Source organism: Sphaerisporangium cinnabarinum, assembly GCF_055567015.1.
Genome location: NZ_JBVHRG010000006.1, coordinates 1 through 56,748, shown reverse-complemented (window position 1 = coordinate 56,748; position 56,748 = coordinate 1). Strand labels below are relative to the sequence as shown.

Sequence of the window (56,748 nt, the reverse complement as noted above, 5' to 3'; positions counted from 1 at the left end):
GTGGAGCAGGAGCTCGACGCCGTACCCGGGACGTACGTGAGCGTGTCGCGCTCGTGGTCGCCCGGCGACATCGTCGAGGTGACGATGCCGCTGAGCATCCGCGCCGTGCCGACGATCGACAACCCCGCGATCCAGAGCATCGAGAACGGTCCGACGGTCCTGCTCGCGCGCAGCGCGTCGCGCGAGTACCTCAAGCTGTCGCTCTACGCCCACATGGGCCTGGACGGCACGCTCGAGGGCGCCTTCACGCACCTCGGGAACGGGTACTTCCGCCTCGGGGACCTCACGTTCGAGCCCGCATGGTCGGGCGACGACACGCAGTACCACATGTTCGTCGAGCGCTCCGAGCCGCGCGTGGTCTTCGCCGGGCTCGACAGCGGCGTCACCAACGCCGCGCGGCCGAACGGGACGACGTTCCTCGACGTCGTGTGGGGCGACGGCGGCTTCGCCGACCGCGCCGCGTTCCTCCAGAAGGTCCAGCGCACGGTCGAGCAGTTCACCGCGGACGGCCTCCTGAGCCGCCGCGACGGTCAGAAGGTCCTGGTCACGGCAGGGAAGGCGAGGCTGGCATGAGCGCACGCACCAACTCATCGAGGGGTGCGGGCTCGACCGTGCTCATCCCGCTCGGGGACCGGCCGGCGGCACCGCGTGCCCGACGGCGCGTGGTCGCCACCGCGACCGCGCTCGCCCTGGCCCTCACGGGCGCGGGGGTCGGGGCGTGGGCCGCGGTCGGCGGTCCGGGGACCGAGGGGCTGACCGCGGCGGCCGACGAGGCGCCGTCGAACGTCGCGCTGATCGGCACGCCCGAGGCGAGCTACACCGCGTCGTGGAACAAGGTCGAGGCCGTGAACGACGGCGCGGGCGTCAGCACCGGGGGAGCGCACGACGCGACGTGGGCGACGTGGAGCGGGGACCGCCCCGCGACGCAGTGGCTCGAGTACTCCTGGCCCGCGCCGGTCACGGTGGACCGTTCCGTCGTCCGGTTCTGGTCGGACGGCACCGACGCGAACGGCGACAACGTGCGCGTCCCGGCGTCGTGGACGCTCCAGTACTGGGACGCCGACGCCGGCGCGTTCGTCGACGTCCCGAACCCGAGCGGCTACCCGACACAGCGTCTCGAGAGCAACGAGACGACCTTCGACGCGGTGACGACGACGCGCCTGCGCGCGACGTTCGACGCGCTGCGGGGCACCACGGCGACGACGTACTCGGCCGTCGGGGTCTCCGAGTGGGAGGTCTGGGGCACGGGCGGCGTCGAGGAGCCCGAGCCGGTCGACCCGAACGGGCCGATCGACCACTCGCCCGTCCACATCCCCACGGACGTCGGTGTCCTGCCCGACCTCCCGGCCGAGATCGACGCGATCTTCACCGACGGTCGTGTCGAGACGGTCGCGGTCGACTGGGAGGACGTCACGGCCGAGGACGTCGCCGCGGCGGGGGCGTTCGAGGTCAGCGGGACGTCGGACGAGCTCGTCGAGCCGGTGAGCGGCACGGTGCACGTGCGCGACGGCGAGCCGGGGGAGGTCATCACGGTGGACAACGTGAGCGTCGTGACGCTCGCGGGCACCGCCCCGGCGCTCCCGGCGACCGTCACGGCCGAGTACGAGGACGCGTCGAAGGACAGCCGCATCCCGGTGACGTGGGACGCCGTCGACCCCGCGGAGTACGCCGAGCCCGACCGGCTGTTCTTCGTCGACGGCGACGTCGCGGGGACGGACGTGCCGGCCGAGGCCGTCGTGTTCGTCGTCGCGCCCGACACCGGCGAGGACACGACCCCGCCCACCGTGACCGTGACCGCCCAGCCCGGCCCGGCGACGTCGGGCTGGTACGTCCAGCACCCGACCGTCACGGTCGTGGCCTCCGACAACCGCGACCCTGCCCCGGCGGTCGAGGTCTCGGTCGACGGCGGCGCATGGGCACCGTACGACGGCCCGTTCGCGGTCGACGAGGACGGCGTGCGCACGGTCGAGGCGCGCGCGACGGACGCCGCCGGCAACGTCGGGACGGGTTCGCGCGAGCTCCGCGTCGACAGCGTCGCGCCCGTGACGGTCGCGACGCTGCGCGAGGTCGGCAGCAGCGTCGAGATCACGCTGGCCGCCACGGACGCGGGCTCGGGCGTGGACAAGGTGCAGTGGGAGGGTCCCGGCACGTTCTGGGGCACCTACACCGAGCCGTTCACGCGCGCGCTCACCGACGAGCCGCAGGTCATCGAGTTCGCCGCGACGGACGCCGCAGGCAACGAGGAAGCGCGGCAGCAGGTCGTGCTGCCCGCCCTCGGCGGCGAGCCCGAGCTCGACCTCGTGGTCGAGGCCACGCCCCGCTGCCTGGCGGGCAGGGTGTATGTGGCCGTCCGTGCGACGAACGGCGAGGACGTCCCGGTCGCGGTGACCCTCGCGACGTCGTACGGGGAGAAGGCGTTCGCGGACGTGGCGCCCGGCACGAACGCGTACCAGTCGTTCGCGGTGCGAGCGACGTCCGCCCCTGCCGGGACGGCGTCCGCGACCGCGGCCGCCACGGTCGACGGCGAGGAGGTGACCGCCACGGTCGACGTGCCGTTCGACGCGCTCGACTGCGGCTGACCCGCACGCCCGGTCCCGGCAGGACGGGCGACCACAGGCCCCCGGGTGGTGTGCCGGCACCGCCCGGGTCCGGCTCGGCCCCCGTCGCTCCCCGGAGCGGCGGGGGCCGAGCCGTCCTGCCCTGCGACGGCGGCACGACCCACGGGTGAACAAACTGGACGGGTGTTCAGTTCAGGCGTCCAGGATGGCAGGATGTCCTTGAACTGGACACCCGTCCAGTCGGGTTCGGGGGCGACCCAGCGGTGCCCGCCCCGGGCCGGACGAAGAGGTTCCCCGCGTGACGACGACCACCCGCAGGCTGCTCGCCGCCCTCGTGCTCGCCGGGTCGCTCGCCGTGCCCGCCGGCACGGCCGCGGCGACGACGTCCGTCGTGTCTCCCGCCACGGCCCCGACCGCCCTGCCCGCGACGGTCGCCACCTCGGTCCCCGACCCTGCCGACGGCGTGCGCGTCAGCGTCGAGATCACCGAGCGCGACGTGTCGACGGTGCCGCGCGTGGCCGTCGTCGGCTCCGGGCCGCTCGTCGTCGGCGGGAGGCTCGAGCTCCGCGGGACCGGCCTCGCGCCGTCCACCACCTACGAGGTCTGGCTCGAGAGCGATCCGGTGCTCCTCGGCACCGTCACGACGGACGCCGACGGGGTGTTCCTCTTCGTCGCGACGATCCCCGCCGGCACCACCCCGGGCGAGCACCACGTGCGCCTCGTCCCGGTGGGGGGCGGTGCGGACGTGCTGTCCGAGCCGTTCCTCGTGCTCGCCGCACCGGGCGAGCCGCACGAGCCCGGGACGACGACGCCGCCCGGGGCCGGGGGAGAGGGTGGCTCCGGCGGGTCGGCGGCGGGCGGCGGCCCGGGTTCCTCGCGGCCGGGCCTGGCGACGACGGGAACGGGCCTGGGCCTCGTCGCGGCGCTGGCCGGGGCGGCGGTCCTCACCGGGGCGGCGCTGCGCCGTCGGGCGGGCAGGGGCGGCGCGGCCTGACCCTGCGCCCGGTGGCCCGGCCCCCGGCTCACCCGCGGGCCGCACCCGCACCCCGCCCGCACCCGCGGCACGGCCGCGGGCTCACCCCTCGGGGTGCGGCTCCGCCTCGGCCTCCCGCCGAGGGGCGTCGGCCGGAGGCGTATCGGCGTCGCGCGCGTCCGCGGCAGCCTCCGCGGCGTCCATCGCCCGGTCGTCCACGACGAGCATCCCCAGCAGCGTCGCGCCGGACACCGCCGCCATGACCACGAACACCGTGCGCAGCCCGAAGAGCTCGCCGAGCAGGCCGCCGACGGCGGCGCCCAGGGGCAGCGTCCCCCACGCGAGGAGCCGGTAGCACGCGTTGAGCCGGCCGAGCAGGGCGTCGGGCGTGATGCGCTGCCGCAGGGAGAGCGTCACGACGTTCCACACGGCGATCCCGGCACCGCCGACGGCGGAGACGGCGCCGATCACCCACGCGTTCGTCGTGACCGCGGGGACGCCGACGAAGGCCACCGTCCCGAGGATCGTCAGCGTGAGGGAGCGTGCGCGCCCGAGCGTCCCGACGACGCGCTCGGCGACGAACGACCCCGCGAACGCCCCGACCGCCGTCGCGGTGAGGAGCACGCCGTACGCCGGCTCCGACAGGCCCAGGGGTGAGTCGGGGCCGACCGCGTAGAGCACGAACACCGCGAACGCGGCGTTGCTCGCGAAGTTGATGCCGCCGACCATCATCGCGAGGGTGCGCAGGATGCGGTCGTGCCACAGGAACCGCAGGCCCTCGGCGACGTCGGCACGCAGCGTGGTCCGGGTCGTGCGCACCGTCCGGTACGTGCCGGGCAGCCCGAGCAGCATCACTGCGGCGAGCGCCCACAGCGCACCGGGGACACCGAACGCGAGGGCGGCGCCCGCCGCCACGAGCAGCCCGCCCAGGGGCGGCCCCACGAACTGGTTCGTCGTGAGCTCCGCCGCGTAGAGGCGCCCGTTGGCCCGGGGGAGCGCGGTGCGCGGCACGACCTGCGGGAGGATCGACTGCGCCGAGGTGTCGTACAGCGTCTCGGTGACGCCGACGCCGAACGCGACGACGTACAGCACGGCGATGCTCCCGGCGTCGGGCACGAGCGCGACGGCCGCGAGCGCGGCCACGAGCACCGCGCGCGCCACGTTCGCGCCGACCATCGCGAGCCGCCGGTCGAGTCGGTCGGCGAGCGCACCCGCGGGCAGCGTGAACAGCAGCCACGGGAGCGTGAGAGCGAACGTGAGCCCGGCGACGAGCGCCGGCGACTCGGTGTAGCGGACCGCGACGAGAGGGAGCGCGACCTTGAGCACCCCGTCGGCGAGGTTCGAGACGGCGGACGCGACCCACAGGCGCCGGAACGGCGCACCCAACGGTGCGACGGCGGGGCGTCGGCGCCCGGGTCGAGAGGCCATGGCGCCCAGCATGGCACAGTGATCGAGAAATCCCAATCGATCGAGCGATCTCGATTGGCGGTCCGTACGATGTCTCCATGACCGTCGAGCCCACGCCGGAGCCCGCGCCGGGGCGCGCCCCCGGTCCGCGTGCGGCCGCCATGCCGAGTCGTCGTCCGCCCACCGCGCTCGAGGCGAAGGCGCTCGCGCACCCGCTGCGCCAGCGCATCGTGCGGCAGTGCGGCACGCGCGAGATGACGAACAAGGAGCTCGCCGACCACCTCGGCGTCCCGCCGGGCACGGCCCTGCACCACGTCCGGCTGCTCGTGCGCGCCGGGCTGCTCGAGCCCGCCGAGGTCCGCACGGGTGCGCGCGGCGCGCTCGAGCGCCCCTACCGCGCCACGGGCGCCACGTGGTGGCTCGACGACCCGCTGCGCGACGCCGCGCCCGGCGTGCAGTTCGGTCCCGTCGCCGCCGCGCTCGACGACGCCCTGGCCGCCGGGCCCGACGCCGTCACGACCTCAGCCGCGTTCTACCTGCACCTCTCCGACGACGACGTCACGGAGCTCGACCGGCGCATCCTCGCCGTGCTCGACGAGTACGTCGCGACCGACGCGGACCGCCAGGACCGCCCCCTCCACCGAGGCCTCTTCGTCCTGCACCGCCCGCCGACGGAACCGCCCGCCGCCGGCACCTCCGGCCGCCCTGACCGTCGGCCGTCCTGACCGCGGCCGGCCGACGTCGGTCCGACCGCGCGCGGAGAGCTCCGGACACCGCGGGCCACCACGCGGCACGACAGCCCCCCGGATCCCCCGGCACGTCGGCGCCAGGCCGACCAGCGTGACCGCCGACCCGGACCCGGACCTGGGGCGCACGGCGCCGGGCAGGACGAGCGGTGGGGTCGGACCGTGCACGAAGGACGTCGAGGCGCACTCCTCGGCCTCCGCCCGGAAGACCATGGTGACGGCCAGGACGAGCGGTGGGGTCGGACCGTGCGCGAAGGACGTCGAGGCGCACTCCTCAGACCTCCGCCCGGAGGACCAGGGCGACGGTGCGCCAGCCCGAGCGCACGGTCCGACCCCACCGCGGACCCGACCTCGCGGGCGGCGAACCCGACCCGACCCCCGCGGGCTGTGAACCCGACCCCACCGACCCGGCCCTCAGGGCCGAGCGGCGAAACGCTCCAGGAGATCGGCGTGACCCGACACGATGAGCAGGTCGTTCGCGCTGATCCGGGTCTCCGGCGTCGCGTAGAGGAAGTCCTCGCCGGGCGACTTCACCCCGATCACGGTGACCCCGTACCGCTCGCGCACCTTCGACTGCGCGAGCGTGAACCCCTGCACCTCCTTCGGCGGGCGCATCTTGACGATCGTGAAGCCGTCCTCGACCTCGATGTAGTCGAGCAGCTTCCCGGAGACGAGGTGCGCGACGCGCGACCCGGCGTCGGCCTCGGGGAACACGACGTGGTGCGCGCCGATGCGCTGGAGGATGCGCCCGTGCTCCGCCGAGATCGCCTTGGCCCAGATCTGGGGCGTGCCCATGTCGACGAGGTTGCCGGTGATGAGCACGCTCGCCTCGAGCGACGTGCCGACACCCACGACCGCGACGGGGAAGTCGCGCGCGCCGAGCTGCTCGAGCGCGACGGGGTTGGAGGCGTCCGCCTCGACGAGCGGGAGCTGCCCGCTCCACTGGGCGACGAGGTCGGGGTCGCGCTCGACGGCGAGCACGTCCTGGCCGAGTCGGTCGAGCGTCGCGGCGATCGCCGTCCCGAAGCGGCCGAGGCCGATGACGAGGACGCCCGCGTCCTTGCGCGGGGCCTTCGCCTCGTCCCGGCGCGCGCGCTCCGCGCGGCCGCGCTCGACGATGCGCTGCGCGACGGGGTCGGCGGGCACGCCTTCCTTCCCGTCGGCGGCGCGGGTGAACGGGTCGGTCACGATGGGGCCTCTCGTCGGTCCGGTGGTGCGGTGTCTGTCGTGTCGGTCAGGTCTCGTGCGGGGCGTCCGGCCCGACGGCGGTCGCACCGCCGGGCGGGGGCGCTCACCCGATGATGGGGCGCTCCTCGGGGTAGCGCACGATGCGGCGGCGGTCGCGCAGCGCGAGCGCGGCGGCGAACGTCATGGTGCCGGTGCGGCCCACGAACATGAGCGCGATGAGGACGTACTTCCCGGCGTCGGGCAGCTCGGGCGTGATGCCGGTCGACAGGCCGACGGTCGCGAACGCCGAGATGGTCTCGAAGAGGATGACGTCGAGCGTCTCGCCGGTGATCTCCAGCAGGAGCAGGCTCGACAGGAGCACCGCCGTCGCGCCGACGAACGACACCGCGACCGCGAGCCGGAGGGTGTCGCGCGGGATGCGGCGCCCGAACGCCTCCATGTCCCGGTCGCCGCGCGCCTCGGACACGATGGCGATGAGCATGACGGCGAGCGTCGTGACCTTGATGCCGCCCGCGGTCGACGCCGAGCCGCCGCCCACGAACATCAGCGCGTCGGTGATGAGCCAGCTCGCCTCGTGCATGCCGCCGGTGTCCACGGTCGAGAAGCCTCCGGAGCGCGGCATGACGCCCGCGAAGAGCGACGCGAGGAGCTTCTCGCCGAGCCCGAGGGGCCCGAGGGTCCGCTGGTTCCCCCACTCGACGGCGGCGAAGAGCACCGTCCCCACGACGACGAGCGCCGCGCTCGTCGTGAGCGTGAGCTTGGTGTGCAGGCTCCACTTGGAGGCGCGGCGGCGGTTGCGCATGACGTTGAGGATCACGGGGAAGCCGAGCGACCCGATGAACACGCCGAGGATGATCGGCAGGCACAGCATCCAGTCGCCGACGTACGGGGCGAGCCCGTGCTCCGTCGGGATGAACCCCGCGTTGTTGAAGGCGGAGATGCCGTAGAAGATGCCGTGCCACGCGGCCTCGCCGAACGTCTCCTCCAGCACGACGAACCGCGGCAGCAGGAGCAGCGCGATGAGGAGCTCGAGCGAGGTCGACGTGATGATGACGACCCGCACGAGCGAGCCGACCTCGCCGAGCCGCGTCGTCTTCGTCTCCGACGCCGTGAGGAGCTTCTGCGTGAGGCCGATGCGCCGGGACACGGCCATGCCGAGGATCGACGCGAGCGTCATGACGCCGAGGCCGCCGATCTTGATGCCGAGCAGGATGACGACCTGCCCGTACCCCGACCAGTAGGTCCCGGTGGGGACCACGACGAGACCGGTGACGCACACGGCCGACGTGGCGGTGAAGAACGCGTCGACGAACGGCGCGGACCGGCCGCTCGCCGTCGCCCAGGGCGCCATGAGCAGGGCGGTGAAGACGGCGATGACGGCGGCGAACACGGTGACGGCGAGCCGGGCGGGCGACTGCCGGGCGAGGCGGTCGACGATCTCCCGCCCCCTGAACAGGCGCCCGGTCATGCTCGTCGGCATGGAGCCTCCCTCACCACTCGCGCCACTCTGCCACGGGCCCGGTGGCCCGTCATGTCGCCGCTCCGGCGCCGGGACATCATGCCCGCTCGCGGGCCCGGACGCCGCACCGGGGCCCGGCGGGAGGCCCGGACCGGCGGTCCCGCGCGGTCCGGCGCGCGGTCGGTGGGGCGGGGGCGCGCCGTCGGGCGTTACCGTGAGCCATGCCCACGACCGACCCGACGTCGTCGCCCGCCCCGACCGGGGCGGCTGCGGCGCCCGGAGCCTGCGTCGTGTGGAGCCCCGAGCTCCTCGGCTACGACTTCGGCCCGGGCCACCCCATGGCGCCGGCCCGGCTCGACCTGACGATGGGGCTCGTGCGCGCCCTCGGCCTGCTCGACGGCGACGCGGACCTGCGGGTCGTGCGGCCCGAGCCCGCGCCCGACGACGTGCTCGAGCTCGTGCACGAGCCCGCCTACGTCGCGGCCGTGCGCGCGGCGTCCGAGCACGGCACCCCCGACCCGGCCCGCGGCCTCGGCACCGAGGACGACCCGGTCTTCCCCGGGATGCACGAGGCGGCCGCGCGGATCGTCGCGGGCTCGTACGAGGCGGCGGGCGAGATCGCCGCGGGCCGCACCCGGCACGCCGTGAACGTCGCGGGCGGCATGCACCACGCGAAGGCGGGTGCGGCGTCGGGCTTCTGCGTCTACAACGACGCGGCCGTCGCGATCCGGCGCCTGCTCGACGACGGCGTCGAGCGCGTCGCGTACGTCGACCTCGACGCCCACCACGGCGACGGCGTGGAGGACGCGTTCTGGGACGACCCGCGCGTCCTCACCGTCTCCGTCCACCAGAGCGGCGCGACGCTCTTCCCCGGGACGGGTCACCCGACCGACCTCGGGGGGCCCGGCGCCGAGGGGACGGCGGTCAACGTCGCGCTCCCGCGCCGCACCGACGGCGCCCGCTGGCTGCGCGCGGTCGACGCCGTCGTGCCGCCCGTGCTGCGCGCGTTCCGCCCCGAGGTGCTCGTGACCCAGCACGGGTGCGACGCGCACGGCGAGGACCCGTTGTCCGACCTCGACGTGTCCGTCGACGCGCAGCGCACGGCCACGACGTGGATGCACGGGCTCGCGCACGAGCTGACCGACGGGCGGTGGCTCGCGCTGGGCGGGGGCGGGTACGCGATCGCGCGCGTCGTGCCGCTCGTGTGGTCGGCCGTCGTGGGGGAGGTCGTGCACCGGCCCGTCACCGCGGGCGTGCCCCTGCCCGCGGCGTGGCGCGAGCGTGTCGCCGAGGTCGCCGGGTTCGACGCGCCGCTCGCGTTCGGGCCCGAGGTCGAGGTCCGGCGGTGGAGCAGCGGGTACGACCCGGACGACGACGTCGACCGCGCCGTCGCGGCCACGCGTCGGGCCGTCTTCCCGCTGCTGGGTCTCGACGCGCACTTCGACTGAGACGCCCGGCGACCGGTCGCGTACCGGGGCACGGGCGCGAGCGGGTAGGCTAGGGGGCGGATTTCTCTCGTGTTGGTCGGCTTGCGGCGCCCTCGTGGTCGCCGGGGCCCCGATCAACCGTGGACCACCCGCGGCCGGTCGACCGGTCGCCGACCGACACGCCGCTCGAGCATTGCGAGGACCGTATGGGCTCCGTCATCAAGAAGCGCCGCAAGCGCATGGCCAAGAAGAAGCACCGCAAGCTGCTTCGCAAGACGCGTCACCAGCGTCGCAACAAGAAGTGACGTCGCGCGCGTCCTGACGCGCCGACCCGTCGTCGAGCCCGGCCCCTCCCGAGGGACCGGGCTCGACGCGTCTCCGGCGGTCGCCGTCCCCCGCAGGCCGGGTCAGAGGCGGGCGATGCGCCGGTCGACGGCGCGGCGCACGGAGCGCAGGACGAGCGCGGCGGCCCAGGCGGCGCCGGCCCAGCTCGCGGTGCGGACGCTGCTGCGGGCGACGCGGCGGCGGCGCCCGCGGAACTCGCGGATGGGCCAGCCGACGTCCTGCGCGTGGCGGCGCAGGCGCGCGTCGGGGTTGATGGGGCACGGGTGCCCCACGGCCTCCATCATCGTCACGTCGTTGAGCGAGTCGCCGTACGCGTACGACGCCTCGAGGTCGATGCCCTCGCGCTCGGCGAGCGCCCGCACCCCGGCGGCCTTGGCGCGGCCGTGCATCATGTCGCCGACGAGCCGTCCCGTGTAGAAGCCGTCCTCGTGCTCCGCGACGGTGCCGAGCGCGCCCGTCGTGCCGAGCCGACGCGCGATGAGCTCGCCGATCTCGACGGGGGTCGCGGAGACGAGCCACACCTGGTGCCCGGCGGCGAGGTGCTCGTCGAGCAGACGGCGCGTGCCGGGGTAGATGCGCAGCGACAGGACGGTGTCGTAGACCTCCTCGCCGATCGCGGTGACCTCCGCGACGGAGCGCCCGGCGATGAGGTCCAGGGCGCGCGAGCGGATGCGGTCGATCTGCCGCTTGTTCTCGCCGAACACGAGGTACCGGGCCTGGTGCGCCGCGAACCGCACGATGTCGAGCGTCGAGAAGAACTCGCGCTGGTACAGGGCGCGCGCGAGGTGGAACGACGACGCGCCGCGGATGATCGTGTTGTCGACGTCGAAGAACGCGGCGGTCCGGTGCGGCGGCCCGGGGGCGCGCGCGGGGGCCTCCTCGGGGAGCGTCGGCCGGGAGGTCGGGTCGGGGCCCGGGCCGGGAGACGTCGCCATGCCTCCACTCTAGGCGGTCGGGCTGCCGGGGCCTCGTACCCTGGGAGGCGTGAGCACCTCCGACGCCCCCGCCCCGGTCCTGCTGTTCGGCCGCGCGGGCTGCCACCTGTGCGACGACGCGCGGGCGGTCGTCGAGGCGGTGTGCCGCGAGGCCGGCGTCGCGTGGGCGGAGGTCGACGTCGACGCGCCGGGCGCGGACCCGGCGCTGCGCGAGCAGTACGGCGAGTACGTGCCGGTCGTCACGGTCGGCGGCGTGCAGCAGGGCTTCTGGCGCGTGGACGCGCGTCGGCTGGCGCGCGCGGTGGCCCGGATTTCGGTGCCGCGCACGGACCTGGGATGATTCCTCCCGGTGGAGCGTGACCGTCGACGAGGACGGTCCCATGGACGACGGAGTGACGGTGGCTGAGCAGGTAGTCGGTGAGGTGACGGCGCCGGGGATCCCGAGCGCGACGGTGGCGCGGCTCCCGTCCTACCTGCGTGCGCTGCGCGACCTCGTGGCGCGGGGCGTCGGGACGACGTCGTCGGTCGAGCTCGCGGAGCTGTCCGGCGTGGGCCCGGCGCAGCTGCGCAAGGACCTGTCCTTCCTCGGCTCGTTCGGCACGCGCGGCGTGGGCTACGACGTCGACTCGCTGGCGCAGTACATCACCGAGGCGCTGGGCCTGGTCGACGAGCACCGGATCGCGATCGTCGGGATCGGCAACCTGGGGCACGCCCTCGCGAACTACTCGGGCTACGAGCAGCGCGGCTTCCACGTCGCGGCGCTGCTCGACGCGTCGCCGGACGTCGTCGGGACGCGGGCCGCGGGCCTCGTCGTCGAGCACGTCGACGCGCTCGAGGAGGTCGTGGAGCGCGAGAAGGTGTCGATCGTCGTCCTCGCGACGCCTGCGGCGCACGCCCAGGCGGTCGCGGACCGCGTGGTCGCGGCCGGGGTGCGCGAGATCCTCAACTTCGCGCCGCGCGCGCTCCAGGTCCCGGCGGACGTCGACGTGCGCGGCGTGGACGTCGGCAGCGAGCTGCAGATCCTCGCGTTCCACTCGCAGGCCCGCGCGCTCGCGGCGTCGCAGGAGCGCTGAGCGGGCCCGGCGCCCGGACCCGGGGGGACGAAGGGCCGCGTGCTCTGCACGCGGCCCCTCGGGGCGGCACCCCTGCCGGTGGGCGCCGGTCTCGCCCGGGACGTGCCCGGGAGGACGGTCAGGCCTGCTTGATGGCCGAGACGTCGAGCGCGATCTTGATCTTGTCGCCGACGAGCACGCCGCCGGTCTCGAGCGCGGCGTTCCAGGTGAGGCCGAACTCCTTGCGCGAGATCTCGGTGGTCGCCTCGAACCCGGCGCGCGGGTTGCCGAACGGGTCGGTCGCGGTGCCCGCGAACTCGGTCTCGAGCTCGACCGGCTTGGTGACGCCGTTGATGGTCAGGTCGCCCGCCACGACGTAGTCGTCGCCGTCGCCCGTGATGCGCGTCGACGTGAACGTCCACGTCGGCTTGTTCTCGGCGTCCCAGAAGTCGGCGCTGCGCAGGTGGTTGTCGCGGTTCTCGTCGCCCGTGCTCACGGACGCGGCGTCGAGCTGGGCGGTCACGGACGTCGACTCGAGGTCGTCGCCCACGGTGATCGTGCCGTCGGTGATCGCGAGGGTGCCGCGGACCTTGGAGATCCCGGCGTGGCGGACGGTGAACGACGCCTGCGAGTGCGACGCGTCGAGGGCGTAGGTACCGGTGGTGAGGCCGGCGGGCAGCGACGAGGCCATGGGTGCTCCTGTGGTGGTCGGGGTCCTGGCGGACCCAAGTGGTTGAAGGTTCAACTTCGGACGAGCGTATCAACAGCACCCCTCGATCCGTCTATTCCCGGTGGGGTGGAACAATGTTCCGCGACGCCCCGCACCGCCCCCAGCCCCCTCCCGCACCGCCGAGGACCCATGACCAGCAACGACGTCGACATCCCGACGGCGAGGAACGTCCGCACCGCGGCAGTCGCCCCGACCGGCGAGCCGCGCTGGCTCGACACCGAGCAGCAGCGGCTGTGGCGCGCCTACCTCGACGGGACCGTGCGCTTCATCGAGGCCCTGGGTCGTGACCACGAGGAGCGGTCCGACGTGTCCCTCAACGAGTACGAGCTGCTCGTGCGCCTCTCGGAGAGCCCCGACCACACGCTGCGCATGTCGGCGCTCGCGGACGGTCTCGCCCGCTCGCGCAGCCGCGTGACGCACACCGTCGCGCGCATGGAGGCGCGCGGCCTGGTCCGGCGCTCCGCGAGCTCGGGCGACCGCCGCGGCGTGAACTGCGCGATGACGAGCGAGGGGTACCGCGTGCTCGTCGCGTCGGCGCCCGCGCACGTCGCGGCCGTGCGCCGTTACCTGGTCGACGTGCTCACGCCGGAGCAGTTCCGCGCGCTGGGCGAGGCGATGGCCGCCGTCGCCGAGGCGTGCAAGGCCGACCGCGACACCTGACCGGCCCGTCCCGGCGCGTCGCCGCCCGTCCCGTCCCGCGACGTCGGCCCGCGATGGCGTGCGCTCGCCCCGAGTGCGGGACACTGGTGGGCATGGTCTCCACCATCGTCCACCTCCTGCGCCACGGCGAGGTCCACAACCCCGACGGCGTCCTCTACGGCCGGATCCCCGGCTACCACCTCTCCGAGCGCGGGCACGAGATGGCTCGCCGCGTCGCCGCGCACCTCGTCGGCGAGCCCGGGCCCGACGGCACGTCGCGCCCGCGCGCCGACCTCACGGTCGTCGTGGCGTCGCCGCTGCAGCGCGCGCAGGAGACCGCGACGCCAGCCGCCGAGGCGTTCGGGCTCGAGCTCGGCACGGACGAGCGGCTCATCGAGGCCGCGAACCACTTCGAGGGCAAGACCTTCGGCGTCGGCGACGGCTCGCTGCGGCACCCGCAGCACTGGCCCTACCTGTGGAACCCGTTCCGCCCGTCGTGGGGCGAGCCGTACGTGGAGCAGGTCGCGCGCATGCGGGCCGCCGTCGCCGACGCGCGGGACAAGGCGGCCGGGCACGAGGCGCTGCTCGTCAGCCACCAGCTCCCGGTGTGGCTCACGCGCCTGAGCTTCGAGAACCGCCGGCTCTGGCACGACCCGCGCAAGCGCGAGTGCTCGCTCGCGTCGCTCACGTCCCTGCACTTCGAGGACGACCGCCTGGTCGGCCTGCACTACACCGAGCCGGTCGCGGACCTCCTCCCGGGCGCGGCGACCGTCTCGGGGGCGTGACGTCGGTCATGTCCAGCGCTGTCGCCATGGTCGCCACGCCCGAACTGCGCGGTTCGGGCGTGGCGGAGGTCACGTCTCTCAGGTCCCGTTCAGGAAGCGCGGGCAGGGTGCGTCCCGTGATGCCGTCGTGACCGCCGACTCGCGCGCGCGCGCCGCGCGCCCCCTCTCCGTCGAGGCGCGGGCCGCTGCCGTGCCGTCGCGTCGCCGACCCGTGCGCCGGGCGCTGACGGGCGCCGTCGTGCTCGCCGCGACCCTCGGCCTCGCGGCGTGCGCCGCCCAGGACTCCGGCGCGACGACCGACGTCGTGGGCCAGGGCTTCGTCTCGGGCGACGGGTCGGTCCGCACGTGGGACGCCGACGAGCGCGGCGACGTCGTCGCGCTCACGGGCACGGACTACGAGGGCGAGCAGGTCGACACGAGCGCGTGGCTCGGGGACGTCGTCGTGCTCAACACCTGGTACGCGGCGTGCGCGCCGTGCCGGGCCGAGGCGCCCGACCTCGTGGCGCTCGCCGACGACCGCGCCGACGACGGCGTGCAGGTGCTCGGGATCAACACCACCGACGAGGCGGGTGCCGCCCAGGCGTTCCAGCGTCGGTTCGACGTCCCCTACCCGTCGATCGACGACCGCTCCGGCGAGGTCGTCGCGGCGCTCTCGGGAACCGTCCCGCTCCAGGCCGTGCCGTCCACGGTCGTGCTCGACCGCGAGGGCCGTGTCGCGGCGCGCGTCATCGGGCTCGTCGAGGGCTCGACGCTCACCGCCCTGGTCGACGACGTCCTCGCCGAGAGCTGACCGTGCCCGTCCTCGCGCCCCTCGCCGCCGCCGTCCCCGCGGCCGCCGCGTCGAGCATCGGCGACACCTTCGCGACGACCGTGTGGAGCGGCTCGATGCTGCTCGCGGTGCCCGTCGCGGTCATCGCCGGTCTCGTCTCGTTCGCGTCCCCGTGCGTGCTGCCGCTCGTGCCGGGGTACGTCGGCTACGTCTCGGGCATGGCCGCCGCCACCACCGGCAGCGGGGGCAAGGCGTCCGGGGGCACGACGACGGCCACCCGGGTGGCGGCACCGAGCCGGGGCCGCGTGCTCGCGGGGGTCGGGCTGTTCGTCGCCGGGTTCACGCTCGTGTTCGTGGCGCTCATGTTCGCGGCGGGCGCGATCGGCGTGCACCTGGTCCGCTGGGAGGACGTCATCACGCGCGTGCTCGGCGTGGTCGTCATCCTCATGGGCTTCGCGTTCCTCGGCGCGCTGCCCTTCCTCCAGCGCGAGCGGCGCCTGCACGTGAGCCCGCAGGCCGGGCTGTGGGGGGCGCCGCTGCTCGGCATCGTGTTCGGGCTCGGCTGGACCCCGTGCCTCGGCCCCACGCTCGTCGCCGTCCAGGCGCTGTCGCTCAGCGAGGCGTCGGCGGGGCGCGGCGCGATCCTCGGCGTCGCGTACTGCCTCGGGCTGGGCGTGCCCTTCCTCCTCATCGCGCTGGGGCTCCAGAGCTCGCAGCGCATGCTCGGGTTCCTGCGCCGGCACCGTCTCGCGATCATGCGGATCGGCGGCGGGCTGCTGGTGCTCATCGGTCTGGCGCTGGTCACGGGCCTGTGGACGACGTGGACGACGTCGCTGCAGGGCTGGATCGGTGGATACGTGACGGTGGTGTGAGATGAGCCAGCGGACCGGCGAGCCGGGCGAGACCGAGCAGACCCAGCAGGCGGACGAGGCGGAGAAGACCGTGCGGACGGGCTACCGCCCCGAGGGCATCGACGACGCGTTCTCCGCGGGCGACGGCCCGGGGGACCGGACGCCGTCGGGCGGGAAGGGTGGCGCGCGCGGCGACGGGCCGGCGCTCCCGACGCTCGGGTGGCGCGGCGCGCTGCGCTGGACGTGGCGACAGCTGACGAGCATGCGCGTCGCGCTCATGCTCCTCATGCTGCTCGCGGTCGCCGCGGTGCCCGGGTCCGTCCTGCCGCAGCGCCCGCAGGACCCGGCGGCGGTGCTCCGCTACCTCCAGGAGAACCCCACGACGGGGGAGTGGCTCGACCGCCTCGGCTTCTTCGACGTCTTCTCCTCGGTGTGGTTCTCGGCGATCTACATCCTGCTGTTCGTCTCGCTCGTGGGGTGCATCCTGCCGCGGACGAAGGCGCACTGGCAGGCGCTGCGGTCCCGGCCGCCGCGCACGCCCCGCCGCTTCGACCGGTTCCCCGCGCAGGGCCGCGCCGTCACGGACGCGACGCCCGACGAGGTCGTCGAGGCGGCGAGCTCGCACCTGCGGGGGCGCCTGTCCTGGCTCCCGACCTTCCGCGTCGACACCGGCGCCGAGGACGCGGCGCCCGCGCGCGGGCGCGCCGCCGCCCGGCCCGCCGCCCGGACGGTCTCCGCGGAGCGCGGCTACCTGCGCGAGACCGGGAACCTGCTGTTCCACCTGTCCCTCGTCGGGCTGCTCGTCGCGGTCGCGACCGGCCAGCTCCTGCACTACCGCGGCCAGGCGATCGTCACCGAGGGCCGCGGGTTCGCGAACGCCGTCGTCGACTACGACACGTTCGAGAACGGCGCCTGGTTCCGCCCGTCGTCGCTCGTCCCGTTCTCCATGACGCTCGACGCGTTCGAGTCGGAGTTCGCCGCGGACGCCGCGGCGTTCGCCCAGTCGCGCGACTTCACGGCGTTCGTCACGGTGCGCGACCCCGACGGCGGGACGCACGAGGAGACCATCAAGGTCAACCACCCGCTCACCGCGGGGGGCGCGAAGATCTACCTCCAGGGCAACGGGTTCGCGCCCGAGGTCACGGTGCACGACGCCGACGGCGAGGTCGCCTTCTCGGGCCGCGTGCCGTTCCTCCCGGAGGACACGATGTACACGTCGCGCGGCGTCATCAAGGTGCCCGACGTGTCGGACGGCCTCGACCAGGTCGGTCTCGTCGGGTACTTCCTGCCGACGGCCGAGCTCAGCGCCGACGGCGAGTCCGCGGCGTCGGTGTACCCGCAGCCGATCAACCCGCTCCTCGTGCTCGAGGTGTACCGGGGCGACCTGGGTCTCGACGAGGGCCTGCCGCAGAACGTCTACCGCCTCGACACCGACGACCTCACGCCGTCGGTCGACGAGGACGGCGAGCGCGTGAAGATCCTCGTCGCGCCCGGCGAGACCGTCGACCTCCCGGACGGTCTCGGCACCATCACGTTCGACTCCCTGCCGCGCTACGTGGCCCTCGACCTGCGGCACGACCCGTCGCTGACCTGGGTGCTCGTCTTCTCGCTCGGCGCCCTGCTGGGCCTCGCCGTCTCCCTCTTCACACCGCGCCGCCGCGTCTGGGTGCGGGCGTGGCGTGAGGAGGTGCCCGGCACGGCCGACGACGACGCGCCGCGCGAGCGGACGGTCGTCGCCGTCGCGGGCCTCGCCCGGGGCGACGACGCCGGGCTCCAGGGCGAGGTCGACTCGCTTCTCGCCGCGCTCCCCGGCGTGGCACCATCGGGTGAGGGCGACCTCACCTCGTCGTCGGGGCGCGCCCCGGCGGACGGCACCCGCCCGACCGGGCGTCCCGCACAGGACCCGACAGCGCGACCGCGCACGAAAGGCTGACCGATGACCCTCGCCGAGCTGAGCCAGGACCTCGTCTGGGCCGCAGCCACCGCGCTGACCCTCGCGCTCGTCGCGTTCGCGATCGACCTCACGCGGCTCGCGGGCCGCGTGGACGTCGAGCAGGCCGACGCGCGCGAGCGCACCACGGACCGCGCCGAGGTGCTCGCCTCCGCCGGTGCCCCGTCGGCGTCCCCCTACGGACCGGACGCGACGGGCACCGTCGCGGGCGCGCCCGCCGCCGACGCGCCGGAGCCGTCGCGCAAGGCGGGCAACATCGGCATCTCGCTGACCTGGCTCGGCACCGCGCTGCTGCTCGTCGCGATCGTCACGCGCGGCGTCGCGGCCGGCCGCACGCCCTGGGCCAACATGTACGAGTTCACGCTCGTCGGCACGTTCGTCGCCCTCGCGGCGTTCCTCGTCGTCTCCCTCAAGCGCGACGTCCGGTTCCTCGGCTCGTTCGTCACGGGGCTCTCGGTCCTGTTCCTCGTGCTCGCCCAGAACGCCTTCTTCGTCGTCGCGACGGGCGTGCAGCCCGCGCTCCAGTCCTACTGGCTCGTCATCCACGTCGGCGTCGCGATCGTCGCGACGGGCATCTTCACCGTCGCGTTCGTGACCTCGGTGCTCCAGCTGCTCCGCGACTCGCGCGACTCGGGCAACGCGTTCCTCGGAGCGCGCGGGTGGCGCTGGCTCGACTCGACGCCCGGCCCGCTGCAGCTCGAGGCGCTGAGCTTCCGCCTCAACGCGGTGGCGTTCGTGCTGTGGACCTTCACCCTCATCGGCGGCGCGATCTGGGCCGAGCACGCGTGGGGCCGCTACTGGGGCTGGGACCCCAAGGAGGTCTGGAGCTTCGTCGTCTGGATCGTGTACGCGGCGTACCTGCACGCGCGCACGACCCGCGGGTGGTCCGGCCGCCGCGCGGCGTACTTCGTGATCGTCGGCTACGCGTGCGTGCTCTTCAACTTCACCGGCGTGAACCTGCTGTTCAACGGCAAGCACTCGTACTCGGGCCTCAACCCGGGCGACTGACCGACCGTCTCCCGCCGCCGCGTCGCAGCACGACGACAAGGGGCCGCCGTCCGATCCGGACGGCGGCCCCTTGTCGTCTGCTGCGGGCCGGGTGGTGCGAGCTCGTGGTGCTGCGGGCCGGGTGGTGCGAGCTCGTGGTGCTGCGGGCCGGGTGGTGCGCGCCGCGTCGTGGCGCGAGCCTGGGGCCCTGCGGGGGCGCCTCAGCGCGTCGCGTCGTCGCCGTCCTCCGAGGGGTTGCTCGCGCCGGGGCGGCGCGCGTCGCCGTCGTCGGTGCGCTCGTCCTCGGGCGTCGCGTCCGTGGCCGGAGCGTCGTCGGCGGTCGGCGTCGGGGAGCCGTCGCGGGCCTGGCGGCGCTGCTGCTGCTCGAGGCGCCAGAGGAACTCGGGGTCGTCGTCGGGCGCGACGGGCGCGCTGCGCCGCCGCCGCGTGCCCCCGGCGGCGGAGCCGGGACCGGGGCGACCGGCGGGCCGGGCGCGCGTGCCGGACCGCGACGCGGAGCGCTTGACGAGGATCCAGGCGATCGGGCCGAGGAACGGCAGGAGGATGATGAGCACGACCCACAGCCCCTTGGGGATGCCGCCGCGTTCGTCCTCGTCGCTCGAGGCGAGGTCGACGAGCGCGTAGACGGCGAGACCGACGGCGAGGAGCGGGAGCAGGACGCGGAGCATGGCTCCAGCCTACGGGCCGTACCCTGGAGTCGTGCCTGTCGTCGTCTACTCCGTCCTGCGCCTGCTGCTCCTCGCCGTCGCGCTCGGCGCCCTCTGGTTCGCCGGCCTCCGCGGCTGGCTGCTCGTGCTCGTCGCCGCCGTCGTCGCGCTCATGCTGTCCTACCTGACGCTGAGCAAGCCCCGCGAGGCGGCCTCGCGCTACCTCGCCGCCCGGGCCGAGCACCGCGCCCGGACGGGCGAGCGCTTCTCCCGCGAGATCGAGGACGACGCGGCGGCCGAGGACGCGGAGGCAGACGCCGACGCCGACGCGACGGGCCGTCCGGGAACCTCCCCGGCGCGCTGACCGGGGGCGTCCCGGCCGGGACGCCCGAGCCGCTCCGCCCGGGCGGAGGCCGCCCTCAGAGCGCCAGCCCGACCCCCAGCAGGACGCCGTAGCCGAGCTCGAACAGGCCGGTGCCCGCGAGCACCGGGACGAGGAGCGGACCGCGCGCACCCGCGATCACCGGGACGGTGAGGAGCGCGGCGGGCAGCAGGAGCACGAGCGTCCCGAGCGCCCACGGCGACGCGAACGCGCACACGACCGCCAGCAGGAGCGGGACCCAGATCATCGCGACGTAGGCGCGGCGCGCCCGGAAGTCGCCGAGCCGCACCGCGAGCGTGCGCTTGCCCGCCACGACGTCGGTGGGGATGTCACGGATGTTGTTGACCATGAGGATCGCGCACGCGAGCAGCCCGACGGCGACAGCGCCGACCGCGGACGGCCACGTGACGACCCCGGCCTGGGTGTACGTGGTGCCGAGCGTCGCGACGAGGCCGAAGAACACGAACACCCCGACCTCGCCGAGGCCGCGGTAGCCGTAGGGGTTCCGCCCGCCCGTGTAGTACCAGGCGGCGAGGATGGCGAGGGCGCCGACCGCCAGGAGCCACCAGTGGCCGGTGACCGCGCACAGGACGAGGCCGAGCACGCCCGCGACGCCGAACGCGGCGAACGCCGCGGCGCGCACCTGCCCGGGGCGGGCGAGCCCGGACGCGGTGAGCCGCAGCGGCCCGACGCGGTCGAGGTCGGTGCCCCGCACGCCGTCCGAGTAGTCGTTGGCGTAGTTCACACCGACCTGGAGCGCGAGCGCGACTCCGAGGGCGAGCAGCGCGGGCCAGAACGCGAACCCGTCCACCTGGGCCGCGGCACCGGAACCCACGATGACGGGCGTCGCGGCGGCAGGGAGGGTGCGCGGGCGTGCGCCCGCGACCCACTGGGTCGTGCTGGCCATGGTGCTCCGTCTCGGTCGTGCGTCTCGGTCGTGCGTCTCGGTCGTGCGGCGGGTGGTCGGGCCGGGCTCAGCCGGGCTGCGTCCGCCCGTGCCCGACGGCGATCCGGGCCACCGCGGCGCGGTCCACCTTGCCGGGCCCGCGCCGGGGGAGGTCCGGGACGACGAGCACGCGGCGGGGTGCGGCCGCCCGCTCCAGCCTATCCGCGACGCGGCCCCGCACGGCGGCGACGAGATCGGGCGGTGCGCTCGCCACGTCCCCGGCGCCCGCCGTGCCCGGCGTGGCACCGTCGCCGCGCTGCGCGCCCGCGAGCGTGACGACCGCGACGACCTCGTGGCCCCACTCCGGGTGCGGCACCCCCACGACGCAGGCCTCCCCGACGCCTGCGACCTCGCCGACCACGGCCTCGACCGCCGCCGGGGCGACGTTCACGCCGCCCGACACGATCACGTCGTCCGCGCGGCCGAGGACGGTGAGCACCGGTGCGTCCGGCGGGCCGTCGAGCCGGCCGAGGTCGCTCGTGCGGAACCAGCGCGTGCCGTCGTCGTCCGTGCGGAACGCGGCCGCGGTCGCGTCCGGCTCCCCGAGGTAGCCGTGCGCGAGGAACGGCCCCGAGAGCTCGACGACGCCTGCACCCGCGGCGGCCGCGTCGTCCGCCGGGAGCAGCCGGACGCGGGCCTCCGGGAGGGGGACGCCGTCGTACACGCAGCCGCCGCACGTCTCCGTCATGCCGTACGTGGTGACGACGCGGGCCCCCGCGGACCGCGCGCGGCGCAGCAGCGCGGGCGGCGTCGCCGCGCCGCCGAGAAGCACGGCGTCGAGCGCGCGGAGCGCGTCGAGCCCCGCGGTGCCGTCGTCGGTCCCGGCGTCCGCCGCCGCGACGAGGCGGTGGAGCTGGGTCGGGACGAGCGAGACGTACCGGCGCTCGCCGCGCGGGGCGCGCGCGACGAGCGCCGCGAACCCGCCCGGGGTGAAGGGCTCGCCCGGGGGTGCGACCGTGAGGCCCCGCCCCGCGGCGTGGGCGCGCGCGACGACCTGCACCCCGGCGACGTGCGTCGGGGGCAGCGTGAGGAGCCAGTGCCCCGGGCCGCCCAGCCGCTCGTGCGTCGCGGCGCCCGACGCGCGCAGCGCGTCGGCACCGAGCAGCACCTCCCGGGGCGTGCCCGTCGAACCCGACGTGCGCAGCACGAGCGCGGTGCCCGCAGGCACGTCGGCCGGGGTCGATCCGGAGCCCGGGGGCCGGGGGAGCAGCGGGACGGGCGCGACGGGCGGGCCGTCGCCGTCGAGCGCGGCCCCGACCGCCGCGACGAGGGCGTCCAGATCGGCGGGGACGACGGCGCGGTTCACCGGATCAGCCTAGGTCGGGTCGTACCGTGGCCGAGGACACAGGTCCGTCGCGGTGCCGGCACGGGCAGGGGCCCCGGGCCGTCGGGAGGTCGAGGGTGACGAGGACGGGACGAGGAGTCCGGGGGACCGCGCTCGCCGCGGTCGTGACGGCGGCGGCGGTCGCGCTCGCCGGGTGCGCGGGCGAGCCGGGGACGCCGAGCACCACGACGGTCGAGCCGGACGTGTCCGGCGCCAAGGGGGACCCCCCGACGCCGGACGTCCCCCTCGTGTGGCCCCTCACGGGCGTCGCGGCCGACGAGGTCGCGGACCGGCCGGCGCTCGCGGTGAAGATCGAGAACGCGCCCCAGGCACGCCCGCAGACCGGGCTCGAGCAGGCGGACGTCGTCTGGGAGGAGGTCGTCGAGGGCGGCATCACCCGCTTCGTCGCCGTCTTCCACTCGCAGGTGCCGCAGAGCGTGGGCCCCGTCCGCTCGGTGCGGCCGATGGACCCGGCGATCGTCGCTCCGCTGCACGGCGTCCTCGCGTACACGGGCGGGCAGCAGCCCTTCATCGATGCCGTGGGGGCCGCGGGCGTCCAGTCGGTCGTCATGGACGAGGGCGACGACGGCTTCACGACCACCCGGGCGCGGCGCGCCCCGCACAACGTGTACGGCAGCCCCGAGACGTTCTGGGCCCAGGCCGACGACGACCGCACGTCCCCGCCGCCCGCGCAGCTCGTGTTCGCGCGCGAGCCGGGGACGGCGACCGCGACGGTCGCGGGCGCTCCCGCGACCCGGCTCGACGTGCGCCTCACCCACGCGAGCCGCGCCGTGTGGGAGTGGGACGGCGGCGAGGGCCGCTACGTGCGGAGCGAGGGCGACCGGCCGGCGGTCTCCGCGGACGAGGTGCGGCTGTCGGCGACGAACGTCGTGCTGCTCGCCGCGACGATGGTGGACACGCCGTTCAAGGACCCGGCGGGCGTGGCCGTCCCCGAGACGCAGCTCGTCGGGACCGGTGAGGGCGTCGTCGCGAGCGGCGGCAAGCAGGTCGCGGTGACGTGGTCCAAGGAGGGGGTCGAGGCCCCGCTCGTGCTCACCGGGGCGGACGGCGGGCCGGTCGAGCTCGAGCCGGGCGCGTCGTGGATCGAGCTCGTGCCGACCGGCTCGGGGAGCTGGACGGCCGGCTGACCCTCCGCCGTGGGGCGGACGGCGTCCGCCCCACGGCGTACGACCGCTCCGCCCCGAGGGGGACCGCCCGCCGCACAGGTCGAGCCGCGGGGCCGACGCGCCGAGGGGGTCCCGGGCGGCACCGTGGAGTCATGGCAACCGTCGTCCCGCACCCCGTCCACCCGTCCCAGCCCCGCACCCCCTCCGAGGGCGCCCCGCAGCGCGTGGACCAGACCCCGCTCCCGCCGTCGTACGCGCCGCGCGCGTCGCGCGACGACGAGCCCGGCGTCGCCCGCTCGGCCGCCCCGGTCGTCGTCTCCGTCGGGCTCCTGTTCGGCCTCGCCGTCGCGGCGGCGTTCGTCGGCCGCGGCCTCATCGAGATGCTGACGAGCCTCGTCGGCGGCTCCTGAGCCGGCTCGTCAGAACGCGTAGCCGAAGCGTCCCCAGTCCGGGTCGCGCCGCTCGAGGAACGCGTCGCGGCCCTCGACGGCCTCGTCCGTCATGTACGCCAGCCGCGTCGCCTCGCCCGCGAAGACCTGCTGCCCCATGAGCCCGTCGTCCGCGAGGTTGAACGCGAACTTCAGCATCCGGATCGCCTGCGGCGACTTCGTCGCGATCACCCGCGCGTACTCGATCGCGAGCGCCTCCAGGTCCGCGTGGTCCGCGACCTCGTTGACCGCGCCCCACGCGTACGCGTCCTGGGCGGAGTACTCCCGCGCGAGGAAGAAGATCTCCCGCGCGCGCTTCTGGCCCACCTGCCGCGCGAGGTACGCCGAGCCGTAGCCCCCGTCGAACGACCCGACGTTCGCGTCGGTCTGCTTGAACCGCGCGTGCTCGCGGCTCGCGATCGACAGGTCTGCGACGACGTGCAGCGAGTGCCCGCCGCCCGCGGCCCAGCCGTTCACGACCGCGACCACGACCTTCGGCATCGTGCGGATGAGGCGCTGCACCTCGAGGATGTGCAGGCGCCCCGCGCGCCCCGGGTCGACGGCGTCGCGCGTGTGCACGTCGCCGCCGCCGTCGGGCGCGGTCGTGTACTGGTAGCCGGAGCGCCCGCGGATCCGCTGGTCGCCGCCCGAGCAGAACGCCCACCCGCCGTCCTTGGGCGACGGCCCGTTGCCTGTGAGGAGCACGGTCCCGACGTCCGACGTCATGCGCGCGTGGTCGAGGACGCGGTACAGCTCGTCGACGGTGTGGGGCCGGAACGCGTTGCGCACCTCGGGCCGGTCGAACGCGACGCGGACCACGGGCAGGTCGCGCACGACGGCGCCGCCGGCGTCGCGCTCGACGCCGCGGTGGTAGGTGAGGTCGGTGAGGCCCTCGAAGCCGCCGACCTCGCGCCAGGCGCGGGGGTCGAACGTCTCGGAGACCTGGCGGGGGAGCTCGGCGGGGTCGGGCGCGGCGGAGGCGGGGTCGGTGCTGCTCACGCCCGCCACGGTAGCCGGTGCGCGAGGGGCCGGCGTCCGCGCGTCGGGGCGAGGCCGAGCACGAGCCCGGCACCGACCACGAGCGTCCCGACGACCGACCGCGCGGTCGGCTCCTCGAACCCGAGCACGACCGACGCGGCGAGCGCCGCCACGGGCAGCAGGCCCGCGAACAGCCCGGCGCGCGCGGGACCGATCGTCGCGAGGCCGGAGTACCAGAGGAGGAACGCGACGGCCGTGACGACGACGGCGAGGTAGGCGAGCGCGGCAAGCTCGGCGCCGTCGGGCACGGCGAGGAACGGGCTCCCCGACACCCGCTGCCGCACGAGCCCGAGCACGGCGAGCTGCGGGACGGCGAGGACGCACGCGTAGGCGGAGACGCGTAGCGCCCCGAGCGTCGGCAGGAGGGGGACGGCGAGCAGGGAGAAGCACACCTCGCACGCGAGCGCGCCGAGCGCGAGCGCGACGCCGACGGGGTCGCCCGCCCCGCCGCCCTCGACGACCACGACCCCGGCGGTCACCACGACGGCGGCCGCGAGGGTGCGGACCGCGAGCCGCCGGGCCCGGAGGGCGCCCGCGGCTGCGAGGACCACGGGCGAGGCACCCACGACGGCCCCGACGAGCGACGGGTCGGCGCGGCCCGCGCTCTCGACGACGAGGACGCTGAAGCCGACGAGCCCCGTGGCCGCGAGCGCGGTCAGGCGCCCGAGCGCGCGGGGCGAGGGGAGGACCCACGGCACCCGGCGCACGGCGAGGACGGCGAGCAGGACGAGCGCGGCGACGGCGTAGCGCGCGGCCTGGCCGCCCAGCACCGGGAACCCGGCGAGGGCGGCGGACGCGACGAACGACGAGCCGACGATCGCCATGCCGGCGGCGCAGCGCAGGTCGCCGGTCCGCCGGCTGCCGGGACGGTCGGGTGCGGGAGTCATGCCTCGACCGTAGGAGTCGGCTGGACCAGGGTGCAGGGCCAGGTCGTGCCTGGTTCACTGGGCCAGATGACGACCCGGCTCGCGCCCGACGCCCTGCTGCTCGCGCTCGGTCCGCGCCCCGCGCGCGACGTCGGCCGCTGGCTGCAGGACGGCCTGCGTGCGGCCGTCGTCGAGGGGCGGGTACCGGCGGGCACGGTCCTGCCGTCGGGCCGGGACGCCGCCGTCGCGCTCGGGGTGTCGCGCGGCACGGTGACGACGGCGGTCGACGTGCTCGTCGGTGAGGGGCTGCTCGTGTCCCGGCCGAGGTCGGGTGTCGTCGTCGCGGCGCTCCCTGCGGCGCCGTCCACCCGGGGCGCGGTGCTGCTCGGCGAGGCGGGCTCCGGAGCCGCCCGGCCCGGCGCCGCGGCGGCCCGGCCGGTGAGCGTCGGGACGCCGGACCCGGCGCTGTTCCCTCGGGCGGCGTGGGCGCGCGCCGTCCGCGACGGCCTGCGCGGGCTTGCCGACGCCGACCTCGGCTACCCGGACCCCCAGGGCCTGCCCGCGCTGCGCGCGGCGCTCGCGGAGCACCTGCGCCGCAGCCGCGGCGCGCACGTGAGCGCCCGCGACGTCGTCGTGGTGAGCGGCGTGGCCCAGGCGCTCGCGCTGCTCGCGCGGCTGCTCGCCGACGGCCGGGTGGCGCCGGGGCCGGCCCCGGGCCCAGGCCCGGGGCCCGTCACGGTCGCCGTCGAGGACCCGTCGTCCCGCGGCGCGCTCGAGCTCCTGCGCGACGCGGGGACCCGGCCCGTCGGCGTGCCCGTGGACGCCGACGGCCTGCGGACCGACCTGCTCCCCGGCGACGCGCGCGCGGCCCTCGTGACGCCCGCGCACCAGTTCCCGCTGGGCGTCGTGCTCGCCCCGGCGCGCCGTCGTGCGCTGCTCGCGTGGGCCGCCGCGGGGGACCGCCTCGTGCTCGAGGACGACTACGACGCCGAGCTGCGCTACGACCGCCGGCCCGTGGCGTCGGTGCAGCCCCTGGACCCCGGGAGGGTCGTGCTCCTCGGGTCCGTCTCCAAGCTCCTGTCGCCCGCGCTGCGGCTGGGCTGGGTCGTCGCGCCGCCGCGCGTCGTCGGGCCGCTCGTCGAGGCCAAGCGCCACGCCGACCTCGGCACGTCCGTCCCCGAGCAGGCGGCGCTCGCGGCGCTCCTCGTCTCGGGGACGTACCAGCGGCACCTGCGCCGGGCCCGGGCGGTCTACCAGCGGCGGCGCCGCGCGCTGCTCGCCGCGCTCGGCGAGGCCCTGCCCGGCGTCACGGTCGGGGGCGTCGCGGCGGGTCTCCACCTCGTCGTCCCGCTCCCCGGCCCGGCGGCCGAGGACGCGGCGGTCGACGGCCTGCGCGCGGCCGGCGTGCCCGTCGAGCCCCTGCGCGGGACGGGCGTCGGGCGCACCGAGCCGACCGAGCACGGCGTGGTCGTCGGCACCGCGCGCGTGCGCGAGCCCGACGTCGCGCGCGTCGTCGACGCGCTGCGGGCGGCGGGCGCGGGACGCCTGCCCGCCTGACGACCACGCGGCAGGTGCCCTACGGTGTGCGGGTGGGGACGACGCCGACCGAGACCGCCGACCGACGACCCGCACCGCGGCGCCAGGCGCGCGGTGTCGCGCGCCGGGACGCGATCGTCCGCGCCGCCGCGGACCTCATCCTCCAGGACGGCCCCGCCGCGGTGACGCACCGCGCCGTCGCGACGCGCGCCGACGTCCCGCTCGCCGCCACCACCTACTACTTCACCGGCCTCGACGACCTCATGGGCGCGGCCGGCGAGCTCATCGTCACCGGGTGGGCGGAGCACGCGCACGGCGCCGCGGAGCGCGCGGCTCGCGGCGGCGACCGGGCCCGGGAGGACGCGCGCGTCCTCGTCGACGCCGTCCTGCCGCCCGGCGGGGAGAGCGAGCTGAGGGGCTTCTACGAGCACCTCGTCGGCGCGGGCCGCTACCCGGCGCTCGCCCGGGCCTACGGCACGGGGCGGCAGGGGCTGGACGACGCCGTCGCGCAGCTCCTCGCCGTCCGGGGACTCGGCCACGTCGCGGCGTCGCTCCTCGTCGCGGTCGTCGACGGCGCCGCGGTGAGCGCGCTGAGCGAGGGCCGCGACGTGCGGGCGCTCGCCGTCCGCCTCGTCGGCGAGCTCGTGGCACCCGGACCGCGCTGAGGTCGGGCGCAGCGGCCGGGTAGCCTCGCGGCCCATGACCCGACGCCCGTCCACCGCCCGACCCGCCCTGCGCGACCGCCTCGTCCCCGAGAGCACCCGGACCCTCGTCTCGACCGTCGTCGCGCTGGTGACCGGCCCGGTCGTCGTGCTCCTCGCGGAGGACCCGCTCGGCCTCGACGACCGGACCGTCCCCGTGGCGGCGGGCCTCCTCGTCTGGGTCGTGCTCGCCGGGCTCTCCTGCGCGCTGACGTGCGTCGCGTTCGCCGGGCGCCGTGGCCCCGAGCTCGAGCGGGCGCTGCTGCGCGCGCACCCCGACGGGCGCGGCCGTGTCCGCAGGCTGCTCCTCGGCGGCGGGTCGACGGCGTGGTCCGTCCAGTTCGCGGTCATGGCGCTGCTCGTCGGGTTCGCCCTCGCGCAGGGCGTCGCGTGGGCCGCGGCCCCCGCGCTGACCGTCCTGGGTGTCGCGGTCATCGTCGTGTCGTGGGTCGCGGTGCTCGTGTCCCACACCGTGCACTACGCGCGCCGCGACGTCGCGGCCGGCGACGGCCTCGGGTTCGCGTTCCCCGGCGAGGGACCGCGCGCCTACGCCGACTACGTGTACCTCGCCGCGGGCGTGAGCACGACCTTCTCGACCGCCGACGTCACGGTGCTCGACACGGTCACGCGCCGGATGGTCACGACCCACGCCGTCGTCGCGTTCGCGTTCAACGCCGTGATCGTCGCGCTCGTCGTGGTGGTGCTCGTCAACGCGTGAGCGCCGTGCCCGCGGCCCGTGCGCCGCGCCCGGGCCGCGGGCCGACGACGACGCGTGGCATAGCCTGGGCGCGTGCCCGACTCCCGCGCCGTCGTCTACCGCACCCGACTCACCACCCGGTTCCGCGGGCTCGACGCGCGCGACGGCGTCCTCCTGCGCGGGGACGCCGGCTGGGGCGAGTTCTCGCCCTTCTGGGACTACGACGACGCCGAGTCCGCGGCCTGGCTGCGCGCCGCGCGCGAGGCGGCCGACGACGGCTGGCCCGCCCCCGTCCGTGACCGGGTCCCCGTGAACGTGACCGTCCCCGCGGTCGGGCCGGACCGCGCCCGGGAGCTCGTCACCGCGTCCGGCGGGTGCCGCACCGCCAAGGTCAAGGTCGCGCAGCGCGGGCCCGACGGCGCGCTCGAACCCCTCGACGCCGAGGTCGCGCGCCTCGAGGCCGTGCGCGACGCGCTCGGCCCGGGCGGTCGGGTGCGCGTCGACGCGAACGGCGCCTGGGACCCCGACGAGGCGCTGCGCCGCCTCCCGCACCTCGACCGCGCCGCGGGCGGTCTCGAGTACGTCGAGCAGCCGTGCCCCGACGTCGCCGGTCTCGCGGCCGTGCGGCGCGGCCAGCGGGGCGACACCGCCGTGCCCGTCGCCGCGGACGAGTCGATCCGGCGCGCCGAGGACCCGCTCGCCGTCGTGCGCGCGGACGCGGCCGACGTCGTGGTGCTCAAGGTGCAGCCGCTCGGCGGCGTGCGCGCGTGCCTCGACCTCGCCGAGCAGGTGCGCCTGCCCGTGGTCGTGTCGTCGGCGCTCGAGTCGTCGGTCGGCATCGCCGCGGGCGTCGCTCTCGCCGCCGCGCTCCCCGCGCTGCCCTACGCGTGCGGCCTCGCGACCGTGAACCTGTTCGCCGCCGACGTCGTGGCCGAGCCGCTCGTGCCCGTCGACGGGGCCCTGCCCGTGGCCCGCCCCGCGCCGAGCGCGGCGGCGCTCGCGGCGACCGCGCCCGACGCGGGCACCGACCGGCGGTGGCGGGCGCGGCTCGACCGCGTCGCCGGCCTCGCGCTCGCGGGAGGGGCACGATGAGCGCCGCCGTCGACCCGCTGCTCGACGGCCTGGACGCCCAGCCGCCCGCGGTGCGCAGCGCGTTCGCGCTCGTGCACCGCCTCGCGCTCGAGGGCGTCGCGGACGTCGTGCTCGCCCCCGGTTCGCGCAGCGCCCCGCTCGCGTACGCGCTCGCGGCCGCGGCCGACCTCGGCCGCCTCACGCTGCACGTGCGCGTCGACGAGCGTGCGGCCGGGTTCCTCGCCGTCGGGCTCTCGCGCGGCGCGGGGCCGCTCGTGCGCGGCGGCGTCGCGCTGCCGCGGCCCGTCGCGGTCGTCACGACGTCCGGCACGGCCGTCGCGAACCTGCACCCCGCGGTCCTCGAGGCGCACCACACGGGCGTCCCGCTCGTGCTCCTCACCGCCGACCGGCCGCACGAGCTGCGCGGCACGGGCGCGAACCAGACCACCCACCAGGCCGGGATCTTCGGCCCCGCGACACGGTTCGCCGCGGACGTCCCGGCGCCCGACGGCCGTCCGGGCGAGGTCCGTGACCTCCTCGCCGTCACGGCGCGCGCGCTCGCCGAGGCGGTCGGCGCGCGGTCGGGTCACCCCGGCCCGGTGCACCTCGACCTCGCGTACCGCGAGCCGCTCGTGCCCGCCGGGCTGCCCGGCACCCCTCCCGACGCTGGGCCCGCTGCGCTCGGCGCTCCCGCGGCCGTCGGCCCGGACCCCCGCGGCGTCCGCCCGATCGTCGTGGTGCCGGCCGCCCCCGCGGCCGTGCCGACCGCCGTCGCGCCGGGCGACGTCACCGAGCCGCTCGGCACGCCCGTCGCGCCCGTCGCGATGCCGGCCCCCGGCGAGCGGACGGTCGTCGTCGCGGGCGACGGCGCAGGGCCCGTCGCGCGCGACCTCGCCGAGGCGCGCGGCTGGCCGCTGCTCGCCGAGCCGTCGTCGGGGGCGGCGGGCGGCCCGCGCCTCGTCGTCGCCCACCCGCTCGTGCTCGGGGCCGACGCTCTCGTGGACGACGTGGAGCACGTCGTCGTGCTGGGGCGGCCCACGCTCTCGCGGCCGGTGCAGCGGCTGCTCGGCCGGGGTGACGTCGCGGTGACGGTCGTGGCGCCGGGCGCACGGCCCTGGCCCGACGCCGCACGCAACGCCTCGACGGTGCTCCCTGTCGTGCCCGCGGGCTGGCTCGACCCCGCGCCCGCCACGGGCTGGGCCGAGCGGTGGCGGGCGGCGTCGGCCGCGGCGGCGGACGTCGTCGCGGTGGCGACCGACGGGACCCGGACGGACGGCCCGAGCGTCGCGCGCGCGGTCGCCGCGGCGGGCGGCCCGGACGACCTGCTCGTCGTCGGGTCGTCGAGCCCGGTCCGCGACCTGGGCCTCGTGCTCGGCCTCGACGGGCCCGGGCCGCGCGTGCTCGCCAACCGCGGGCTCGCGGGCATCGACGGCACCGTGTCGACGGCGCTCGGCGCGGCCCTCGCGACGGGCCGGGGCCACCGGCGCACGCGCGCGCTGCTCGGCGACCTCACCTTCCTCCACGACGTCGGCGGGCTCCTGCGCGGACCGGACGAGCCGCACGCCGACCTGCAGCTCGTCGTCGTGAACGACGACGGCGGCGCGATCTTCGCGGGGCTCGAGCCCGGGGCGCTGGGCGAGTCGTCCGCGGGCGCGCGCCGCACGTTCGAGCGTGTCTTCGCGACGCCGCACGGCGCGCACCTCGCGCCGCTGTGCGCGGGGTTCGGGGTGGACCACCAGCTCGTCCAGGACGTCCCCTCGCTGCGCCACGCCCTCGCGGCGCCGAGCCACGGCGTGCAGGTCCTGGAGGTGCGCGTCGGGCGCGCGGACCGTCGTCGCGAGGGCCTGCGCCTCGCGGACGACGTCCGGGCGGCCGTGCGCGCGGCGCTGTCCTCGGGCGGCTGAGGGGCGCGAAAACTCGCAGCGGACTCCCAGGTTCGTTCAAGCGTCGTTCAAGCGCGGCGGTGTGAAGTAGTGGGCAGAAGAAGGAGGCCCACCATGACGAACACCCCGGGCACCGAGCCCACCCCCACCCCGACGCCCGACGCCACGCAGCCGCTGCCGGCCGCGACCTCGGGCGAGCAGGCACCGGTCCAGCCGTCGGCGCACCCGACCGGCCACCCGACGCAGCCGCTCCCGCCGCACCCCGTCCAGCACCTCACGACGCCGCAGCCCGCCCCGACGAGCCACGGCGCGGCGCCCGCGGGGCAGACGCCCGCCGCGGCGCCGGCCAACCCGTACGCGCGCCCCGCGCAGGGCGCGCCCGGCGCCCACACGCCGTCCGGCAGCTTCGGCCCGCCGCCCGCACCGCCCGCGCCGGCCACCGTCGGGGAGGGCGGCGCCCCGCAGCGCCGCCGCACCTGGGTGCCGGTCGTCAGCGCCGCGGCCGCCGCCGCGCTCCTCGCGAGCGTCGGCACCGCCGGGCTCACCGGCGCGTTCGGCGCCGACCGGGACTCCGCGTCGCTCGCCGACGTCGGCCAGCAGCACGAGACGTCGGCCGCGCCTGTCGCCGACTCGTCGTCGCAGAACCCCGACTGGGAGGCCGTGACGAAGGCCGTCGCGCCGTCGGTCGTGGCGATCCAGGTCCAGACCTCGCAGGGCGGGGCCGAGGGCTCGGGCGTCATCATCGACGACAAGGGCCACGTGGTGACGAACAACCACGTGGTGTCCGGCGCCGAGAACGACACGGTCCAGGTCACGCTCAGCGACGGCCGCCTGTTCGACGCGAAGATCGTCGGGCTCGACCCGGCGACGGACCTCGCCGTCGTGCAGCTCGTCGACGCCCCGGACGACCTCCAGCCCGCGACGCTGGGCGACTCCGACGACGTGACCGTCGGCGAGTCGGTCCTCGCGGTGGGCAACCCGCTCGGCCTCGCGAACACGGCCACGACCGGCATCGTGTCGGCCGTCGACCGCCCGGTGTCCGCGTCGGGCGAGGGGGGCGGCACGTCCGTCGTCACCAACGCGATCCAGATCGACGCCGCGATCAACCCCGGGAACTCGGGCGGTCCGCTGTTCGACGCGCAGGGCCGCGTCATCGGCATCACGTCGTCGATCGCGACGCTCTCGAGCGGCGGCGGGCAGTCCGGCTCGATCGGTCTCGGGTTCGCCATCCCGGTGAACCTCGCCAAGACGATCGGTCAGCAGCTCGTCGACAACGGGACCGCGGAGCACGCGTTCCTCGGCGTGACGCTCGCCGACGCGACCGCGACGGCCGACGGCGTCACGCGCCGCGGCGCCGAGGTCCAGGAGGTGACCGACGGCTCGCCGGCCGCCGACGCGGGCATCCGCTCGGGCGACGTCATCGTCGCCATCGACGGCCACCCGGTCGGCGGTGCGGAGTCGCTCACGGCGTTCGTGCGGGAGCGGGCGGCGGGTGCCGAGTCGAAGCTCACCGTCGTGCGCGACGGCAAGACGCTCGAGCTCGACATCACCTTCGCGACGCGCCCGGCGGACGACGAGACCACCGGCCAGGGGTCGCAGGACGGCCAGGGCCAGCAGCCCGGCCAGGACGGTCAGGGCCAGCTCCCCGGCCAGGGCGACCAGGGTGGCCAGCAGGGCGGCGACCAGGGCCAGCAGGGCGACCCGACCGACCCCGGCAACGTCCCGAACCCGTTCGACTGGTTCTTCGGCGGCCAGGGCTGACCCGGCGCCGCACCCCGTCCCGCCACCTCCTCCGACCGTGGCGGGACGGTGGGCCGTCGGGGACGTCCCCGCCCCGGCGGCCCACCGCACCGAGCGGCCGGCACGGATCTCCGTGCCGGCCGCTCGTCGTCGTCCGGGGGTCTCTCGCCGGGGTCCTTCCGCCGGGGGTCTTCCGCCGGGGTCGGGGCGCGGGGCGGTGGGGCGTCAGGCGTCGCCGAGCGCGTAGCGCATCGGCTCGAGCTTCGCCTCGGACTCGGCGACCTCGGCCGCCGGGTCGGACGCCGCGACGATCCCGCACCCGGCGAAGAGCCGCACGGAGCGCGGGTCGGTGCCCGACAGCTCGGCCGAGCGCAGCGCGATGCCCCACTCGCCGTCGCCGTCGGCGCCGAGCCACCCGACGGGCCCGGCGTACCGGCCGCGGTCCATGCCCTCGATCTCGCGGATGAGGTCGCGCGCGACGACGGTCGGCGTGCCGCATACGGCCGCGGACGGGTGCAGCGCGGCCGCGAGCGCGAGGCTCGTCGGCCCGGCCGCGGCGCCGCCCGACGCGCCGGGCGCGCTCGCGCCGCGCGCGAGGACGGCCGTCACGTCGGACGCGAGGTGCATGACGTTCGGCAGGTGCAGCACGAACGGCGAGTCGGGGACGTTCATCGACGAGCAGAACGGGGCGAGCGCCTGCGCGACCGACCGGACGGCGTACTCGTGCTCCTCCAGGTCCTTCGACGACCGGGCGAGCTGCGCGGCCCGCAGGAGCGCCTCGTCGTCGGACAGGCCGCCGCGCCGGATCGTGCCCGCGAGCACGCGGGACGTCACGAGTCCCTTCTCGCTGCGGACGAGCAGCTCGGGGGTCGCGCCGACCAGCCCGTCGACCGAGAACGTCCAGCACGCCTCGTAGGCCGAGGCGAGGCGGGCGAGCATCCAGCGCGGGTCCACGGGCTCGCTCGTGTGGGCGACGACGTCGCGCGCGAGCACCACCTTCTCCAGCGCGCCCGAGCGGATGCGCTCGACGCCCTCCGCGACGACGGCGGCCCAGTCGTCGGCGCCGAGCGCGCCGTCGTGCCAGGCCACCTCGCCGGGCGCGCGCACGGGCTCGCGCGGCGTGCGGCGCAGGGCGTCCGTGGGGGAGGAGGACAGCGAGCCGGCGGTGTCGACGGTCGTGAGCCACGCGTGCCCGTCACGCCGCCCGACGACGACGCGCGGCACGACGAGGACCCCGCCGGCCCGGACCGGGTCGTGCGCGTCGTCGCCCGGCGCGGAGTCGTCGAACGCGAACGAGCCGAACGCGACGGGGCCCGTGCCGGGCAGGCCCACCTCGTCGCGCACGACCGCGCGCGCGAGCGTCTCGTGCCACGCGGCCTCGGCGTCGGCGAACCGGCCCGGGCCCCACGTCTCGAGCCGCAGCGCCTCGCCCCAGCCGACGATCCCGTCGCCGCGGCGCACCCACGCGAGGGGTCGCGTGTCGGGCAGGAGGTCGACGAGGGCGTCGAGACCGCCGGGCAGGTCGGGGATCCGGGTGGTCCTCACGACCAGCGGGTGGGGCTGTGCGGCGGTGGCCGACGGTTCTGCGCTCATCGCCTCCCAGCGTAAGCCGCGACGGTGCGACCCCGGGCGCGGGGACGTGGAAGCATGGGCGGCATGCCCCGTGCCAACCTGGACAAGAAGCCCTCCGAGGTCGCGTCGATGTTCGACGGGATCGCCTCCCGGTACGACCTGACCAACGACATCCTGTCGCTCGGGCAGGACCGCGCGTGGCGCCGGGCGACGGTCCGCGCGATCGGCGCGCTCCCGGGCGAGAAGGTGCTCGACCTCGCGGCGGGGACCGGCACGTCCTCGGAGCCGTTCGCCGACGACGGCGTGCGCGTCGTCCCGTGCGACTTCTCCCTCGGCATGCTCCAGGTCGGCAAGGAGCGTCGGCCGGACCTCCCGTTCGTCGCCGGGGACGCGACGCGGCTCCCGTTCGCGGACGGCACGTTCGACGCGGTGACGATCTCGTTCGGGCTGCGCAACGTCGTCGACACCGAGGGCGCGCTGCGCGAGATGCTGCGGGTCGTGCGACCGGGCGGGCGCGTGGTCATCTGCGAGTTCTCGACCCCCACGTGGGCGCCGTTCCGTGTCCTGTACCAGGAGTACCTGGTCCAGGCGCTGCCGCGCATCGCCTCCGCGGTGACCCGCGAGGGCGGGTCGTACCAGTACCTCGCCGAGTCGATCGCCGCGTGGCCGGACCAGGAGGGCCTGGGCCGTCTCCTGCTCCGCGCAGGCTGGGAGAAGGTCGCCTACCGCAACCTCTCCGGCGGGATCGTCGCGCTGCACCGGGGCGTGCGCCCGGCCTGACGGGACGCCAGGTCCACGGCCCCGCGCGTGCCGCGCGGGGCCTTCTCGGCGACCCCGGCGGCACGCGGCCGCGTCGGCGCGCGTGCGCGGCGCTGACCTGGGACGACGGCGACCCGGGCGGGCGCGGACGCGCGGGAGGCTAGGCCATCGCGGCGCCGGCCCCCTTGCCCGCGAGTCCTCGTCCCCAGGGCCGGTCGTCGCCGGGCGACAGGACCTTCGTCACAGGATCTCCCAGGGAAGGGTCGCCTTGCTACACATCTCCCGTCCGGAGTGACTAGAGTGGCGGTGTCCATTGTGACCGACTTCACAAGGGCAGTGGATGCACCGTGTCCCGAGCCGGGCCACGGTGGAGCATCGCACGAGGACTCCGACGACGGGACGGCGAGGTGGGCACGGTGGGCGCGAGGCTCGACGACGCCGACGTGATCGTCGTGGGCGCCGGCCCGGCCGGTTCCGCGGCCGCCCACTACTGCGCCGCCGCGGGCCTGAGCGTGCTCCTCCTCGAGAAGTCCGCCTTCCCGCGCGACAAGATCTGCGGCGACGGCCTGACGCCGCGCGCGGTCGCCGAGCTCGTGCGCATGGGCGTCCCCACGCGCTCCGAGGACGGCTGGATCCGCAACCGCGGGCTGCGCGTCGTCGCGAGCGGCCGCTCGTGGGAGCTCGCGTGGCCGGACCTCGCGTCGTACCCCAGCTACGGCATGGCCCGCGCGCGCCACTCGTTCGACCGCACGCTCGCCGAGCACGCGCAGCGCACCGGCGCCAAGCTGCTCGAGCGCACCGCCGTCACCGGTCCCGTCCTCGACGAGCGCACGGGCCGCGTCGTCGGCGTCACGGCGCGCCCCGTGGACGAGAAGGGCCGGCGCGCCGGGGACGAGGTCACCTACCGGGCTCCCGTCGTCATCGCGGCCGACGGCGTCTCGTCCCGCTTCGCGCTCGCCCTCGGCCTCGCGCGGCGCGAGGACCGCCCGATCGGCGTCGCCGTCCGCACCTACTTCCGCACGCCCCGCCACGACGACCCGTGGATGGAGTCCCACCTCGAGCTGTGGGACGGCAAGCCCCGCGAGTCGAACCTCCTGCCGGGCTACGGCTGGATCTTCTCGCTCGGCGACGGCACGGCGAACGTCGGCCTCGGCTCGGTCAGCTCGACGCCCGCGCGCCAGTCCGCGGCGAACGTCGACTACAAGGACCTGTTCGCCACCTGGATGCGCAACGCGCCCGCCGAGTGGGAGTTCACGGAGGAGAACCGGCTCGCCCCGGTGCGCGGCGCGGCGCTGCCCATGGGCTTCAACCGCACGCCGCTGTACACGCGCGGCGTGCTGCTCGTCGGGGACTCGGGCGGCATGGTGAGCCCGTTCAACGGCGAGGGCATCGCGTACGCGATGCAGGCCGGGCGGGCCGCGGCCGACGTCGTGGCCCAGTCCCGCGTGCGCCTCACCGACGCGGGGCGCGAGCGTGCGCTGCAGACGTACCCGCGCCTCATGCGGCGCGAGCTCGGCGGCTACTACACGCTCGGCCGGTACTTCGTGAAGCTCATCGAGCACCCCGAGATCATGCGGATCTGCACGCGCTACGGGCTCCCGCGCCCGGTCGTCATGCGGTTCGTCCTCAAGCTCCTGTCGGACTGCTACGAGCCCCGCGGCGGCGACTGGGTCGACCGCGTCATCGCCGGGCTGACCAGGGTGGTGCCATCGTCATGAGCCCACGAGGTGGGCCGGCACCCGCGCACCACGCAGCGCCGGCACTCGCACCACCTGACCGCGGACCCGGACGACGCCGTCCGGGGAGACCCGTCCCGAGCCCCCACTCGAGGAGTCGACGATGACCAACCCGTACGTCCCGCTGCTCGTCCTCATGGGCGTGGCCGCAGTGCTCGCGCTCGGCGGCGTCGCCGCGAGCGCGGTCATCGGCCCCAAGCGGTACAACCGCGCCAAGCTCGACGCCTACGAGTGCGGCATCGAGCCCACGCCCCACGCCGTCGGCGGCGGGCGCTTCCCGATCAAGTACTACCTCGTCGCGATGACGTTCATCGTCTTCGACATCGAGGTCGTCTTCCTCTACCCGTGGGCCGTCGACTTCGCGACGCTCGCGACGTTCGGGCTGGTGGCGATGCTCGCGTTCCTCGCGCTCATCACCGTCCCGTTCGTCTACGAGTGGCGCCGCGGCGGCCTCGAGTGGGACTGACGGTGGCACCCAGCGTGGGCCCCGGCGGGCACCGGCGAGAGAACTAGGAGAGACACCATGGGGATCGAGGAAGCTCCCTCGGGCTTCTTGCTCACCACGATCGAGGACCTCGCGGGGTACCTGCGCAAGGCGTCGCTGTGGCCCGTGACGTTCGGCCTCGCGTGCTGCGCCATCGAGATGATGGCGGCTGGCGCGTCGCGGTTCGACCTGTCGCGCTTCGGCATGGAGGTCTTCCGCGCGTCGCCGCGCCAGGCGGACCTCATGATCGTGGCCGGGCGCGTGAGCCAGAAGATGGCGCCGGTCGTGCGGCAGGTCTACGACCAGATGAGCGAGCCCAAGTGGGTCCTGTCCATGGGCGTGTGCGCGTCGAGCGGCGGCATGTTCAACAACTACGCGATCGTGCAGGGCGTCGACCACGTCGTCCCTGTCGACATCTACCTGCCCGGCTGCCCGCCGCGGCCGGAGATGCTCATCAACGCGATCCTCGCGCTGCACGACCAGATCCAGCACGAGCCGCTCGGCGTGAACCGCAAGGAGGCGGCGCGCGCCGCCGAGGCGGCGGCGCTCGAGGCGACGCCCACGTTCCAGATGAAGGGGCTGCTGCGGTGACGGACGAGAAGAGCGGCGCCGGCACGCCGGTGCCGCAGCCGGAGGAGGTGAACGGCCCCCGGTCGGCCGACCTCCTGACCGGTGCCGGGGCGCCCCGCACGCTCGAGGTCGTCGAGGTCCGCGAGGGCATGTTCGGCGTCCACGGCTCGGGCGACACGTCCGGGTACGGCGGGCTGGTCCAGCCCGTCGCGATGCCGGGCGCGAGCGCGCGCCCCTACGGCGGCTGGTTCGACGAGGTCGTGGACGTCCTCGCCGAGGTGCTCGAGGCCTCCGGCGTCGCGTTCGACGCCGCGGTCGAGCGCGTCGTCGTCGACCCGCCCGGCGCGCACGCCGAGCTGACCCTGCACGTGCACCGCGACCATCTCGTCGAGGTGTGCCGCGCGCTGCGCGACGACCAGGACCTGCGCTTCGAGCTGAGCCTGGGCGTGAGCGGCGTGCACTTCCCGCACGACGTCGGCCGCGAGCTGCACGCCGTCTACCACCTGACCTCGATCACCCACGGCCGGCGGCTGCGGCTCGAGGTGGCGGTGCCCGACGCGGACCCGCACGTGCCGTCCACGACGTCCGTCTACCCGACGAACGACTGGCACGAGCGCGAGACGTGGGACTTCTTCGGCATCGTCTTCGACGGCCACCCGTCGCTCGCGCGCATCGAGATGCCCGACGACTGGCCGGGCCACCCGCAGCGCAAGGACTACCCGCTCGGCGGGATCCCCGTCGAGTACAAGGGCGCGACCGTGCCCCCGCCCGACACGAGGAGGTCGTACTCGTGAGCACGCACACCACCGGCGCCCCCGGCGGCGCCCCGCACGCCACCCGGCCGCCCGTCGGCGACTTCGACCCCGGCGTCCCGAGCTTCGAGGCGTCCGGCGGCGACTGGGCCGAGATCGCGGAGAGCGCCGTCGCGGCCGCCGCGCTCGGCGAGGAGCGCATCGTCGTCAACATGGGCCCGCAGCACCCGTCGACGCACGGCGTGCTCCGCCTCATGCTCGAGATCGACGGCGAGACGGTCACCGAGGCGCGCTGCGGCATCGGCTACCTGCACACCGGCATCGAGAAGAACATGGAGTTCCGGACGTGGACGCAGGGCGTCACGTTCTGCACCCGCATGGACTACCTCGCGCCGCTGTTCCAGGAGACGGCCTACTGCCTCGCGGTCGAGAAGCTCCTCGGCATCACGGACGACGTGCCCGAGCGGGCGAGCGTCATCCGCGTGCTGATGATGGAGCTCAACCGCATCGCGTCCCACCTCGTGTGCCTCGGCACGGGCGGCAACGAGATGGGCGCGACGACCGTCATGACCATCGCGTTCACCGCGCGCGAGGAGATCCTGCGGATCTTCGAGGCGGTCACGGGGCTGCGCATGAACCACGCGTACGTTCGCCCGGGCGGCGTCGCGCAGGACGTGCCGCCGGACCTCGTCGAGCAGGTCCGCCGGGCGGACCCGCTCGTGCGCCGCTACCTCGGCCAGCTCGGCGACCTCATGCTCGCCAACCCCATCTTCAAGGGGCGCCTCGTCGGGGTCGGGCACCTCAACCTCGCGGGCTGCATGGCGCTCGGCGTCACCGGCCCGGTGCTGCGCTCGACGGGCCACCCGTACGACGTGCGCAAGTCCGACCCGTACTGCGGCTACGAGACGTACGACTTCGACGTCCCGACCGCGACGGGCGCCGACTGCTACGACCGCGTCGTGCTGCGGCTCGAGGAGTGCTACCAGTCGCTGCACATCGTCGCGCAGTGCCTCGACCGCCTCGAGGCGACGGCGGGCCAGCCCGTCATGGTGGGCGACCGCAAGATCGCGTGGCCCGCGCAGCTCGCGATCGGGAGCGACGGCCAGGGCAACTCGCTCGAGCACATCAAGGAGATCATGGGCTCCTCGATGGAGGCCCTGATCCACCACTTCAAGCTCGTCACCGAGGGCTTCCGGGTCCCCGTGGGGCAGGCGTGGCAGACCGTGGAGCACCCGCGCGGCGAGCTCGGGGTGCACCTCGTGTCCGACGGCGGCACACGCCCCTACCGGGCGCACTTCCGCGACCCGTCGTTCAACAACCTCCAGGCCGTGGCGGCGATGTGCGAGGGCGGCCAGGTGGCCGACGTCGTGGTCGCGGTCGCGTCCCTGGACCCCGTGCTGGGAGGGGTGGACCGATGACCATCGACGCCGGACCTGCGACGGACGGGACGCCCGCCCGGCGGGCGCGCCCCGGGTACGACGCGGAGACGACGGCGCGCCTCGCCGCCGACGCCGCGCAGATCGTCGCGCGCTACCCCGAGTCCCGCTCCGCGCTGCTGCCGATGCTGCACCTCGTGCAGTCCGAGGACGGCTACGTGTCGCGCGACGGCATCCTGTTCTGCGCGGAGCAGCTCGGCCTCACCGCGGCCGAGGTCTCCGCCGTCGCGACGTTCTACACCCAGTACAAGCGCCACCCCAACGGCACCTACACCGTGGGCGTCTGCACGAACACGCTGTGCGCGATCATGGGCGGCGACGCGATCTTCGACGAGCTGTCGGAGCACCTCGGCGTCGGGCACGACGAGACGACCGAGGACGGCGCGATCACGCTCGAGCGCGTGGAGTGCAACGCGGCCTGCGACTACGCGCCCGTGATGATGGTCAACTGGGAGTTCTTCGACAACCAGACCCCCGGCAGCGCGACGGACGTCGTGGACCGGCTCCGCGCCGGCGAGGCCGTCGCCCCGACGCGCGGCGCGGCGAGCGTGTGCACGTTCAAGCAGATGAGCCGCGTGCTCGCCGGCTTCACCGACGGCCGCGCCGACGAGGGCGTCGGCGCGGGCGAGCCCACCCTCGCCGGCCTGCGGCTCGCGCGCGAGCACGGCTGGACCGCACCGACCGGTGAGACGGACGCGGAGGCGGCCCCGGACGGCGGCGCCCCCGCCGGCGGTGCGCCGGACGCCGGCGAGGCGCAGTCGAGCGCCGAGCGGAAGCCGACGACCGACGCCGACGTCGACCCCGGCGGCAAGGCCGAGTCGCCCGGCACGAAGCCCGACCCGTCGAAGGGAGCGGACGCATGAGCGAGCAGCAGAGCACCGAGACCCGTCCGGCGCCGGACCCGCTGACCCCGGTCCTGTCGGACACGTGGGACGCGGACCGGTCCTGGACGCTCGCGTCGTACCTGGACCGCGGCGGCTACGCGGGCCTGCGCGCGGCGCTCGGGCAGGAGCCGGGCGACGTCGTCGCGACGGTCAAGGCGTCGGGCCTGCGCGGCCGCGGCGGCGCGGGGTTCCCCACGGGCATGAAGTGGGGCTTCCTGCCCGCGCCCGACGGCGGCCCGCGCTACCTCGTCGTCAACGCGGACGAGTCCGAGCCGGGCACGTGCAAGGACATCCCGCTCATGCTCGCGAGCCCGCAGGCGCTCGTCGAGGGCGTGGCGATCACGTCGTACGCGATCGGGTGCGACCACGCGTTCATCTACGTGCGCGGCGAGGTGCTGCACGTGTACCGCCGCCTGCTGCGCGCGGTCGAGGAGGCGTACGAAGCGGGCTACCTCGGCAAGGACGTGCTCGGGTCGGGCTTCGACCTCGACGTCACGGTCCACGCCGGGGCCGGCGCGTACATCTGCGGCGAGGAGACGGCGCTGCTCGACTCGCTCGAGGGCCGTCGCGGGCAGCCGCGGCTCAAGCCGCCGTTCCCCGCGGTCGCGGGCCTGTACGCGCGGCCGACGGTCGTGAACAACGTCGAGTCGATCGCGAGCGTGCCCTCGATCGTCGCGCGCGGCGCGGACTGGTTCACGTCGATGGGCACGGAGCGCTCGGCCGGCGTCGGCCTGTTCTCGCTCTCCGGGCACGTGACGTGGCCGGGGCAGTACGAGGCTCCGCTCGGCACGACGCTGCGCGAGCTGCTCGACCTCGCGGGCGGGATGCGCGGGGGCAAGGCGCTGAAGTTCTGGACGCCGGGCGGCTCGTCGACGCCGCTGTTCACCGACGCGCACCTCGACACCCCGCTCGACTACGAGTCGGTCGCGGCGGCGGGCTCGATGCTCGGCACGCGCGCGCTCCAGCTCTTCGACGAGACGACGTGCGTCGTGCGGGCCGTGAGCCGGTGGACCGACTTCTACGCGCACGAGTCGTGCGGCAAGTGCACGCCGTGCCGCGAGGGCACGTACTGGATGAAGCAGGTCCTGGCGCGCATCGAGGCGGGCCAGGGCACGGAGGCCGACCTCGACCTGCTCCTCGACACGTGCGACAACATCCTGGGCCGCGCGTTCTGCGCGCTCGGCGACGGCGCCACGTCGCCCGTCACGAGCAGCATCGCGCTGTTCCGCGACGAGTACGAGGCGCACATCACGGAGCACCGCTGCCCGTTCGACCCGGCGGCCTCCGCGCTCTTCGACTACACGCCCCGCCCGGCCCGCGTCCTGACGGCAGGAGTGCACTGATGACGACCACGACCCCCGCCCCGGGCACCGGCTCCTCGGCCGTCGCGCCCTCGGGCGGCGCGGCCAAGCCCCCGGCCCCCGCGGACCAGGTGACGTTCACGATCGACGACATCGAGATGTCGGTGCCCAAGGGCACGCTCGTGATCCGCGCGGCCGAGCAGATCGGGATCCAGATCCCGCGGTTCTGCGACCACCCGCTGCTCGAGCCCGCCGGGGCGTGCCGCCAGTGCCTCGTCGAGGTCGCGGCGCCCGACCGCGAGGGCAACGTGCGGCCCATGCCGAAGCCGCAGGCGTCGTGCACGCTCGAGGCGACGCCGGGCATGGTGGTCAAGACGCAGCGCACGAGCCCGGTCGCCGACAAGGCGCAGCACGGGATCATGGAGCTGCTGCTCATCAACCACCCGCTCGACTGCCCGGTGTGCGACAAGGGCGGCGAGTGCCCCCTGCAGAACCAGGCGATGAGCAACGGGCGGGCGACGAGCCGGTTCGTCGACGTCAAGCGCACGTTCCCGAAGCCGATCGCCGTCTCGACGACGATCCTGCTCGACCGCGAGCGCTGCGTCCTGTGCCAGCGGTGCACGCGGTTCTCGCAGGAGATCGCGGGCGACGCGTTCATCGACCTGCAGAAGCGCGGCGCCGCGCAGCAGATCGGCCGCTTCGACGAGGCCGTGCTCGACTTCGCGCCCCCCGCGGGCGAGGCGCCCGGCGACCGCCCGGTGGGCCTGGCGCTGGAGGACGAGGCCGGACTCCCGTTCGCGTCGTACTTCTCCGGCAACACCGTGCAGATCTGCCCGGTCGGCGCGCTCACGGGTGCGGCGTACCGCTTCCGGTCGCGCCCGTTCGACCTGGTCTCGACGCCGTCGGTCGCCGAGCACGACTCGTCCGGGTCGGCGATCCGCGTCGACCACCGCCGGGGCGTCGTGCTGCGCCGTCTCGCCGGCCAGGACCCGCTCGTCAACGAGGAGTGGATCACTGACCGGGACCGCTTCGCCTTCACGTGGCAGTCCGCGCCGGACCGCCTCACGCACCCGCTCGTGCGCGACCACGAGGTCGCGCCGGACGGCACGGTGACGCGCGGCGAGCTGCGCCCGGCCTCGTGGGCCGAGGCGCTCGAGGTCGCGGCCGACGCCCTGACCCGGGCCCGCGACGCGGGCGGGGTCGGCGTCCTGCCCGGCGGGCGGCTCACGGTCGAGGACGCGTACGCGTACGCCAAGCTCGCGCGCACGTGGCTGCGCACCAACGACGTCGACCACCGGGCCCGCGCGCACAGCGCGGAGGAGGCGGACTTCCTCGCGCACGCCGTCGCCGGCACCGGTCTCGGCGTGACCTTCCCCGACCTCGAGAAGGCCCCCGCGGTCCTGCTCGTCGGCCTCGAGGCCGAGGAGGAGGCGGGCGTCGCGTTCCTGCGCCTGCGCAAGGGCGCGCTGCGGCACCGGGTCCGCGTGTTCTCCGTGGCGCCGTTCGCGTCGCGCGGCGTGCAGCGCATGCACGGCACGCTGCTCCCCGCCGCCCCGGGCACCGAGGCGGAGTGGCTCGACGGCATCGCCGCGGGCGACCGGGTCCGCACGCTCGACGAGGCGAGCGGCACCGACGACGTCCTCGCCGACGCGAGCGACGCGCTCCGGCAGGCGGGCGCGGTCGTCCTCGTGGGGGAGCGGCTCGCCGCGACGCCCGGCGGCTACAGCGCGCTGCTGCGCGCGGTCGCCGCGACGGGCGCGCGCGTCGCCTGGGTCCCGCGCCGAGCAGGCGAGCGGGGCGGCGTCGAGGCGGGCACGCTGCCCAACCTCCTGCCGGGCGGCCGCCCGGTCGCCGACGCCGCGGCCCGCGTGGACGTCGCGACCGTGTGGGGCGCGGCGACGACCGAGGACCACCCCGCGGGGCTGCCCACGGCCCCGGGCCGCGACCTGGGGGAGATGCTCGACGCGCTCTCGGTCGGCCAGCTCGCGGGCGTCCTCGTGGGCGGGCTCGAGCTCGACGACCTGCCCGACCCGGCGCACGCGCGCCGCGCGCTCGAGGCGGCGGACGTCGTCGTCTCGCTCGAGGTGCGGCGCTCGGCGGTGACGGACCTCGCCGACGTCGTCCTCCCGGTCGCGCCGCCCGTGGAGCGGGCCGGGGCGTTCGTGAGCTGGGAGGGGCGCGTGCGCCCGTTCCCGGCCGCGCTCGCCTCGACCGCGATGCCCGACCACCGCGTGCTCGACGCGCTCGCGGACGCCGCCGGCGCCCCGCTCGGCCTGTCGACGCTCGAGGCCGTGCGCGCCGAGCTCGAGCAGCTCGTGGGCGACGGCGCGTGGGACGGCGCGCGCGCCGCGGCGCCCACGGTCGACGCGACCGAGCCGCCCGCCGTCGCGCCGGGGACCGCGGTCCTCGCGAGCTGGCGCCTCCTCCTCGACGACGCGCGCGGCCAGGACGGCGAGCGCTACCTGGCCGGCACGGCCAAGCGCCCCGTGGCCCGCCTGTCGGCGGCCACGGCCGCCGCGGTCGACGTGTTCGACGGCGAGCTCGTGCGCGTCGTCACCGACCGGGGCGCGGTCACGCTCCCCGTGGTGGTGACCGACATGGTCGACCACGTGGTGTGGCTGCCGCTGCGCTCGCCGGGGTCGTCCGTGCACGCCACGCTCGGCGCGGTGCCGGGCGACCTCGTCCGGCTCGAGCCGGGGACCACCGACGGAGGGGAGGGCGCATGAGCGGCCTGCACGCGCTCCACGCGCTGGCCACCGAGACGCCGGCGGTGCCCGGCATCACGGCGAACTTCTCGCAGGACAACGGCTGGACGTACCTCGTCAAGGCCGTCCTCATCCTCGTCTTCCTGCTGACGAGCGTGCTGTTCGCGATCTGGTTCGAGCGCAAGGTCGTCGCCCGCATGCAGGTGCGGCCCGGCCCGAACTGGCACGGCCCGTTCGGCCTGCTCCAGTCCCTCGCCGACGCGATGAAGCTCCTGCTCAAGGAGGACATCACCGTCAAGGCGGCCGACAAGTTCGTCTACCTGCTCGCGCCGATGATCTCCGTGTTCTGCGCGCTCCTCGTGTTCGCGGTCATCCCGTTCGGGCCCGAGGTGCAGATCCCGTTCACGGACTACGTGACGCCTGCCCAGCTCACCGACTTCCCGGTCGCGACGCTCTACATCCTCGCGTGCGCGTCGCTCGGCGTGTACGGGATCGTGCTCGGCGGCTGGTCGTCCGGCTCGACGTACCCGCTGCTCGGGTCGGTCCGCTCGACGGCCCAGGTCATCAGCTACGAGCTCGCGATGGGCCTGTCGCTCGTCTCCGTCTTCCTCATGGCGGGGTCGATGTCGACCTCGCGCATCGTCGACTCGCAGACGCAGCTGTGGTGGTTCCTCCCGCTCCTGCCGGCGTTCGTCATCTACGTGATCTCCATGGTCGGCGAGACGAACCGCCTCCCGTTCGACCTCCCCGAGGCCGAGGGCGAGCTCGTGTCGGGGTACATGACCGAGTACTCGTCGATGAAGTTCGCGTGGTTCTTCCTCGCGGAGTACATCAACATGCTCAACGTCTCCGCGGTCGCGACGACGCTGTTCCTCGGCGGGTGGCGTGCCCCGTGGCCGCTCTCGGCGATCAACGACGGGATGCTCAACGAGGGCTGGTGGCCGATCCTCTGGTTCCTCGTCAAGGTCTGGGCCGTCATGTTCTTCTTCGTGTGGGTGCGCGGCACGCTGCTGCGCCTGCGCTACGACCAGTTCATGCGCTTCGGCTGGAAGGTCCTCATCCCGTTCGCGCTCGCGTGGCTCGTGCTGCTCGCCGTCGCCCAGGCCGTGCGCCAGTTCCTCGACGTGGACCTGCGCGTGTTCATCGGGATCGCGGTCGCGATAGCCCTCGTGGTGGTGGTCGTCGTCTGGTTCTGGCCCGAGAAGAAGGCGCCGCCCGGGTCGGCTCCGCGCGCCGCGGGCGCCGCGCCCGAGCCGTTCGACGCGTTCGCCGGCGGCTTCCCCGTCCCGCCGCTGCCCGGCCAGTCGCTCCCGCCCTCGCCGCGTCGTCGGGCCCTCGTGCCCGACGACGCGGGCACCGCCCGGGCGTCCGCCGCACCGGGTGCCGGTGCTCCCCGCGACACACCGCACGACAAGGAGGTCGACCGTGGCTGACGACCAGAAGCCGGACCGGCCGGGTGAGTACGAGGTCCGCCGCCCGCAGGCGAAGGGCCTGCGCGAGCTCGTCGCGCCCGTCGCCGGGTTCGGCGTGACCTTCTCCTCGATGTTCCGGCCGACCGTGACGGAGCAGTACCCGCGCCAGAAGGTGCCGCCCAAGCCGCGCTACCACGGCCGGCACCAGCTCAACCGGTACCCCGACGGGCTCGAGAAGTGCATCGGGTGCGAGCTGTGTGCCTGGGCGTGCCCCGCGGACGCGATCTACGTCGAGGGCGCGGACAACGCGGACCTCCCCGACGGCGGCCACATGTCGCCCGGCGAGCGGTACGGCCGCGTCTACCAGATCAACTACCTGCGCTGCATCTTCTGCGGGCTGTGCATCGAGGCGTGCCCGACGCGCGCGCTGACGATGACCAACGAGTACGAGCTCGCCGGGCCGACGCGCGAGGGCATGATCTGGGAGAAGCAGGACCTCCTCGCGCCGCTGCGCGAGGGCATGCTCGCCGCGCCGCACCCGATGGTGCCCGGGACGTCGGACACCGAGTACTACCGCGGAGAGGTGAGCGGCCCGGTGGCCGAGCAGGTGGAGTGGGTGCGCGAGCACCGGCCGGACGACCCGACGCTCCCGCCGGAGCAGGCGGGCCGCGAGCCGGAGGTCCGGCGGGTCACGCAGCCGTCCGGGCGGTCCGCCCGTCCGTCGGCCCGGAAGGGCGCGCGGTGATCGGGGGCGGCGGCGAGGCGGTCCTGTTCTGGGTCCTCGCCCCTCTCATGGTGCTCGCGGCGCTCTCGCTGCTCTTCGCACGCAAGGCGGTGCACGCCGCCATCGCGGTCATGTTCGTCATGGTCGACCTCGCGATCCTCTACATCGCGCAGGAGGCGTCGTTCCTCGGCGTCGTCCAGGTGGTCGTCTATACGGGCGCCGTGATGATGCTGTTCCTCTTCGTGCTCATGCTCGTCGGCGTCGACGCGTCGGACTCGCTCGTCGAGACGATCCGCGGCCAGCGCTGGATCGGCGTGCTGCTCGGGCTCGGGCTCGGGGCGGTGCTGGTCGGCGTCGTCTCGCAGGCGGCGTTCCCGCCCGCGGTCGGCCTCGAGGCCGCGAACGCGGTGACGAACCCGGTCGCGCTCGCACGCGTGCTCTTCGCGGACTACGTGTTCGCGATGGAGGTCGTGGGCATCCTGCTCATCACCGCCGCGGTCTCGGCGCTCGTGCTCACGCACCGGCGCCGCCTCACCCCGAAGGTCGGCCAGCGCGAGCAGGCGGACGCGAAGGTCGCGGCCCTGCCCTCGGGCGGCCGGCTCACGCCGCTCGCCGCGCCCGGCGTCTACGCGCAGAACAACGCGATGGACACGCCGGCCCTCGACCCGCAGGGCCGGCCCATCGAGGAGTCGGTGTCCCGCATCCTGCGGATCCGCGGCCAGGAGCGCTCGGCCGGCACGATCCTCGAGGCCGAGCGCGACGTGCTCGTCGAGCACGAGCCGCAGCGCGCCCTGCCCGCGCTGCGCGCCCAGGACGCGAACGAGCGCGTGGTGCAGGCCGCGACGGCCGAGCAGCCCGAGGGCGAGGCGCCCGCCGGCGACGTCGCGGGTCCTGACGACCCGGGCCGGTCCCGCGTGCCCGGCGCGACCCCGGGAGGAGAGGACTGATGGAGCTCACCCACTACCTCGTGCTGGCCTCGATCCTCTTCGCGATCGGCGCCGCGACGGTCCTGCTGCGCCGCAACGCGATCATCGTGTTCATGGGCGTCGAGCTCATGCTCAACGCGACCAACCTCGCGTTCGTCACGTTCGCCCGCATGCACGGCGACGTGACCGGCCAGGTCCTCGCGTTCTTCGTCATGGTGGTCGCGGCGGCGGAGGTCGTCGTCGGCCTCGCGATCATCGTGTCCATCTTCCGCACCCGTCGGTCCGCCTCGGTCGACGACGTCAACCTGCTCAAGAGCTGAGGGGCCGGCACCGATGACGATGCTCCTTCCCGCCCTGCCGTCGGTGGGCGGACTGCTGACCGCGACCGACGTCGTGCCCGCGACCGAGACGGTCCCGGGCGCGTTCCTCGCCGCACCGCTGCTCGTGCTGCTCCCGCTCGTCGGGGCGGCCGTCCTGCTGCTCGCGGGCCGCCGCAGCGACCGCTGGGGCGCCTGGTTCGGCGTGCTCATGTCCGCCGCGGCGTTCGTCGTGGGCCTGGTCCTCTTCCTGTCGATGCTGGGCCTCCCGGTCGACGAGCGCGTCGTGGACTACCGCCTGTTCGACTGGATCGTGTCCGGCGGTCTCGACCTCGCCGTCGGGCTGCGGATCGACCCGCTGTCCCTGACGTTCGTGCTCCTCGTGACGTTCGTGGGCACGCTCATCCACGTCTACGCGGTCGCCTACATGGCGCACGACCGCGACCGGCGCCGGTTCTTCGCGTACCTCAACCTGTTCATCGCGGCGATGCTCGTCCTCGTCCTGGCCGACTCGTTCCTCCTGCTGTTCGTCGGCTGGGAGGGCGTCGGGCTCGCGTCGTACCTGCTCATCGGGTTCTGGAACCACAACCGGGCGTACGCGGTCGCGGCGAAGAAGGCGTTCGTCATGAACCGCGTGGGCGACATCGGCCTCATCGTCGCGCTCATGCTCATGTTCGCGACGTTCGGCGCGCTCGACTTCAGCACCGTGTTCGCCCGCGTGCCGGAGGCCTCGACCGCGCTGCTCACGGCGACGGGCCTCGCGCTCCTGCTCGCGGCGTGCGGCAAGTCCGCGCAGTTCCCGCTCCAGGCGTGGCTCGGGGACGCGATGGCCGGCCCGACGCCGGTCTCCGCCCTCATCCACGCGGCCACCATGGTCACGGCGGGCGTCTATCTCGTCGTGCGGTCCGCGCCGATCTTCGAGGGCGCGCCGACGGCGCAGCTCGTCGTGGTGATCGTCGGTGCGGTGACGCTGCTCTTCGGGGCGATCGTCGGCTGCGCGAAGGACGACATCAAGAAGGCGCTCGCCGCGTCGACCATGTCGCAGATCGGTTACATGATCCTCGCGGCCGGGCTCGGCCCGATCGGTTACGCGTTCGCGATCTTCCACCTCGTGACGCACGGCTTCTTCAAGGCCGGCATGTTCCTCGGTGCCGGGTCGGTGATGCACGGCATGGACGACCAGGTCGACATGCGCCGCTTCGGCGGCCTGGCGCGGTACATGAAGGTCACGTGGATCACGTTCATGATGGGCTGGCTCGCGATCCTCGGCATCCCGCCGTTCTCGGGCTTCTGGAGCAAGGACAAGATCATCGAGGCCGCCTTCGTCCCCGTGGACGGCGAGCCGTGGCGGGCCTGGGTCTTCGGCGGCGTCGCGCTGCTCGGCGCGGGCATCACCGCGTTCTACATGTCGCGCCTGTTCTTCATGACGTTCTCCGGACGCCGCCGCTGGAACGACGGCAGCGGCTCCGTGGACGGCCTCGGCCCGCAGGACGGTCCCGTCCAGCACCCGCACGAGTCCCCGCGTCTCATGACGTGGCCGATGATCGTGCTCGCCGTCGGGTCGGTGGCCCTGGGCGGCATCCTCGCCGCGGGCTCGCGCTTCGTCACGTGGCTCGAGCCCGTCACGGGGCACGCCGAGCACCACGAGCCGGTGCTGCCCGTCTGGTCGCTCATCGCCCTGACGCTCCTGCTGGTCCTCGCTGGCGCGGCGCTCGCGTGGCGCCAGTACGCGATGTCGAGCGTCCCGGTCCGCGCCCCGCGCGGCTCGGTGCTCACGCGCGCGGCCCGGCGCGACCTGTACCAGGACGACGTCAACGAGACCGTGTTCATGCGCCCCGGCCAGTACCTCACGCGCTCGCTCGTCTACGCCGACAAGGAGATGGTCGACGGCGGCTGGATGGGCCTGGCGGGACTCGTCGGCAAGGTGGGGGAGTGGCTCCGCGGCTGGCAGAACGGCTACGTGCGCTCGTACGGCGCGACGATGCTCGGCGGCCTCGTGGTCGTCGTCGCCGTCGTCCTCGCCCTGACCACCGGCTCCGCGAGCTGAGAGGGAGACACCCATGACCACCTCCGTCCCCTGGTTGTCCCTGCTCATCGCCTGGCCCCTGGTGGGTGCCGCGGCGGTGTGGCTCACGGCCGCCGCCCGCACGCGCGGCGTCGGTGCCGGCGCGCTGCGTGCCGTGCGCGGCATCGCGCTCGGTGCGGCGCTCGTCGAGCTCGGCCTGCTCGTCGGCGCGTTCACCGCGTTCGACACGTCGGCGGCGGGCACCCACCAGCTCGCCGAGACGTACCGCTGGATCCCGCAGATCGGGGCGAGCTACGCGGTGGGCGCCGACGGCGTCGCGCTCGCGCTCGTCGCGCTCTCGGTGCTGCTGGTCCCGCTCGTCGTGCTCGCCGCGTGGAAGGAGCAGGACGGCGACGTCCGCCGCCTGCGCCACTACCTCGCGCTCGTGCTGCTGCTCGAGGCGTTCATGGTCGCGGTGTTCGTCGCGCGCGACGTGTTCCTCTTCTACGTGCTGTTCGAGGCCATGCTGATCCCGGTCTACTTCATGATCGGCGGGTTCGGCGTCGGGGCACGGCGGCGCTACGCCGCCGTGAAGTTCCTGCTGTTCTCGCTCGCGGGCGGCCTCATCATGCTCGCGGCCGTCATCGCGCTCTACGTGCAGGTGCCGATCGACCCGGCCACGGGCGCGCGGCCCGAGGACGCGTTCCTCACGGCGAACCTCGTGGGGTACTTCGCGGAGACCCCGATGCCGGTCACGATCGAGCGGCTGCTGTTCCTCGGCTTCTTCCTCGCCTTCGCCATCAAGGCGCCGCTCTTCCCCGTGCACACCTGGCTGCCCGACGCCGCGCAGCACGCGCCCGCCGGGACGTCCACCCTGCTCGTCGGCGTCCTGGACAAGGTGGGCACGTTCGGGATGCTCACGCTGTGCCTGCCGCTGTTCCCGAACGCGAGCAGGTGGGCGGCGCCCGTCGTCGTGGTGCTCGCCGTGGTGTCGATCCTCTACGGCGCGCTCATGGCGATCGGGCAGAGCGACCTCATGCGCCTCATCGCCTACACGTCGGTGTCGCACTTCGGGTTCATCGTGCTCGGCATCTTCGCGTTCACGTCGCTCAGCGTGTCCGGCTCGTCGCTCTACATGGTGAACCACGGCATCTCGACCGGGGCGCTCTTCCTCCTGGCAGGCTTCCTCGTCGCGCGGCACCCCGAGCGGTCGCAGCGCATCGCGGACTACGGCGGCCTCCAGAAGGTCGTCCCGGTGCTCGCGGGCACGTTCCTCGTGGCGGGCCTGTCCGCGCTGTCGCTGCCGGGCCTGTCGACGTTCGTCAGCGAGATCATGGTCCTCGTCGGGACGTTCGCGCGCAGCCCGTGGGCCGCGCTCGTCGCGGTGCTCGGCGTCGTGCTCGCCGCGCTCTACGTGCTCCTCACCTACCAGCGGGTCTTCACGGGCGGCACGCGCGAGGGGCTGGAACAGCTCCCCGACCTGGGCGCGCGCGAGAAGTGGGTCGTCGCGCCGCTGCTGGTCGCCCTCCTCGTCCTCGGGTTCTACCCGGCACCCGCGCTCGACCTCGTGCGCGAGCCCGCCGAGGTGACGCTCTCCGACCTCGCGGTCGCGGGCGTCGAGGACCCGCCGCGCTCCGACCCGTTCGCCGCGGCGACCGAGCAGGTCTCCTCGGGCCAGGGCACGTCCGTCACTCGTAGCTCCGACGAAGGGAGCGAGTCGTGAACGACTCCTTCGTGGCCCCCACGGTCGACTGGCTGTACCTCGCCCCGGTCCTCGTCGTGCTCGGCGCCGGCGTCGTCGGCGTGCTCGTCGAGGCGTTCGTCCCGGCGCGCGTCCGGCGCACGGTGCAGGTCGTCCTGGCCCTGCTGGCGACGGCCGTGGCGCTCGCGTTCGTCGTCGTGCTGTGGCGCGACCCCGCCGTCCAGGGCACGGACGGCGCCGCCTACGGCGTGCGGGTGCTCGGCGGGTCGATGGTCATCGACCCCTTCGGGCTCGCGGTCCAGGGGATCGTCGTGCTGCTCGCGTTCCTGGCGATCCTCGTGATCGCCGACCGGACGTCGACCGGCCAGGACGCGTTCGCACCGTCCGCGGCCGCCGTCCCCGGCTCGCCGTACGAGGACCTCACGCGGCGCAAGGGGCTCGAGCAGACCGAGGTCTACCCGCTCGTGCTGTTCGCCGTCGGCGGCATGATGATCTTCCCCGCCACCGGGAACCTGCTCGTGATGTTCGTCGCGCTCGAGGTGCTCTCACTCCCGCTGTACGTGCTGTCCGCGATGTCCCGGCGTCGCCGCCTGCTGTCGCAGGAGGCGTCGTTCAAGTACTTCCTGCTCGGCGCGTTCGCGTCCGCGCTGTTCGTGTTCGGCGTCGCTCTCGTCTACGGGTTCGCCGGCTCGGTGGACCTGGTCGAGGTGTACCAGTCCCTCGCGACGCCCGGGGGCCCGCTCGCGAGCATGCCCGGTCTCGTCGTCGTCGGCGCGCTGCTCATCCTCGCGGGGCTCCTCTTCAAGATCGGCGCGGCGCCGTTCCACTCCTGGACCCCCGACGTCTACCAGGGGGCACCGACGCCGATCACGGGCTTCATGGCCGCGTGCACCAAGGCGGCGGCGTTCGGCGCGCTCCTGCGCGTGCTGTACGTCGTGAGCCTCGGCCTCGCGCAGTCGTCGCCGGCCACGCGCGAGGACCTGTTCGTCGCGCTGTGGATCGTCACGCTGCTCACCATGGTCGTCGGGACCGTCGTCGGTGCCGTGCAGACCGACGTCAAGCGGCTCCTCGCCTACTCGTCGATCGCCCACGCGGGCTTCATCCTCGTCGGCGTCCTCGGCTTCTCCCAGCTCTCGCTGCGGGCGACGGTGTTCTACCTCCTCGTCTACGGCCTCGCGACGGTCGGCGCCTTCGCGGTCGTCACGCTCGTCCGCGAGACGGCCCCCGTGCGCGAGCGGGTGGCCGCGACCGTCGGGGCGGGCGCCGGGGGAGCCGACGGCTCGGACGCGGCGGACAACGTCACGGACGGCTCGTCCCGGGAGCCCGTCGCCGTGCTCGGCGAGGCCACCCACCTCGCCCAGTGGGCGGGTCTCGGGCGCCGCAGCCCGTGGCTCGCCGGCGTCTTCTCGCTCTTCCTGCTCTCCATGGCGGGCATCCCGCTGACCGCCGGGTTCGTGGCGAAGTTCACCGCGTTCGGCGCGGCGATCGCCGGCCCCGACGGGCAGGGCGGTGGCTCCACCTGGGTGCTCGCGGTGGTCGGTGTGCTCGCCTCCGCCGTGGCGGTGTTCTTCTACGTCCGCCTCATCGTGCTGATGTTCTTCACGGCACCGTCCGGCGGCGAGCGCGACGCGGCGGACGGCGGCGCGGACGCCTCGGAGGGCACCGGCGTGACCGTCGTGCGGTCGACCGGACCGACGACCGTGGCGATCGCGGTGTGCGCGATCGGGGTGCTCCTCCTCGGTGTGTTCCCCTCCCCGGTTCTCGATCTGGCGGCCGAGGCGGTTAAGTTCGTCCCGTGACCTCCGTGCCTCCCGTCCCCTCCGCGCCCGCCGGGCCCCGTGGCCCGCGTGAGCGGACCGCTCCCGTGACGACCACCGCGATCCCGATCTCGGACCCCGAGCTCGCGGCCGCGCTCACCGAGCGCCTGGCGGAGGTCGAGACCCGGCTCCGGGCCGCCGTCGCGCACGCCGACCCGCTCGCGGACACGGCGTCGCGCCACCTCGTGAACGCCGGGGGCAAGCGCCTGCGCCCCCTGCTCACGCTGCTCGCTGCCGAGCTCGGGGACGGGGCACGGCCCGAGGTCGCGGAGGCGGCCGTCGTCGTCGAGCTCACGCACCTCGCGTCGCTCTACCACGACGACGTCATGGACTCCGCGCCCGTGCGGCGCGGTGCGCCGTCCGCGCACGCGGTGTGGGGGAACTCCGTCGCGATCATGGTCGGTGACCTGCTGTTCGCGCGCGCCGCGTCGACGGTCGCGGCGCTCGGCCCGGAGGCCGTGCTCATCCAGGCCCGCACGTTCGAGCGGCTCTGCCTCGGCCAGCTCCACGAGACCACCGGACCGGGAGAGGGCGACGACCCCGTCGAGCACTACCTCGAGGTGCTCGCGGACAAGACGGCGTCGCTCCTGTCGACGTCCGCGCGGCTCGGCGCGATGTTCGCCGGCTGCCCGGCCGACGTCGTCGAGACGGTCGCGGCGTACGGCGAGCGGCTGGGGGTCGCCTTCCAGCTCGCCGACGACGTGCTGGACCTCGCGTCCTCCGGCGACGAGTCGGGCAAGACGCCCGGCACCGACCTGCGCGAGAAGGTCCCGACGATGCCGGTCCTCCTGCTGCGCGCGCGCATCGCCCAGGGGACCGCGACGGAGGACGACGCGGCGCTCGTCGCGCTGCTCGACTCCGACCTGACCGACGACGCCGCGCTCGCGGCGGCCGTCGCGGCGCTGCGCCGGCACGAGGTGCTCGCCGAGACGCGTGCGCTCGCCGTCCGGTGGGCCCGCTCCGCCGTCGACGAGCTCGACGCGCTGCCCGCCGGGCCGGTGAGCGACGCGCTGCGCTCCTTCGCGGAGGCCCTGGCGGACCGCGCCGCCTGACCCGTCGACGGGGTGAACTTTCCGGCGGCGGGCGTCGTGCCCGCGGGGCCCCCGCAGAGCCCAGGCCGGTTGCCCGGGACACCCGTCCGGCCCGGCCGGGCGCGCCACGCGCGACGAGCTTCGGTGGCGGGGGAGCCGGACCGCGCGGCCTGAGAGGGGAGTTCTCCCCATGGGACGGGTGTCGGATCTCACTCGCTCTCCCGTTATCCTCGGTTGCGCGATCGGTGGGGCCGCCTGGCAAGTGCGAGATCGAGGGGGCCGGCGAAGGGGACCGATCGCCTCCCGATCCGGCTCCTCGGAGGACTTGTGGGTTTCCTGGCGCGCCTGCGTGAGCATCGTCGTACCGTCGCGTCGGTGAGCACCGTGTCGGTGTTCTCCACCGCGCTGGTGGGGCTCGCGCTGTTCACCGAGGGCGAGGCCACGGCGGACGTGGACCTCAACGACTCGGGCGTGTGGGTGACGAAGACGTCGGCCGGCCTGCTGGGGCGGTTCAACTACGAGTCCCAGGCGATGGACGGGACGCTCAACGCGGGCAGCGCGTCGTTCGACGTGCAGCAGGACGCGGGCCGCGTGCTCCTCGAGGACGCGGGCACCGGGACCGCCTCGCCCGTGGACGTCGCCCATCTCAAGCTCGACGGCCAGGTGCGCCTCCCGGCGGGGGCGCAGGTCGCGTCCGGGGGCGCGACGACCGCGATCCTCGACGGCGAGGAGGGCCTGCTGTGGGTCCTGCCGTTCGACGGCGCGACGTCGTTCGACGCCGAGGAGCTGGACCCCACGGTCGAGGTCGAGGGCGACGGGGACGTCGTCGTCGCGCAGGACGGTACGGTCTTCGTCGCGGTCCCGTCGACGGGGACGCTGTGGACCGTCCGCACGACGGCGCGCGGCGCGGTCTCGGGGGAGCCCGCGTCCACCACGCTGCCCGTGGGGACGGGTGCCGAGGTCGAGGTGACCGCGGTCGGCGACGAGCCGGTCGTGCTGGACCGCTCCGCGTCGCAGCTCGTGCTGCCCGGCGGCAAGGCGGTGGCGCTCGACGACGGCGCGGAGGCGCGGCTGCAGCAGCCCTCGGCGGCGTCCGACGACGTGGTGGTCGCGACGTCGCGCGGCCTGGTCACGCAGCCGCTCGGCGGCGGCGACGCGGTCCGCCGCGCGGCCGAGGGGCGACCGGCGGCGCCCGTGCAGCTCGGGTCGTGCACGTACGGGGCGTGGGCCTCGACCGGCCAGGTGGTCCGTGACTGCGAGGGCACCGACCGTGACCTGGACACCCGCCTGGAGGGGATCGACCCGCAGGCGCGCCTGGAGTACCGGGTGAACCGGCAGGTGATCGTGCTGAACGACCTGTCGGCGGGGACGTTGTGGATGGCGGCGGACGAGTACCAGAAGGTCGA

50 protein-coding genes and 2 pseudogenes (1 of these 52 only partly in view) are annotated in these 56,748 nt (G+C 75.2%); 41 read left to right on the top strand and 11 right to left on the bottom strand.

Features of this window, described 5'->3' with window-relative positions:
* The 3 genes from ACZ4MO_RS10390 to ACZ4MO_RS10380 form a co-directional block, all read left to right on the top strand.
* Positions 1-573 carry the 3' end of a beta-L-arabinofuranosidase domain-containing protein gene (locus ACZ4MO_RS10390; RefSeq protein ID WP_175007731.1) on the top strand. It extends 1,677 nt beyond the left edge of the window, so the window shows 573 of its 2,250 coding nt (coding positions 1,678-2,250); its start codon lies off the left edge, out of view; the stop codon is at positions 571-573.
* Positions 570-2,579, top strand: a complete 2,010-nt coding sequence (locus ACZ4MO_RS10385; protein ID WP_175007732.1) for an OmpL47-type beta-barrel domain-containing protein — start codon at positions 570-572, stop codon at positions 2,577-2,579. The genes ACZ4MO_RS10390 and ACZ4MO_RS10385 overlap by 4 nt, the downstream gene beginning before the upstream one ends.
* A 277-nt stretch (positions 2,580-2,856) precedes the next feature.
* Positions 2,857-3,552 (top strand): hypothetical protein, encoded by a 696-nt coding sequence (locus ACZ4MO_RS10380; RefSeq protein WP_175007733.1) that lies wholly within the window; start codon positions 2,857-2,859, stop codon positions 3,550-3,552.
* 81 nt (positions 3,553-3,633) lie between these two features.
* On the opposite strand, the gene ACZ4MO_RS10375 is transcribed toward ACZ4MO_RS10380, so the two are convergent.
* Entirely contained in the window at positions 3,634-4,959 is a 1,326-nt protein-coding gene (locus ACZ4MO_RS10375) for an MFS transporter (RefSeq protein WP_175007734.1), read from the bottom strand.
* A gap of 77 nt (positions 4,960-5,036) precedes the next feature.
* Between ACZ4MO_RS10375 and ACZ4MO_RS10370 the strand changes: the two genes are divergently transcribed.
* Entirely contained in the window at positions 5,037-5,663 is a 627-nt protein-coding gene (locus ACZ4MO_RS10370; RefSeq protein ID WP_255436970.1) for an ArsR/SmtB family transcription factor, read from the top strand.
* A gap of 435 nt (positions 5,664-6,098) precedes the next feature.
* On the opposite strand, the gene ACZ4MO_RS10365 is transcribed toward ACZ4MO_RS10370, so the two are convergent.
* Both ACZ4MO_RS10365 and ACZ4MO_RS10360 read right to left on the bottom strand, forming a co-directional pair.
* Positions 6,099-6,872 carry a potassium channel family protein gene (locus ACZ4MO_RS10365; protein WP_499278812.1) on the bottom strand — a complete coding sequence of 258 codons (774 nt, stop codon included), beginning with the start codon at positions 6,870-6,872 and terminating at the stop codon, positions 6,099-6,101.
* A 103-nt stretch (positions 6,873-6,975) separates the two neighbouring features.
* Positions 6,976-8,352 carry a potassium transporter TrkG gene (locus ACZ4MO_RS10360; RefSeq protein ID WP_175007735.1) on the bottom strand — a complete coding sequence of 459 codons (1,377 nt, stop codon included), beginning with the start codon at positions 8,350-8,352 and terminating at the stop codon, positions 6,976-6,978.
* A gap of 317 nt (positions 8,353-8,669) precedes the next feature.
* Here ACZ4MO_RS10360 and ACZ4MO_RS10355 point away from each other — a divergent pair, with 317 nt between their 5' ends.
* The gene (locus tag ACZ4MO_RS10355) at positions 8,670-9,779 is read left to right on the top strand and encodes an acetoin utilization protein AcuC (RefSeq protein WP_499278900.1); all 1,110 of its coding nucleotides are present in this window, start codon (positions 8,670-8,672) and stop codon (positions 9,777-9,779) included.
* A 185-nt stretch (positions 9,780-9,964) separates the two neighbouring features.
* Positions 9,965-10,063, top strand: coding sequence for a 30S ribosomal protein bS22 (locus tag ACZ4MO_RS10350; RefSeq protein WP_003792170.1), 99 nt, complete (start codon positions 9,965-9,967; stop codon positions 10,061-10,063).
* Positions 10,064-10,165: 102 nt separating this feature from the next.
* Here the strand turns inward: ACZ4MO_RS10350 and ACZ4MO_RS10345 are convergent, their stop codons facing one another.
* A complete protein-coding gene (locus ACZ4MO_RS10345) occupies positions 10,166-11,038 on the bottom strand; it encodes an HAD-IB family hydrolase (RefSeq protein WP_175007736.1) in 873 nt (290 codons plus the stop codon).
* A 49-nt stretch (positions 11,039-11,087) separates the two neighbouring features.
* Between ACZ4MO_RS10345 and ACZ4MO_RS10340 the strand changes: the two genes are divergently transcribed.
* A complete protein-coding gene (locus tag ACZ4MO_RS10340) occupies positions 11,088-11,378 on the top strand; it encodes a glutaredoxin family protein (protein ID WP_255436971.1) in 291 nt (96 codons plus the stop codon).
* A gap of 58 nt (positions 11,379-11,436) precedes the next feature.
* Entirely contained in the window at positions 11,437-12,111 is a 675-nt protein-coding gene (locus ACZ4MO_RS10335) for a redox-sensing transcriptional repressor Rex (protein ID WP_021482510.1), read from the top strand.
* Between the two features lie 118 nt (positions 12,112-12,229).
* On the opposite strand, the gene ACZ4MO_RS10330 is transcribed toward ACZ4MO_RS10335, so the two are convergent.
* A complete protein-coding gene (locus ACZ4MO_RS10330; RefSeq protein ID WP_043655749.1) occupies positions 12,230-12,781 on the bottom strand; it encodes a YceI family protein in 552 nt (183 codons plus the stop codon).
* A 168-nt stretch (positions 12,782-12,949) separates the two neighbouring features.
* Here ACZ4MO_RS10330 and ACZ4MO_RS10325 point away from each other — a divergent pair, with 168 nt between their 5' ends.
* From ACZ4MO_RS10325 to ccsB, 6 genes are all read left to right on the top strand, one after another.
* Positions 12,950-13,480, top strand: a complete 531-nt coding sequence (locus ACZ4MO_RS10325; RefSeq protein ID WP_175007737.1) for a MarR family transcriptional regulator — start codon at positions 12,950-12,952, stop codon at positions 13,478-13,480.
* Between the two features lie 92 nt (positions 13,481-13,572).
* Complete coding sequence (locus tag ACZ4MO_RS10320; protein ID WP_175007738.1) at positions 13,573-14,244, top strand: histidine phosphatase family protein; 672 nt, start codon at positions 13,573-13,575, stop codon at positions 14,242-14,244.
* 127 nt (positions 14,245-14,371) lie between these two features.
* Positions 14,372-15,034, top strand: a complete 663-nt coding sequence (locus ACZ4MO_RS10315; protein WP_499278807.1) for a TlpA family protein disulfide reductase — start codon at positions 14,372-14,374, stop codon at positions 15,032-15,034.
* A 2-nt stretch (positions 15,035-15,036) separates the two neighbouring features.
* Positions 15,037-15,885: a cytochrome c biogenesis CcdA family protein gene (locus tag ACZ4MO_RS10310; protein ID WP_499278806.1), complete on the top strand. Its 849-nt coding sequence runs from the start codon at positions 15,037-15,039 to the stop codon at positions 15,883-15,885.
* A 1-nt stretch (position 15,886) separates the two neighbouring features.
* Entirely contained in the window at positions 15,887-17,797 is a 1,911-nt protein-coding gene (gene resB, locus ACZ4MO_RS10305) for a cytochrome c biogenesis ResB family protein (RefSeq protein ID WP_175007739.1), read from the top strand.
* A 3-nt stretch (positions 17,798-17,800) separates the two neighbouring features.
* Complete coding sequence (gene ccsB, locus ACZ4MO_RS10300) at positions 17,801-18,823, top strand: c-type cytochrome biogenesis protein CcsB (RefSeq protein ID WP_108051253.1); 1,023 nt, start codon at positions 17,801-17,803, stop codon at positions 18,821-18,823.
* A 200-nt stretch (positions 18,824-19,023) separates the two neighbouring features.
* Here the strand turns inward: ccsB and ACZ4MO_RS10295 are convergent, their stop codons facing one another.
* Entirely contained in the window at positions 19,024-19,491 is a 468-nt protein-coding gene (locus ACZ4MO_RS10295) for a PLDc N-terminal domain-containing protein (protein ID WP_175007740.1), read from the bottom strand.
* A 31-nt stretch (positions 19,492-19,522) separates the two neighbouring features.
* Between ACZ4MO_RS10295 and ACZ4MO_RS10290 the strand changes: the two genes are divergently transcribed.
* Complete coding sequence (locus ACZ4MO_RS10290) at positions 19,523-19,834, top strand: DUF4229 domain-containing protein (protein WP_074808792.1); 312 nt, start codon at positions 19,523-19,525, stop codon at positions 19,832-19,834.
* Positions 19,835-19,889: 55 nt separating this feature from the next.
* On the opposite strand, the gene ACZ4MO_RS10285 is transcribed toward ACZ4MO_RS10290, so the two are convergent.
* Both ACZ4MO_RS10285 and ACZ4MO_RS10280 read right to left on the bottom strand, forming a co-directional pair.
* Positions 19,890-20,759, bottom strand: coding sequence for a 1,4-dihydroxy-2-naphthoate polyprenyltransferase (locus tag ACZ4MO_RS10285; protein ID WP_074808794.1), 870 nt, complete (start codon positions 20,757-20,759; stop codon positions 19,890-19,892).
* Between the two features lie 67 nt (positions 20,760-20,826).
* Positions 20,827-22,104 carry an AMP-binding protein gene (locus ACZ4MO_RS10280; protein WP_175007741.1) on the bottom strand — a complete coding sequence of 426 codons (1,278 nt, stop codon included), beginning with the start codon at positions 22,102-22,104 and terminating at the stop codon, positions 20,827-20,829.
* Between the two features lie 95 nt (positions 22,105-22,199).
* Here ACZ4MO_RS10280 and ACZ4MO_RS10275 point away from each other — a divergent pair, with 95 nt between their 5' ends.
* Both ACZ4MO_RS10275 and ACZ4MO_RS10270 read left to right on the top strand, forming a co-directional pair.
* The gene (locus tag ACZ4MO_RS10275; RefSeq protein WP_255436972.1) at positions 22,200-23,270 is read left to right on the top strand and encodes a DUF3048 domain-containing protein; all 1,071 of its coding nucleotides are present in this window, start codon (positions 22,200-22,202) and stop codon (positions 23,268-23,270) included.
* Between the two features lie 131 nt (positions 23,271-23,401).
* Positions 23,402-23,659, top strand: coding sequence for a hypothetical protein (locus tag ACZ4MO_RS10270; RefSeq protein WP_175007742.1), 258 nt, complete (start codon positions 23,402-23,404; stop codon positions 23,657-23,659).
* A gap of 9 nt (positions 23,660-23,668) precedes the next feature.
* On the opposite strand, the gene ACZ4MO_RS10265 is transcribed toward ACZ4MO_RS10270, so the two are convergent.
* Together ACZ4MO_RS10265 and ACZ4MO_RS10260 are read right to left on the bottom strand one after the other, a co-directional pair.
* A complete protein-coding gene (locus ACZ4MO_RS10265) occupies positions 23,669-24,676 on the bottom strand; it encodes a 1,4-dihydroxy-2-naphthoyl-CoA synthase (RefSeq protein ID WP_175007743.1) in 1,008 nt (335 codons plus the stop codon).
* Positions 24,673-25,602, bottom strand: a complete 930-nt coding sequence (locus ACZ4MO_RS10260) for an EamA family transporter (RefSeq protein WP_175007744.1) — start codon at positions 25,600-25,602, stop codon at positions 24,673-24,675. The genes ACZ4MO_RS10265 and ACZ4MO_RS10260 overlap by 4 nt, the downstream gene beginning before the upstream one ends.
* A gap of 66 nt (positions 25,603-25,668) precedes the next feature.
* On the opposite strand from ACZ4MO_RS10260, the gene pdxR reads away from it, so the two are divergent.
* The 6 genes from pdxR (at position 25,669) to ACZ4MO_RS10230 (ending at position 33,230) form a co-directional block, all read left to right on the top strand.
* Positions 25,669-27,138 carry a MocR-like pyridoxine biosynthesis transcription factor PdxR gene (gene pdxR, locus ACZ4MO_RS10255; protein ID WP_175007745.1) on the top strand — a complete coding sequence of 490 codons (1,470 nt, stop codon included), beginning with the start codon at positions 25,669-25,671 and terminating at the stop codon, positions 27,136-27,138.
* 32 nt (positions 27,139-27,170) lie between these two features.
* A complete protein-coding gene (locus ACZ4MO_RS10250; protein ID WP_175007746.1) occupies positions 27,171-27,782 on the top strand; it encodes a TetR/AcrR family transcriptional regulator in 612 nt (203 codons plus the stop codon).
* Positions 27,783-27,816: 34 nt separating this feature from the next.
* A complete protein-coding gene (locus tag ACZ4MO_RS10245) occupies positions 27,817-28,536 on the top strand; it encodes a DUF1345 domain-containing protein (protein WP_175007747.1) in 720 nt (239 codons plus the stop codon).
* A gap of 72 nt (positions 28,537-28,608) precedes the next feature.
* The gene (locus ACZ4MO_RS10240) at positions 28,609-29,607 is read left to right on the top strand and encodes an o-succinylbenzoate synthase (RefSeq protein WP_175007748.1); all 999 of its coding nucleotides are present in this window, start codon (positions 28,609-28,611) and stop codon (positions 29,605-29,607) included.
* Complete coding sequence (gene menD, locus ACZ4MO_RS10235; protein ID WP_175007749.1) at positions 29,604-31,490, top strand: 2-succinyl-5-enolpyruvyl-6-hydroxy-3-cyclohexene-1-carboxylic-acid synthase; 1,887 nt, start codon at positions 29,604-29,606, stop codon at positions 31,488-31,490. The genes ACZ4MO_RS10240 and menD overlap by 4 nt, the downstream gene beginning before the upstream one ends.
* A gap of 93 nt (positions 31,491-31,583) precedes the next feature.
* A complete protein-coding gene (locus ACZ4MO_RS10230) occupies positions 31,584-33,230 on the top strand; it encodes a trypsin-like peptidase domain-containing protein (protein WP_175007750.1) in 1,647 nt (548 codons plus the stop codon).
* A gap of 204 nt (positions 33,231-33,434) precedes the next feature.
* Here ACZ4MO_RS10230 and ACZ4MO_RS10225 read toward each other — a convergent pair whose 3' ends face one another.
* Positions 33,435-34,802, bottom strand: coding sequence for an isochorismate synthase (locus ACZ4MO_RS10225; RefSeq protein ID WP_175007751.1), 1,368 nt, complete (start codon positions 34,800-34,802; stop codon positions 33,435-33,437).
* A 63-nt stretch (positions 34,803-34,865) separates the two neighbouring features.
* On the opposite strand from ACZ4MO_RS10225, the gene ACZ4MO_RS10220 reads away from it, so the two are divergent.
* From ACZ4MO_RS10220 to ACZ4MO_RS10135, 18 genes and pseudogenes are all read left to right on the top strand, one after another.
* A complete protein-coding gene (locus ACZ4MO_RS10220; protein ID WP_108050269.1) occupies positions 34,866-35,561 on the top strand; it encodes a demethylmenaquinone methyltransferase in 696 nt (231 codons plus the stop codon).
* A gap of 395 nt (positions 35,562-35,956) precedes the next feature.
* The gene (locus ACZ4MO_RS10215; protein WP_255436974.1) at positions 35,957-37,258 is read left to right on the top strand and encodes a geranylgeranyl reductase family protein; all 1,302 of its coding nucleotides are present in this window, start codon (positions 35,957-35,959) and stop codon (positions 37,256-37,258) included.
* Positions 37,259-37,379: 121 nt separating this feature from the next.
* Entirely contained in the window at positions 37,380-37,742 is a 363-nt protein-coding gene (locus ACZ4MO_RS10210) for an NADH-quinone oxidoreductase subunit A (protein ID WP_021481795.1), read from the top strand.
* A 57-nt stretch (positions 37,743-37,799) separates the two neighbouring features.
* Positions 37,800-38,351 carry a NuoB/complex I 20 kDa subunit family protein gene (locus tag ACZ4MO_RS10205; protein WP_021481794.1) on the top strand — a complete coding sequence of 184 codons (552 nt, stop codon included), beginning with the start codon at positions 37,800-37,802 and terminating at the stop codon, positions 38,349-38,351.
* Positions 38,348-39,124, top strand: coding sequence for an NADH-quinone oxidoreductase subunit C (locus ACZ4MO_RS10200; protein WP_175007752.1), 777 nt, complete (start codon positions 38,348-38,350; stop codon positions 39,122-39,124). Before ACZ4MO_RS10205 ends, ACZ4MO_RS10200 begins: the two co-directional genes overlap by 4 nt.
* Before the next feature lie 113 nt (positions 39,125-39,237).
* Positions 39,238-40,500 (top strand): NADH-quinone oxidoreductase subunit D, encoded by a 1,263-nt coding sequence (locus ACZ4MO_RS10195; protein ID WP_228485391.1) that lies wholly within the window; start codon positions 39,238-39,240, stop codon positions 40,498-40,500.
* A pseudogene (gene nuoE / locus ACZ4MO_RS10190) lies at positions 40,497-41,270 on the top strand (NADH-quinone oxidoreductase subunit NuoE); the annotation flags it as partial. The gene ACZ4MO_RS10195 and the pseudogene nuoE, both read left to right, overlap by 4 nt.
* Before the next feature lie 107 nt (positions 41,271-41,377).
* Positions 41,378-42,745, top strand: a complete 1,368-nt coding sequence (gene nuoF / locus ACZ4MO_RS10185) for an NADH-quinone oxidoreductase subunit NuoF (protein WP_175007754.1) — start codon at positions 41,378-41,380, stop codon at positions 42,743-42,745.
* Positions 42,745-45,429, top strand: a complete 2,685-nt coding sequence (locus ACZ4MO_RS10180) for an NADH-quinone oxidoreductase subunit G (RefSeq protein ID WP_175007755.1) — start codon at positions 42,745-42,747, stop codon at positions 45,427-45,429. Before nuoF ends, ACZ4MO_RS10180 begins: the two co-directional genes overlap by 1 nt.
* Positions 45,426-46,841 (top strand): NADH-quinone oxidoreductase subunit NuoH, encoded by a 1,416-nt coding sequence (gene nuoH / locus ACZ4MO_RS10175; RefSeq protein ID WP_175007756.1) that lies wholly within the window; start codon positions 45,426-45,428, stop codon positions 46,839-46,841. The genes ACZ4MO_RS10180 and nuoH overlap by 4 nt, the downstream gene beginning before the upstream one ends.
* A gap of 58 nt (positions 46,842-46,899) precedes the next feature.
* Positions 46,900-47,403 (top strand): annotated as a pseudogene (nuoI, locus tag ACZ4MO_RS10170) (NADH-quinone oxidoreductase subunit NuoI); the annotation flags it as partial.
* A 158-nt stretch (positions 47,404-47,561) separates the two neighbouring features.
* Positions 47,562-48,491: an NADH-quinone oxidoreductase subunit J gene (locus ACZ4MO_RS10165; RefSeq protein WP_175007758.1), complete on the top strand. Its 930-nt coding sequence runs from the start codon at positions 47,562-47,564 to the stop codon at positions 48,489-48,491.
* Positions 48,491-48,790: an NADH-quinone oxidoreductase subunit NuoK gene (nuoK, locus tag ACZ4MO_RS10160; RefSeq protein WP_074808829.1), complete on the top strand. Its 300-nt coding sequence runs from the start codon at positions 48,491-48,493 to the stop codon at positions 48,788-48,790. Before ACZ4MO_RS10165 ends, nuoK begins: the two co-directional genes overlap by 1 nt.
* 19 nt (positions 48,791-48,809) lie before the next feature.
* Positions 48,810-50,834, top strand: coding sequence for an NADH-quinone oxidoreductase subunit L (gene nuoL, locus ACZ4MO_RS10155; RefSeq protein WP_175007809.1), 2,025 nt, complete (start codon positions 48,810-48,812; stop codon positions 50,832-50,834).
* A gap of 13 nt (positions 50,835-50,847) precedes the next feature.
* Positions 50,848-52,515, top strand: coding sequence for an NADH-quinone oxidoreductase subunit M (locus tag ACZ4MO_RS10150; protein ID WP_175007759.1), 1,668 nt, complete (start codon positions 50,848-50,850; stop codon positions 52,513-52,515).
* Positions 52,512-54,293, top strand: coding sequence for an NADH-quinone oxidoreductase subunit NuoN (gene nuoN, locus ACZ4MO_RS10145; protein WP_175007760.1), 1,782 nt, complete (start codon positions 52,512-52,514; stop codon positions 54,291-54,293). Before ACZ4MO_RS10150 ends, nuoN begins: the two co-directional genes overlap by 4 nt.
* 65 nt (positions 54,294-54,358) lie before the next feature.
* Entirely contained in the window at positions 54,359-55,363 is a 1,005-nt protein-coding gene (locus tag ACZ4MO_RS10140; protein WP_074808834.1) for a polyprenyl synthetase family protein, read from the top strand.
* A 354-nt stretch (positions 55,364-55,717) separates the two neighbouring features.
* Positions 55,718-56,748 (top strand): hypothetical protein (locus ACZ4MO_RS10135; RefSeq protein WP_499278798.1); only part of this gene is annotated, 1,031 nt, incomplete at its 3' end.

Coding starts and splice junctions, on each gene's coding strand:
- ACZ4MO_RS10370 (WP_255436970.1), top strand. CDS start 5,037: ATGACCGTCGAGCCCACGCCGGAGCCCGCGCCGGGGCGCGCCCCCGGT.
- ACZ4MO_RS10205 (WP_021481794.1), top strand. CDS start 37,800: ATGGGGATCGAGGAAGCTCCCTCGGGCTTCTTGCTCACCACGATCGAG.
- ACZ4MO_RS10150 (WP_175007759.1), top strand. CDS start 50,848: ATGACCACCTCCGTCCCCTGGTTGTCCCTGCTCATCGCCTGGCCCCTG.
- ACZ4MO_RS10330 (WP_043655749.1), bottom strand. CDS start 12,781: ATGGCCTCGTCGCTGCCCGCCGGCCTCACCACCGGTACCTACGCCCTC.
- ACZ4MO_RS10325 (WP_175007737.1), top strand. CDS start 12,950: ATGACCAGCAACGACGTCGACATCCCGACGGCGAGGAACGTCCGCACC.
- ACZ4MO_RS10295 (WP_175007740.1), bottom strand. CDS start 19,491: ATGCTCCGCGTCCTGCTCCCGCTCCTCGCCGTCGGTCTCGCCGTCTAC.
- ACZ4MO_RS10285 (WP_074808794.1), bottom strand. CDS start 20,759: ATGGCCAGCACGACCCAGTGGGTCGCGGGCGCACGCCCGCGCACCCTC.
- nuoF (WP_175007754.1), top strand. CDS start 41,378: ATGAGCGAGCAGCAGAGCACCGAGACCCGTCCGGCGCCGGACCCGCTG.
- ACZ4MO_RS10180 (WP_175007755.1), top strand. CDS start 42,745: ATGACGACCACGACCCCCGCCCCGGGCACCGGCTCCTCGGCCGTCGCG.
- ACZ4MO_RS10320 (WP_175007738.1), top strand. CDS start 13,573: ATGGTCTCCACCATCGTCCACCTCCTGCGCCACGGCGAGGTCCACAAC.
- ACZ4MO_RS10345 (WP_175007736.1), bottom strand. CDS start 11,038: ATGGCGACGTCTCCCGGCCCGGGCCCCGACCCGACCTCCCGGCCGACG.
- ACZ4MO_RS10375 (WP_175007734.1), bottom strand. CDS start 4,959: ATGGCCTCTCGACCCGGGCGCCGACGCCCCGCCGTCGCACCGTTGGGT.
- ACZ4MO_RS10230 (WP_175007750.1), top strand. CDS start 31,584: ATGACGAACACCCCGGGCACCGAGCCCACCCCCACCCCGACGCCCGAC.
- nuoL (WP_175007809.1), top strand. CDS start 48,810: ATGCTCCTTCCCGCCCTGCCGTCGGTGGGCGGACTGCTGACCGCGACC.
- menD (WP_175007749.1), top strand. CDS start 29,604: ATGAGCGCCGCCGTCGACCCGCTGCTCGACGGCCTGGACGCCCAGCCG.
- resB (WP_175007739.1), top strand. CDS start 15,887: ATGAGCCAGCGGACCGGCGAGCCGGGCGAGACCGAGCAGACCCAGCAG.
- ACZ4MO_RS10360 (WP_175007735.1), bottom strand. CDS start 8,352: ATGCCGACGAGCATGACCGGGCGCCTGTTCAGGGGGCGGGAGATCGTC.
- nuoK (WP_074808829.1), top strand. CDS start 48,491: ATGGAGCTCACCCACTACCTCGTGCTGGCCTCGATCCTCTTCGCGATC.
- ACZ4MO_RS10350 (WP_003792170.1), top strand. CDS start 9,965: ATGGGCTCCGTCATCAAGAAGCGCCGCAAGCGCATGGCCAAGAAGAAG.
- ACZ4MO_RS10260 (WP_175007744.1), bottom strand. CDS start 25,602: ATGACTCCCGCACCCGACCGTCCCGGCAGCCGGCGGACCGGCGACCTG.
- ACZ4MO_RS10385 (WP_175007732.1), top strand. CDS start 570: ATGAGCGCACGCACCAACTCATCGAGGGGTGCGGGCTCGACCGTGCTC.
- ACZ4MO_RS10355 (WP_499278900.1), top strand. CDS start 8,670: ATGGCGCCGGCCCGGCTCGACCTGACGATGGGGCTCGTGCGCGCCCTC.
- ACZ4MO_RS10210 (WP_021481795.1), top strand. CDS start 37,380: ATGACCAACCCGTACGTCCCGCTGCTCGTCCTCATGGGCGTGGCCGCA.
- ACZ4MO_RS10225 (WP_175007751.1), bottom strand. CDS start 34,802: ATGAGCGCAGAACCGTCGGCCACCGCCGCACAGCCCCACCCGCTGGTC.
- ACZ4MO_RS10220 (WP_108050269.1), top strand. CDS start 34,866: ATGCCCCGTGCCAACCTGGACAAGAAGCCCTCCGAGGTCGCGTCGATG.
- ACZ4MO_RS10270 (WP_175007742.1), top strand. CDS start 23,402: ATGGCAACCGTCGTCCCGCACCCCGTCCACCCGTCCCAGCCCCGCACC.
- nuoH (WP_175007756.1), top strand. CDS start 45,426: ATGAGCGGCCTGCACGCGCTCCACGCGCTGGCCACCGAGACGCCGGCG.
- ACZ4MO_RS10245 (WP_175007747.1), top strand. CDS start 27,817: ATGACCCGACGCCCGTCCACCGCCCGACCCGCCCTGCGCGACCGCCTC.
- pdxR (WP_175007745.1), top strand. CDS start 25,669: ATGACGACCCGGCTCGCGCCCGACGCCCTGCTGCTCGCGCTCGGTCCG.
- ccsB (WP_108051253.1), top strand. CDS start 17,801: ATGACCCTCGCCGAGCTGAGCCAGGACCTCGTCTGGGCCGCAGCCACC.